This window comes from Aneurinibacillus sp. XH2 (genome assembly GCF_001439585.2).
In the GTDB taxonomy this organism is placed as follows: domain Bacteria; phylum Bacillota; class Bacilli; order Aneurinibacillales; family Aneurinibacillaceae; genus Aneurinibacillus; species Aneurinibacillus thermoaerophilus.
In genome coordinates this window covers 1,449,472-1,507,142 of record NZ_CP014140.1, presented here as the reverse complement: position 1 = coordinate 1,507,142, position 57,671 = coordinate 1,449,472, and the positions used below count along the sequence as shown (strand labels likewise).

At 47.1% G+C, this 57,671-nt stretch carries 63 protein-coding genes (2 of these 63 only partly in view); all 63 read right to left on the bottom strand.

Annotated features, from left to right (window positions below; all coding sequences use genetic code 11):
- Positions 1–244: the 5' portion of a chemotaxis protein CheD gene (locus ACH33_RS07375; protein WP_057898428.1), read on the bottom strand. It extends 239 nt beyond the left edge of the window; only the first 244 of its 483 coding nucleotides appear in the window; the start codon lies at positions 242–244; its stop codon lies off the left edge, out of view.
- On the bottom strand, positions 241–858 hold the full coding sequence (locus ACH33_RS07370; RefSeq protein ID WP_057898427.1) for a chemotaxis protein CheC: 618 nt from the start codon (positions 856–858) through the stop codon (positions 241–243). Before ACH33_RS07370 ends, ACH33_RS07375 begins: the two co-directional genes overlap by 4 nt.
- A 4-nt stretch (positions 859–862) precedes the next feature.
- Positions 863–1,339 (bottom strand): chemotaxis protein CheW, encoded by a 477-nt coding sequence (locus ACH33_RS07365; RefSeq protein ID WP_057898426.1) that lies wholly within the window; start codon positions 1,337–1,339, stop codon positions 863–865.
- Positions 1,340–1,352: 13 nt separating this feature from the next.
- Positions 1,353–3,428, bottom strand: coding sequence for a chemotaxis protein CheA (locus tag ACH33_RS07360; protein WP_057898425.1), 2,076 nt, complete (start codon positions 3,426–3,428; stop codon positions 1,353–1,355).
- A gap of 15 nt (positions 3,429–3,443) precedes the next feature.
- The gene (locus ACH33_RS07355; RefSeq protein ID WP_091259629.1) at positions 3,444–4,583 is read right to left on the bottom strand and encodes a protein-glutamate methylesterase/protein-glutamine glutaminase; all 1,140 of its coding nucleotides are present in this window, start codon (positions 4,581–4,583) and stop codon (positions 3,444–3,446) included.
- Positions 4,584–4,605: 22 nt separating this feature from the next.
- The gene (locus ACH33_RS07350; protein ID WP_057898424.1) at positions 4,606–5,487 is read right to left on the bottom strand and encodes a MinD/ParA family protein; all 882 of its coding nucleotides are present in this window, start codon (positions 5,485–5,487) and stop codon (positions 4,606–4,608) included.
- Positions 5,484–6,719 carry a flagellar biosynthesis GTPase FlhF gene (flhF, locus tag ACH33_RS07345; RefSeq protein ID WP_057898423.1) on the bottom strand — a complete coding sequence of 412 codons (1,236 nt, stop codon included), beginning with the start codon at positions 6,717–6,719 and terminating at the stop codon, positions 5,484–5,486. Before flhF ends, ACH33_RS07350 begins: the two co-directional genes overlap by 4 nt.
- On the bottom strand, positions 6,719–8,752 hold the full coding sequence (gene flhA / locus ACH33_RS07340; protein ID WP_057898422.1) for a flagellar biosynthesis protein FlhA: 2,034 nt from the start codon (positions 8,750–8,752) through the stop codon (positions 6,719–6,721). Before flhA ends, flhF begins: the two co-directional genes overlap by 1 nt.
- 22 nt (positions 8,753–8,774) lie before the next feature.
- Positions 8,775–9,863, bottom strand: a complete 1,089-nt coding sequence (flhB, locus tag ACH33_RS07335) for a flagellar biosynthesis protein FlhB (protein ID WP_057898421.1) — start codon at positions 9,861–9,863, stop codon at positions 8,775–8,777.
- The gene (gene fliR, locus ACH33_RS07330) at positions 9,860–10,639 is read right to left on the bottom strand and encodes a flagellar biosynthetic protein FliR (protein ID WP_057898420.1); all 780 of its coding nucleotides are present in this window, start codon (positions 10,637–10,639) and stop codon (positions 9,860–9,862) included. The genes flhB and fliR overlap by 4 nt, the downstream gene beginning before the upstream one ends.
- 7 nt (positions 10,640–10,646) lie before the next feature.
- Positions 10,647–10,916 (bottom strand): flagellar biosynthesis protein FliQ, encoded by a 270-nt coding sequence (gene fliQ / locus ACH33_RS07325; RefSeq protein ID WP_057898419.1) that lies wholly within the window; start codon positions 10,914–10,916, stop codon positions 10,647–10,649.
- Positions 10,917–10,932: 16 nt separating this feature from the next.
- Positions 10,933–11,679 (bottom strand): flagellar type III secretion system pore protein FliP, encoded by a 747-nt coding sequence (fliP, locus tag ACH33_RS07320; RefSeq protein WP_082706168.1) that lies wholly within the window; start codon positions 11,677–11,679, stop codon positions 10,933–10,935.
- Positions 11,680–11,684: 5 nt separating this feature from the next.
- On the bottom strand, positions 11,685–12,197 hold the full coding sequence (locus ACH33_RS07315) for a flagellar biosynthetic protein FliO (protein ID WP_057898418.1): 513 nt from the start codon (positions 12,195–12,197) through the stop codon (positions 11,685–11,687).
- Positions 12,198–12,239: 42 nt separating this feature from the next.
- Positions 12,240–12,605, bottom strand: a complete 366-nt coding sequence (locus ACH33_RS07310) for a response regulator (RefSeq protein WP_057898417.1) — start codon at positions 12,603–12,605, stop codon at positions 12,240–12,242.
- Between the two features lie 30 nt (positions 12,606–12,635).
- A complete protein-coding gene (gene fliY / locus ACH33_RS07305) occupies positions 12,636–13,895 on the bottom strand; it encodes a flagellar motor switch phosphatase FliY (RefSeq protein ID WP_057898416.1) in 1,260 nt (419 codons plus the stop codon).
- Positions 13,888–14,883 carry a flagellar motor switch protein FliM gene (fliM, locus tag ACH33_RS07300; RefSeq protein ID WP_057898415.1) on the bottom strand — a complete coding sequence of 332 codons (996 nt, stop codon included), beginning with the start codon at positions 14,881–14,883 and terminating at the stop codon, positions 13,888–13,890. Before fliM ends, fliY begins: the two co-directional genes overlap by 8 nt.
- Positions 14,884–14,951: 68 nt before the next feature.
- Positions 14,952–15,404, bottom strand: coding sequence for a flagellar basal body-associated FliL family protein (locus tag ACH33_RS07295; RefSeq protein ID WP_057898414.1), 453 nt, complete (start codon positions 15,402–15,404; stop codon positions 14,952–14,954).
- Positions 15,397–15,636, bottom strand: coding sequence for a flagellar FlbD family protein (locus ACH33_RS07290; RefSeq protein ID WP_057898413.1), 240 nt, complete (start codon positions 15,634–15,636; stop codon positions 15,397–15,399). Before ACH33_RS07290 ends, ACH33_RS07295 begins: the two co-directional genes overlap by 8 nt.
- Before the next feature lie 60 nt (positions 15,637–15,696).
- Positions 15,697–16,566 (bottom strand): flagellar hook-basal body complex protein, encoded by an 870-nt coding sequence (locus ACH33_RS07285; RefSeq protein WP_057898412.1) that lies wholly within the window; start codon positions 16,564–16,566, stop codon positions 15,697–15,699.
- 85 nt (positions 16,567–16,651) lie between these two features.
- Entirely contained in the window at positions 16,652–17,035 is a 384-nt protein-coding gene (locus ACH33_RS07280; RefSeq protein WP_057898411.1) for a TIGR02530 family flagellar biosynthesis protein, read from the bottom strand.
- Positions 17,032–17,616 carry a flagellar hook assembly protein FlgD gene (gene flgD / locus ACH33_RS07275; RefSeq protein ID WP_057898410.1) on the bottom strand — a complete coding sequence of 195 codons (585 nt, stop codon included), beginning with the start codon at positions 17,614–17,616 and terminating at the stop codon, positions 17,032–17,034. Before flgD ends, ACH33_RS07280 begins: the two co-directional genes overlap by 4 nt.
- A 28-nt stretch (positions 17,617–17,644) precedes the next feature.
- Positions 17,645–18,988, bottom strand: a complete 1,344-nt coding sequence (locus ACH33_RS07270) for a flagellar hook-length control protein FliK (protein ID WP_057898409.1) — start codon at positions 18,986–18,988, stop codon at positions 17,645–17,647.
- Between the two features lie 62 nt (positions 18,989–19,050).
- Positions 19,051–19,938: a MotE family protein gene (locus ACH33_RS07265; protein ID WP_057898408.1), complete on the bottom strand. Its 888-nt coding sequence runs from the start codon at positions 19,936–19,938 to the stop codon at positions 19,051–19,053.
- 10 nt (positions 19,939–19,948) lie between these two features.
- Positions 19,949–20,398, bottom strand: coding sequence for a flagellar export protein FliJ (gene fliJ / locus ACH33_RS07260; protein WP_057898407.1), 450 nt, complete (start codon positions 20,396–20,398; stop codon positions 19,949–19,951).
- Between the two features lie 13 nt (positions 20,399–20,411).
- Positions 20,412–21,725: a flagellar protein export ATPase FliI gene (gene fliI, locus ACH33_RS07255; RefSeq protein ID WP_057898406.1), complete on the bottom strand. Its 1,314-nt coding sequence runs from the start codon at positions 21,723–21,725 to the stop codon at positions 20,412–20,414.
- Between the two features lie 2 nt (positions 21,726–21,727).
- Positions 21,728–22,525 carry a FliH/SctL family protein gene (locus ACH33_RS07250; protein ID WP_057898405.1) on the bottom strand — a complete coding sequence of 266 codons (798 nt, stop codon included), beginning with the start codon at positions 22,523–22,525 and terminating at the stop codon, positions 21,728–21,730.
- Positions 22,518–23,531, bottom strand: coding sequence for a flagellar motor switch protein FliG (gene fliG / locus ACH33_RS07245; protein ID WP_057898404.1), 1,014 nt, complete (start codon positions 23,529–23,531; stop codon positions 22,518–22,520). Before fliG ends, ACH33_RS07250 begins: the two co-directional genes overlap by 8 nt.
- A gap of 15 nt (positions 23,532–23,546) precedes the next feature.
- Complete coding sequence (fliF, locus tag ACH33_RS07240; RefSeq protein WP_057898403.1) at positions 23,547–25,130, bottom strand: flagellar basal-body MS-ring/collar protein FliF; 1,584 nt, start codon at positions 25,128–25,130, stop codon at positions 23,547–23,549.
- 41 nt (positions 25,131–25,171) lie between these two features.
- Entirely contained in the window at positions 25,172–25,477 is a 306-nt protein-coding gene (fliE, locus tag ACH33_RS07235) for a flagellar hook-basal body complex protein FliE (protein WP_057898402.1), read from the bottom strand.
- Between the two features lie 11 nt (positions 25,478–25,488).
- Positions 25,489–25,950, bottom strand: coding sequence for a flagellar basal body rod protein FlgC (gene flgC, locus ACH33_RS07230; protein ID WP_057898401.1), 462 nt, complete (start codon positions 25,948–25,950; stop codon positions 25,489–25,491).
- Complete coding sequence (flgB, locus tag ACH33_RS07225) at positions 25,950–26,360, bottom strand: flagellar basal body rod protein FlgB (RefSeq protein ID WP_057898400.1); 411 nt, start codon at positions 26,358–26,360, stop codon at positions 25,950–25,952. Before flgB ends, flgC begins: the two co-directional genes overlap by 1 nt.
- Positions 26,361–26,556: 196 nt before the next feature.
- Positions 26,557–27,336, bottom strand: a complete 780-nt coding sequence (gene codY, locus ACH33_RS07220) for a GTP-sensing pleiotropic transcriptional regulator CodY (protein WP_057898399.1) — start codon at positions 27,334–27,336, stop codon at positions 26,557–26,559.
- Positions 27,337–27,359: 23 nt separating this feature from the next.
- On the bottom strand, positions 27,360–28,784 hold the full coding sequence (gene hslU / locus ACH33_RS07215; RefSeq protein WP_057898398.1) for an ATP-dependent protease ATPase subunit HslU: 1,425 nt from the start codon (positions 28,782–28,784) through the stop codon (positions 27,360–27,362).
- Positions 28,777–29,325, bottom strand: a complete 549-nt coding sequence (gene hslV / locus ACH33_RS07210; protein WP_057898397.1) for an ATP-dependent protease subunit HslV — start codon at positions 29,323–29,325, stop codon at positions 28,777–28,779. The genes hslU and hslV overlap by 8 nt, the downstream gene beginning before the upstream one ends.
- A 26-nt stretch (positions 29,326–29,351) precedes the next feature.
- Positions 29,352–30,254 (bottom strand): tyrosine recombinase XerC, encoded by a 903-nt coding sequence (gene xerC, locus ACH33_RS07205; protein WP_057898396.1) that lies wholly within the window; start codon positions 30,252–30,254, stop codon positions 29,352–29,354.
- 136 nt (positions 30,255–30,390) lie between these two features.
- Positions 30,391–31,710, bottom strand: a complete 1,320-nt coding sequence (gene trmFO / locus ACH33_RS07200) for an FADH(2)-oxidizing methylenetetrahydrofolate--tRNA-(uracil(54)-C(5))-methyltransferase TrmFO (RefSeq protein ID WP_057898395.1) — start codon at positions 31,708–31,710, stop codon at positions 30,391–30,393.
- Positions 31,711–31,732: 22 nt separating this feature from the next.
- Entirely contained in the window at positions 31,733–33,814 is a 2,082-nt protein-coding gene (gene topA, locus ACH33_RS07195) for a type I DNA topoisomerase (protein WP_057898394.1), read from the bottom strand.
- Between the two features lie 174 nt (positions 33,815–33,988).
- On the bottom strand, positions 33,989–35,092 hold the full coding sequence (gene dprA / locus ACH33_RS07190; RefSeq protein WP_057898393.1) for a DNA-processing protein DprA: 1,104 nt from the start codon (positions 35,090–35,092) through the stop codon (positions 33,989–33,991).
- 155 nt (positions 35,093–35,247) lie between these two features.
- Positions 35,248–36,153 carry a succinate--CoA ligase subunit alpha gene (gene sucD, locus ACH33_RS07185; protein WP_057898392.1) on the bottom strand — a complete coding sequence of 302 codons (906 nt, stop codon included), beginning with the start codon at positions 36,151–36,153 and terminating at the stop codon, positions 35,248–35,250.
- A gap of 22 nt (positions 36,154–36,175) precedes the next feature.
- On the bottom strand, positions 36,176–37,336 hold the full coding sequence (gene sucC / locus ACH33_RS07180) for an ADP-forming succinate--CoA ligase subunit beta (RefSeq protein ID WP_057898391.1): 1,161 nt from the start codon (positions 37,334–37,336) through the stop codon (positions 36,176–36,178).
- A 245-nt stretch (positions 37,337–37,581) separates the two neighbouring features.
- Positions 37,582–37,713, bottom strand: coding sequence for a sporulation histidine kinase inhibitor Sda (gene sda / locus ACH33_RS07175; protein WP_062731150.1), 132 nt, complete (start codon positions 37,711–37,713; stop codon positions 37,582–37,584).
- A 188-nt stretch (positions 37,714–37,901) separates the two neighbouring features.
- Positions 37,902–39,449, bottom strand: a complete 1,548-nt coding sequence (locus tag ACH33_RS07170; RefSeq protein ID WP_057898390.1) for a YifB family Mg chelatase-like AAA ATPase — start codon at positions 39,447–39,449, stop codon at positions 37,902–37,904.
- 204 nt (positions 39,450–39,653) lie between these two features.
- The gene (locus tag ACH33_RS07165) at positions 39,654–40,025 is read right to left on the bottom strand and encodes a YraN family protein (RefSeq protein WP_057898389.1); all 372 of its coding nucleotides are present in this window, start codon (positions 40,023–40,025) and stop codon (positions 39,654–39,656) included.
- Positions 40,022–40,300, bottom strand: coding sequence for an EscU/YscU/HrcU family type III secretion system export apparatus switch protein (locus tag ACH33_RS07160; RefSeq protein WP_057898388.1), 279 nt, complete (start codon positions 40,298–40,300; stop codon positions 40,022–40,024). Before ACH33_RS07160 ends, ACH33_RS07165 begins: the two co-directional genes overlap by 4 nt.
- A complete protein-coding gene (locus ACH33_RS07155) occupies positions 40,297–41,769 on the bottom strand; it encodes a hypothetical protein (RefSeq protein ID WP_057898387.1) in 1,473 nt (490 codons plus the stop codon). Before ACH33_RS07155 ends, ACH33_RS07160 begins: the two co-directional genes overlap by 4 nt.
- Before the next feature lie 38 nt (positions 41,770–41,807).
- Positions 41,808–42,581 (bottom strand): ribonuclease HII, encoded by a 774-nt coding sequence (locus tag ACH33_RS07150; protein ID WP_057898386.1) that lies wholly within the window; start codon positions 42,579–42,581, stop codon positions 41,808–41,810.
- A 111-nt stretch (positions 42,582–42,692) separates the two neighbouring features.
- The gene (gene ylqF, locus ACH33_RS07145; RefSeq protein ID WP_057898385.1) at positions 42,693–43,592 is read right to left on the bottom strand and encodes a ribosome biogenesis GTPase YlqF; all 900 of its coding nucleotides are present in this window, start codon (positions 43,590–43,592) and stop codon (positions 42,693–42,695) included.
- Between the two features lie 22 nt (positions 43,593–43,614).
- The gene (gene lepB, locus ACH33_RS07140) at positions 43,615–44,184 is read right to left on the bottom strand and encodes a signal peptidase I (RefSeq protein WP_057898384.1); all 570 of its coding nucleotides are present in this window, start codon (positions 44,182–44,184) and stop codon (positions 43,615–43,617) included.
- Positions 44,185–44,359: 175 nt separating this feature from the next.
- Positions 44,360–44,707: a 50S ribosomal protein L19 gene (gene rplS / locus ACH33_RS07135; RefSeq protein WP_057898383.1), complete on the bottom strand. Its 348-nt coding sequence runs from the start codon at positions 44,705–44,707 to the stop codon at positions 44,360–44,362.
- Positions 44,708–44,853: 146 nt separating this feature from the next.
- Positions 44,854–45,612, bottom strand: a complete 759-nt coding sequence (trmD, locus tag ACH33_RS07130) for a tRNA (guanosine(37)-N1)-methyltransferase TrmD (RefSeq protein ID WP_057898382.1) — start codon at positions 45,610–45,612, stop codon at positions 44,854–44,856.
- A 9-nt stretch (positions 45,613–45,621) separates the two neighbouring features.
- Positions 45,622–46,137 carry a ribosome maturation factor RimM gene (rimM, locus tag ACH33_RS07125; RefSeq protein ID WP_057900283.1) on the bottom strand — a complete coding sequence of 172 codons (516 nt, stop codon included), beginning with the start codon at positions 46,135–46,137 and terminating at the stop codon, positions 45,622–45,624.
- Positions 46,138–46,140: 3 nt separating this feature from the next.
- Complete coding sequence (locus tag ACH33_RS07120; RefSeq protein ID WP_057898381.1) at positions 46,141–46,557, bottom strand: YlqD family protein; 417 nt, start codon at positions 46,555–46,557, stop codon at positions 46,141–46,143.
- A gap of 107 nt (positions 46,558–46,664) precedes the next feature.
- Positions 46,665–46,892: a KH domain-containing protein gene (locus ACH33_RS07115; RefSeq protein ID WP_057898380.1), complete on the bottom strand. Its 228-nt coding sequence runs from the start codon at positions 46,890–46,892 to the stop codon at positions 46,665–46,667.
- Between the two features lie 32 nt (positions 46,893–46,924).
- Complete coding sequence (rpsP, locus tag ACH33_RS07110) at positions 46,925–47,200, bottom strand: 30S ribosomal protein S16 (RefSeq protein ID WP_057898379.1); 276 nt, start codon at positions 47,198–47,200, stop codon at positions 46,925–46,927.
- Positions 47,201–47,296: 96 nt separating this feature from the next.
- Entirely contained in the window at positions 47,297–48,649 is a 1,353-nt protein-coding gene (gene ffh, locus ACH33_RS07105) for a signal recognition particle protein (protein WP_057898378.1), read from the bottom strand.
- Between the two features lie 10 nt (positions 48,650–48,659).
- Positions 48,660–49,004: a YlxM family DNA-binding protein gene (gene ylxM, locus ACH33_RS07100; protein WP_082705940.1), complete on the bottom strand. Its 345-nt coding sequence runs from the start codon at positions 49,002–49,004 to the stop codon at positions 48,660–48,662.
- Between the two features lie 115 nt (positions 49,005–49,119).
- Positions 49,120–50,121 (bottom strand): signal recognition particle-docking protein FtsY, encoded by a 1,002-nt coding sequence (gene ftsY, locus ACH33_RS07095; RefSeq protein ID WP_057898377.1) that lies wholly within the window; start codon positions 50,119–50,121, stop codon positions 49,120–49,122.
- Between the two features lie 25 nt (positions 50,122–50,146).
- Positions 50,147–53,707, bottom strand: coding sequence for a chromosome segregation protein SMC (smc, locus tag ACH33_RS07090; RefSeq protein WP_057898376.1), 3,561 nt, complete (start codon positions 53,705–53,707; stop codon positions 50,147–50,149).
- A 203-nt stretch (positions 53,708–53,910) separates the two neighbouring features.
- Positions 53,911–54,990 (bottom strand): elongator complex protein 3, encoded by a 1,080-nt coding sequence (locus ACH33_RS07085; RefSeq protein WP_057898375.1) that lies wholly within the window; start codon positions 54,988–54,990, stop codon positions 53,911–53,913.
- A 13-nt stretch (positions 54,991–55,003) separates the two neighbouring features.
- A complete protein-coding gene (gene rnc, locus ACH33_RS07080) occupies positions 55,004–55,693 on the bottom strand; it encodes a ribonuclease III (RefSeq protein WP_057898374.1) in 690 nt (229 codons plus the stop codon).
- 24 nt (positions 55,694–55,717) lie between these two features.
- On the bottom strand, positions 55,718–56,959 hold the full coding sequence (gene fabF / locus ACH33_RS07075; protein ID WP_057898373.1) for a beta-ketoacyl-ACP synthase II: 1,242 nt from the start codon (positions 56,957–56,959) through the stop codon (positions 55,718–55,720).
- 137 nt (positions 56,960–57,096) lie between these two features.
- Positions 57,097–57,330 (bottom strand): acyl carrier protein, encoded by a 234-nt coding sequence (locus tag ACH33_RS07070; protein WP_057898372.1) that lies wholly within the window; start codon positions 57,328–57,330, stop codon positions 57,097–57,099.
- Positions 57,331–57,380: 50 nt separating this feature from the next.
- Positions 57,381–57,671, bottom strand: the end of a protein-coding gene (gene fabG / locus ACH33_RS07065; protein ID WP_057898371.1) for a 3-oxoacyl-ACP reductase FabG. Its footprint extends 450 nt past the window's final position; only the last 291 of its 741 coding nucleotides appear in the window; the start codon falls outside the window, past its right edge; its stop codon occupies positions 57,381–57,383.

Below are 57,671 nucleotides of genomic sequence, written 5' to 3'. Positions count from 1 at the left end.
GATTTGCTCCCGCTCTTTCCATATCTTCTATTAATTTTGGAATGGCCGTGTCCGCGTATTTCGCCACATTTAGCGGCCCTTTGCTCAAAGAGGAATCAGGAAGCATAATATGAGCCATACCTCCTATTTTGTTCTGTCCATCAAACAATACAACCCCTACACAGGAGCCTAGACCTGTCGTGCGAATCCGATCTGGAGATTTTGCCACGTTTAAATCCGCCATACCTACTTTAATAATATTCATTCAAAAGGAACCCCTAGCGCCTGGAAAAGTCGAGAGAAAGCGTCTGGATCAGGAATGAGAAAGAAGTGACCGGATATCTCTTCATTCCCCTGAAAAAAGGCCGTGTCAATAGTAAGGGCAAAATCTCCACTGTAACCAACTTCAAGCAAACCATAAGACAAAATTGCACCGGCCATATCAATGGCAACCGCCGGTACTGACGGTTGCATGTTCAGGTTCGTAAAATCGGCCAATGAGGATAAGTAGGAACCAGCAAGAATATTGCCGATTTCGTTAAGCATGGACAGTTCCATATCATCGAAAGAGCCTTCTTCCTTTGTTTCCATTCCCAGCAGTTCTTTCATTAAATTTTTGGCCGATTCTATAGAGATAATAAAAAACATGCTGGCCGGGACATCTCCTAACACCCGCAAAAATACGCACACGACAAGTGCCTCCGCTCCGCCGACAACATCTGCAATTTCGTCAAAAGAAATAATATTCACCTGCGGAATCTGCATATCAATTTCTTTTGAAATCAGCTTTGAAAGAGCGGTGGCCGCATTCCCGGCCCCGATATTCCCTATTTCCCGCAGGACATCAAGCTGAAAATCACCAAAACTTTCGAATTTCATCGCCCTATGCCTCAATATTCTCCAGTTGCTTGATTTCTTCAGTGCTTAATACTTTATCAAGATTAAGAAGAATCAGCAGACGGCGATCCAGCTTCGCCACACCGCGCAAGTATACCGCCTCAACGCCTCCGACCACTGCCGGTGGCGGCTCGATCGCATTGACAGGAATATCAATAACATCATTTGCTGAATCAACAATCAAACCAACTTCCACTTCCCCAACAGCCACAATAATGATCCGCGTCGCCTCGTTATAAGCGGTTTCTTCAATACCAAAGCGGCGGCGCAAGTCGACGATCGGAGTGACAACGCCGCGCAAATTAATGACCCCTTTAACAAAATGCGGCGTACGCGGAACCCGGGTAATATGTTCAAGGCGTTCAATAGACTTAACCTGACCCACCTCGACCCCGTATTCTTCATCTTTTAGACGAAACACGATCACTTTAATTTCTTCTTCAATATCTTTATGATCCAGCATGGTTATTCCTCCTCTATTTAATTAAGGCGTTACAATCGATAATAAGGGCTACCTGACCATCCCCAAGAATCGTCGCTCCGGAAATGGCAAAGACATTCGTAAGATATTTGCCAAGCGATTTCAATACGATTTCCTGCTGACCGATAAAAGAATCTACAACAAGTCCGGCCATTTTGTCCCCTTTGCGTACAATAACAACCGAAATGTCACTTTCTTTCGGCTTTCCGTTATCCGGAATGTTGAAAATCGACTTGAGCGAAACGAGCGGCACAATCCGCCCGCGAAAATCGATGACGTTCTGCTGATGTGCATGCATAATTTCATCTGGCGAAAAGATGGCCGTTTCGATAATGGAACTTAAAGGTACAGCAAATTTTTCATCTTCCACCTGCACAAGCATCGCCGAAATAATAGACAACGTAAGCGGAAGCTGAATCAAAAATGTAGTTCCTGCTCCAGGGGTTGAATCGACGCTGCATGAACCGCCAAGCGACTCGATTTTTGTTTTTACAACGTCAAGCCCGACACCGCGACCGGAAACATCGGAAATTTTGTCCGCTGTGCTTAAACCAGAAGCAAACAACAATTCATCGATTTGCTTATTCGAAAAAGAGCTTACCGCTTGCTCTGTCACAATCCCGCGCTCAATCGCTTTTTTCAGCACTTTTTCGCGATTAATGCCTCTGCCGTCATCCTTTACCTCAATAAATACATGATTGCCGCTGTGATACGCTTTAAGCTGTACTAACCCTTCCTCTGGCTTACCGGCCGCGCGCCGTTCTTCCACCGATTCAATGCCATGGTCAATAGAATTGCGTAACAAGTGAACAAGGGGGTCACCAATTTCATCAATAACGGTACGGTCAAGCTCTGTTTCGGCACCGACAATTTCGAGATTGATTTTCTTGTTTAATTCTTTCGCTAAATCGCGAACCATGCGCGGAAAACGATTAAACACCTGCTCCACCGGCACCATGCGCATCGTAAGGATGATATTTTGCAAGTCGCCGCTAATACGGCTCATGTGCTCCACCGTTTCCATCAGGGCACTTTGTCCAGATTCGCGAGCCAACTGCTCCAGCCTGCCGCGATCGATCACCAGCTCGCTAAACAGGTTCATTAATACATCAAGCCTCTCAATATCGACACGAATGGTCTTACTTGCTGCTGCTTTTTTCAGTACGGGCGTCTGCGACGTCTTCTCTTCTTTGATACTTTCCGCCCCTTTTCGTGCCGTCCGTGCAGCCGTGACTGCTGATACCTGCTTTTCTTCCTGCTTTCTTTTCTCTACCTTATGGGCTGCAAGGTCAATAACTTCCACTTCTACCGCTTCGATTTCTGATACGTTCATTACCGTTTGCTCTATTTTTTCGCGTGGTTCTTTGCTGATCAGAACGATTTCGAACGACTTATCAAACTTTTCTTCTTCAATTTCTTCGACGGGAGGCGTCGTTTTGATGACTTCCCCGAGCGATTCCAAACCGTCATATACCATATACGCACGCGCCGCTTTCAACACGCAATCATCCCGAATTAACGTTTTAATCCAATAGGCGCAAAATCCCGACTGAATCGATTGCTCAATGACTGTAATTTCGTAGGCATCCAAGCTATAGTGACTGGGCGCTGCAACTACCTCCGTTGTGGCGGCTGTTTCCCCGGTCGTCACGATATGTTCGCCTGTATTTTTCTGCGCAGTTCCTGGCGCCTCTCCCCGCAGAATCGCTTTAAGCGCGGAAACAACACGAGATACGTCTTCCTTTCCGTCACCGCCTCCCGCGATGGAATACAACATCGTTTCCAATAAGTCTACGCACTGAAAAATCACATCCATAATGTCCGTGTTAAGTACAAGCTTATGGTTCCGAGCCTGATCAAGCACATTTTCCATTTCATGAGTAAGGGCCGCCATATCTTCAAAGCCCATGGTAGCCGCCATTCCCTTCAACGTATGAGCAGAGCGAAAAATTTCGTTGATCAAATTTACATTTTCCGGCTCATTCTCCAATACGAGCAAATTGTCATTGATCGCCTGAATGTGTTCTTTTGATTCTTCAATAAACATATCTAAATATTGATTCATTTCCATAAACCATCCCCCTCCCTAACTGCTTAAACACCGCATAAGCTGGACAGAAATTTCATGAAGCGGCGCTACAATGTCAACCGTTCCAGCTCGAATGGCAGCCCTTGGCATACCAAATACGACGCATGTTGATTCATCCTGAGCAATCACAGTACAGTTTCCAGTTTCTTTTAACTTTTTTAACCCTGCTGTACCATCGCTTCCCATTCCCGTCATAATAATGGCGTATTTAGCGGGATGATGGATGCGTGCAATGGATTCAAACAACATATCAACAGAAGGTCTGTGTCCTCCACGCGGCTGTGATTGGTTCAGCGATATGTACAGCTCTCCATCAGTACGTTGCCTGATTTCCATATGATAGTTTCCAGGCGCGATGTACGCGTGACCTTCCTTAAGAACCTGATTATCTTCCGCTTCTGTTACCTCAATTTCACACAACGAGTTCAGACGCTGGGCCAACGACTTTGTAAAACCAGGGGGCATATGCTGGACGATTACCACCGCTCCTCTAAAATCGCGGGGAAAATCACGCAATAGCACCTGAAGCGCTTTTGGCCCTCCTGTAGAAGTACCGATCGCTACCAAATTATGCACATTTCTTCTTCCATCTTCTGCATGCCATATTTTTTTCTCGTTGTCGTCTCGAACCGTTTCTTTTTCAGCTAAGACAGAACCCGGATGGTGCTGACCGCCTGACCGAAGCAAGGGGGACACACGAAGCGGCGCTATTTCACTCTTAATAAGCCGGGAAACTTTTACACCCGCTGCCTCTTTCACCTTCTGTACAATCTCTGCGCCTATCTTGTGCAGATCAAGGGAAATGGCTCCAGACGGCTTAGAAATAAAGTCAACCGCTCCCATTTCAAGGGCGCGAATGGTTTCACTTGTCCCGTGCTGTGTAAGGCTGCTCAACATGACAACCGGAAGAGGAGAAACTTTCATAATTTGCTCAAGCGCCTCAATCCCACTCATCACCGGCATTTCCACATCTAACGTGATCACGTCAGGCGACAACTTTTTTACCAACTCGATGGCCTCCAAGCCATTGCGCCCTTTTCCCACTACTTGAATATCGGGATCTCCCGCAAGCAAATCGCTGATTATTTTTCTCATAAAAGCTGAGTCATCGACAACGACAGCTCGAATTGGATACACTGCATGCTCCCTCCCTTCTGCTTTATTTCCATAACACCCGTAGCCGTGAAATAAACCCTTTCATCCCTTCTGTGTTTGCCTCTTTGCCACCCGTAAGATATGCTTCTGTCAAGTTTCGAATGCAGTTCGCCGCTTTGCTTCGAGGGTAAGCAAGACAAAAAGGCTGCTGCTTTTTTACCGCTTTTGAAACATGAACATCGTCGTATATAAAGCCAAGCATGTTCATTTCTAAATTTAGAAATTCCCGGGCTACAAGCACTAATTTTTCTCCAGTCACTTTCCCTTCTTTCCCGCCTACCGCACGATTAACCACAATGTTGAAGCGAATATCATACTTTTGGCTATGCGCCATTTTAACCAAAGCATAAGCATCTGTTATGGCAGTCGGTTCAGGAGTCGTGACCAGGATCACTTCATCCGCAGCGAGCAAAAAGCGAAGCGTGTCTTTGGACATACCTGCACTCGTGTCTAAAATAATTGTATCAGCATATCCGTGCAAATGGGTTAATTGTTCGAAAAAATAATGTAATTTTATCTCGTCAAGCTCAAAAATTTGCGAGAGTCCCGATCCGCCAGCAACAAATTCTAGGTCATTAGGCCCTCTTTCAATAATATCCCAAATAGAGAGCCTCTTGTCTATTAAATCGACAATATTTCTTCGGGTCGAAATACCCATTAACACATCAATATTAGCGAACCCTACGTCCATATCAAAAAGCACAACTTTTTGCCCTTTTTGCTGTAAACACAAAGCAAAGTTAAGGGAAACATTCGATTTTCCCACTCCGCCCTTTCCGCTTGTTACCGCAATCACCCTTGTTTTTGCCGTTTTGGAAGAATAGCTTGAGGACGCGGCTGAGCGTACGCTAAGTTTCTCCCTTAAGCGCTGTGCCTGATCACTCATTCGCATAACTCTCCCAAAAGCATGGTCGCCACTTTTTCCGGGGTTGCGATTTCAATGTCATCAGGTACATTTTGTCCTGTCGTAAAATAAGAAAGAGCGAGTTTGTACTTTACCACCAAATTCAGGATCGAGCCATACGTTCCTGTCTCATCGATTTTCGTAAAAATCACCTTGTCAATCCGCGTTTCTTTAAAACTTTCAACAACAGTTTCCAGATCGCCATGTTTAGCAGTCAGGCTCAACACAAGAAACGTTTCGCTCGGCAAAGGGGACTGTAAAAGCTTGTTAATTTCATCTACATACTCTTTATTACGGTAATTGCGTCCTGCGGTATCCATAAATAGTAAATCACACCCGGCAAGACGCTCCACACTAGTAGCTAGCTCTTCCGGTGAATAAACGACTTTAAGCGGCACATTTAAAATATTGGCGTATGTTTTCAATTGCTCCACAGCCGCCATCCGATACGTATCAGATGTGAGCATTCCAATCCTTTTTTTGTCCCGAAGTACACTTTCCGCGGCCAGCTTCGCCAGTGTCGTCGTTTTTCCCACTCCGGTCGGTCCGACAACATTCACAAATGCAGTCGTATCTCGGAGCGGTCCATGGGCGGAATTGGCTTCCCTTACTATATCAATAATCGTTTCTTTTACTTTTTGGCGCACCTGCCGTTCATCTTGCAACTTTTCCAGTTCCAATTCTTTTATTACTTTTTCGAAAATCAAGCCTACGATATCTTGCGCAACATCTTGACCTATCAGGCGTTGACGAATAGGAAGAAAGGGCTTAGGAAGCGAAGCTCCGGCTGTATCCGCCATCACAAGTTTCCACAGCATGCTTCGCATCTCGTCCAACTCCCGCGAAACGCGGTTTTCCTGCTCCTCTTTTTTCCGATCATGGTTTGATGCGCTTTGCGTCCGAAAAGCCGCCGTTTGAAGAATAGCGGAAAATGGCGCTTTTTCTCCTGTTTCTTCTTTTGTTGCTGGAACGGGCGTAGAAAGCCTGGAATGTTTCGAGGGCGACAACATTGTTTTTTGGGAACGCTCGGCCCCCTTTTCTTCCTCTGGCTCGATAGCGGCGATCACTTCAAGCTGTCGCTTGCGAAACATACCTAAAAACCCACCTGTTTTGATGGGTTTTGTAGTAAGAATGACCGCGTCTTTGCCCAAATCGCTTCGGATTTGCTGTAGCGCTTCTGCCATCGAATTAACAACATATTTTTTTACGCGCATTAGATGCTCACCACCCCTACGCTTTGAATTTCAATTTGCGGCTCCAATTCGTTATAAGATAAAACAGGGACTTCCGGCATCATTCGCTCCACCAATTGGCGCAAATACATGCGAATGGCCGGCGAAGTTAAAATAATCGGCTGCTGACCCATTTGGAGCATACGGTTTACCTGTTCGGATAAAGCGTTAAAAATCCGTTGCGACGTATCTGGATCAATCGCCATATAGTTCCCCTGCTCCGTCTGCTGGATAGAATCAGAAATCGCTTTTTCCAAACTTGGACCCGCGGTAATGACTTGCAGGGGTTCACCCGGGTTAGCAAATTGTAGCGTAATTTGCCGCGAAAGTGCCTGACGTACATATTCCGTTAACAGATCTGTATCTTTCGTATATGTACCGTAATCTGCCAGTGTTTCGAGAATGGTCGGCAAATTGCGAATCGAGATCTTCTCTTTCAGCAGCTTTTGCAGTACTTTTTGTACATCTCCAACCCCCATAATGTTCGGGATTAGCTCTTCTACCAAAGCAGGGGCGGTCTCACGCACATTGTCAATTAACGCCTTCGTTTCCTGACGGTTCAGCAGTTCGTGCGCATACCGCTTAATGATCTCGGTAAGATGCGTAGCTACTACAGAAGGTGGATCAACCACCGTATAACCGGCCATTTCCGCGCGCTCTTTTACTTCTTCCGTTACCCAAAGAGCCGGCAATCCAAAGGCTGGCTCAACCGTTTCAATTCCGACAACGGATTCGTCATCAATCCCAGGGCTCATTGCCAAATAGTGGTCAAGCATAATCTCGCCGCGTGCTACCTGATTCCCCTTTATCTTAATCACATACTCGTTCGGGCGTAGCTGGATATTGTCGCGAATGCGAATAACAGGCACGACAAGACCGAGTTCAAGCGCACATTGCCGGCGAATCATAATGACCCGGTCAAGCAAATCCCCTCCCTGATTCGCATCAGCAAGCGGAATCAGCCCGTAACCAAATTCAAACTCAATCGGGTCGATATAGAGCAGGCTCACCACGCTTTCCGGACTGCGCACATCTTCCATATCCGCCTCTTCCGGCACAGACTCGAGTTCGATTTCTTTTGCTCTTATGCTTTTTTGCAGGCGAAATCCGCCAAATGCAAGCACCCCTGCCACCGGAAACGTGCGCAACACGCCAATCGGTGTAAAGATTCCCATCAAAGCGACAGTGGCCGCTACCACATACAATAATCGCGGATAAGAAAGCATTTGCTTCATTAGATCATCGCCGATATTATCCTCCGATGCCGCACGGGTTACGATAATCCCTGTCGCGGTGGATAACAGCAAAGCGGGGATTTGACTCACCAAGCCGTCACCAACCGAAAGCAAGGTAAAGGTTTTGGCTGCTTCGGCAAAATCCATCCCATGAATAACCATCCCTATGACAAGTCCGCCGATAATATTGATAATAAAAATAACAATGCCGGCAATCGCATCACCTTTGACAAATTTGGTCGCACCGTCCATCGCGCCGAAAAATTCGGACTCCTGACTGATTTTCTTCCGTCTCGCCTGCGCTTCCGCGTCCGATATCGCACCAGCGTTCAAGTCAGCGTCAATGGCCATCTGTTTTCCGGGCATCGCGTCAAGCGTAAAACGGGCCGCCACTTCAGCGACACGCTCCGAGCCCTTCGTGATAACCATGAAATTAATCAATGTTAAAATTAAGAAAACGACAAAGCCGACAATTGCATTCCCGCTGATCACAAACGAGCCGAAAGCCTCAATGACATTTCCCGCTTCCCCTAGCGATAAGATGTTACGCGTTGACGAAACGTTTAACGCCAAACGAAAAATCGTCGTAATCAGCAACAAGGACGGGAAGATCGAAAATTGAACGGGCTCATTAGTGTTCATTGCCACCAAAAGAATCGTTAGAGACAATGAAAGATTAATGATTAAAAGAAAGTCGAGGAGAGGATTCGGCATGGGAATAACAAGCATAATAACGACGCAGATAACAAATCCCATAACAAGTAAATCCTTGCGATTCATCTTTTTCTCCCCCTTTCATTCCTTAAATTTTTCCTTTTACTCTGTAGACGTAAGCCAAAATCTCAGCTACCGCCTGAAACAATTCTTCAGGAATTTGCTGGTTGATTTCTACTTGCGCGTACAATGCGCGCGCAAGCGGCTTGTTTTCTATTGTCACAACTTCGTGCCGTTCAGCAATCTCTTTTATTCGCAACGCAACAAAATCCTGTCCTTTCGCCACCACAGTCGGCGCCTGCATTGTGGTTCCATCATACTTAAGCGCCACTGCAAAGTGCGTCGGGTTCGTGATTACGACGTCAGCGTTTGGCACCTCCTGCATCATGCGCCGCATAGCCATTTCACGTTGCTTCTGTTTAATCTTTCCTTTAATTTGCGGGTCGCCTTCTATCATTTTGTGCTCATCTTTAATATCCTGCTTGGACATGCGAAGCTGCTTTTCGTATTGGAATTTTTGATACATATAATCAAGGATGGATAAAACAACGAGCAACCCGGCGACCATAAATCCCATCTGCAGTGTAAGCTTTCCTACAACGGTCAGCATGTCCCCTACGGATTTAGTCGCCAGCGTCAATAATTCCTCTTTGCCAGCCCACAGTACCAGCCATACTGCTATTCCAACAAACACGACCTTTAGAATGGATTTGATTAAATTAACCAGAGCCTGCAACGAAAAAATTCTTTTTGCTCCTTTAATCGGGTCAAGCTTATCCAGCTTCAGTTGCAAAGGCTTTGTGGTAAACAATAAACCAAACTGAAGATAATTCGCAAAAAAAGCAATGGCCATGGAAATCAAAAAAATCGGCCAGACCATCAGCGCAGCTTGGTATACCATCTCCGTCATTAATTTTTCCGTTGTTTCTTCAGTAAGTTCAAATAACAAATACCTATTAAAAAAAGCTTGAAAAAATTGATAGATTCTATCTCCCATGCTCTTGCCCATAAAGAGTAAAAACAAAAACAAACTGAACAGAACAAGGGCGGCAGGCACTTCCTGACTTTTGGCAACCTGTCCTTCTTCTCTCGCTTTCTTCCGTCTATGCGGCGTTGCTTTCTCGGTTTTTTCCCCTGAAAAAAACTGCAAGTCTACCTGAAAGCGAATCGTGTTCATGGAACTGCCCCCATTATTTCGATCATGCGTGCCATTGCGGAAAACAATACTTCCAGAAGGCGGGTCATAACAAAAAAGTAACCCGGAAAAACAACAACCAGAATCAGAAAGCCTGCGAGAATTTTGACCGGCATCCCCACTACAAAAATATTCATTTGCGGCACCGTTTTCGCCATGATGCCAAGCGCAAGATCAATGACAAACAAAGAGCTTACCAACGGTGCGGCCAGCAACATTCCCGACATGAACATATATGAAAACTTCTCGATCAAAAACGTGGACAATGTCCCATCACTCATCCCGCTAAACCAACGATCCAGCGGCACAACTTGATAGCTTGACAGTACACCTTGAATTAATAAATGGTGACCATTTGCCGATAAAATAAATAACATCGTAAGAATGTACTTAAAGTTTCCCATCAATGGTGCTTGTGTTCCCGTTAGCGGATCAACGACCGACGCCATTGCCAATCCCAGCATCATATCAATAATGGAACCCGCTACCTGGACGGCAGCCAGAAACAAGGCTGCAAGAAATCCAAGCAATAGGCCGGTTAGCACTTCTTTTATAACAAGATATACATAAGTCCAGTCAACCGGAATCACATGATTCGCTTTCACAAGCGGAAAAGCGATAAAAGCAATAAAAAAAGAAAGACCAATTTTGAATACGGCCGGAATGCTTCTTGTCGAAAAAATAGGTGCTGTTACAAAGAAAGCAGTAAGCCGAACGAATACAAGCAAAAACGCAGGCAACAACTCTAGCAATTGCATACTTTCGTTATCCTATAAATTTGTAGAGGTTCGATAGTATATTTGAGGTGAATTCCAGAATATGACTCAGTATCCACGGTCCAAAAATAACGAGTGCAATGAGTGTAGCGACAATTTTCGGGGCGAATGCCAGCGTCGCTTCCTGAATGGATGTTGTAGCCTGGAATATGCTAATAATGAGCCCGGCAATCAGCGCCACACCTACAAGAGGCGCACTTGTTAGCAGAACCGTAAATACAGCTTTTTGCGCAAGTGAAATAATAAACTCCTGTGACATATCCTATCCCTTCACCTCATTGAAAACTTAGTAACAGCGATTTTACGACAAGGTACCAACCGTCGACCAAAATAAACAATAGAATTTTAAAAGGAAGTGAAATCATAACTGGTGGAAGCATCATCATTCCCATGGCCATCAATACGCTCGCTACAACCATGTCGATCACGAGAAATGGGATGAATATCATAAATCCCATTTGCATCGCGGTTTTCAATTCGCTAATCGCATAGGCCGGCACCAGAGCAGTTAAAGGAATGTCTTTTACCGTTTTTGGCTTTGGGGACTTCACATAATCAAGAAAAAGCTTTAAATCTTTTTCTCTTGTATGTTTCACCATAAAATTTTTAAAGGGAAGTACCGCCCGTTCAATCGCCTGCTCCTGAGTAATTTGCTTTTTGAAATATGGTTGCAACGCCTGGCTATTCACCTGGGAAAACGTCGGCGCCATAATAAAAAACGTTAAAAACAGAGCAAGCCCAATTAATACTTGTGTCGGTGGCGCCTGCTGCGTGGACAGCGCCGTTCTAGTAAAGGAAAGCACGATCACGATTCTCGTAAAGCAAGTCATCATGACAAGAATAGAAGGAGCGATCGACAGAACAGTAAATAATAAGAGAATTTGCAATGTCAGCGATACATCTTCCGGTTTGTCAGATGCTCCTATCTTAATATCCAGCCCGGGAATCGATACCTGAGCGGCGGCGCTATGTTCGGGAAGAAAAAATATAAAGAGCGTAGCCAGACTCACAAATATACCCATTCTTTTCATTTCTCTTCTCCCTTTTCCTTCTCCCCATTATTGAACAATTCTTTTTCCATAGATTCCCGCCGCTGTCTTGCCTCTTTTACCTTCATTTGAAACATACTTTCAAAGGCTTCTCCTGTGCCAGCCTTCTTTCTGAACCATCGATTCACCAGCTCTCCCATAAATACAGGGTTCGATGCCGATGCTCCCCGCACTTCCAGAAGATCAAGAAGTTCATTCACTTCATCAGGGTCATCGATATAGCGCAGCAAATGAACGTTTTCTCCCACGCCTACGATATAAAGCGTCGTCCCTATTTGCACAATTTGCAGCGACTTCTGCGACCCAAGCGAACAGCCGCCCAGCATGCGAATTCCCGTTCTTCCAAACAAAGCGTTTGAACGCTTGCTAACAAAGCGAAGCAAAAAATAAATAACCGCAATGATTAACGCCAGTGCAATGATCGTTTGCAGCAACAAAGCAAACATCGAAGTCGACTCCTGCGCCGTCGTCCCCATTTCATCCAGTTTCATTGGTCGTATCCTTTCCCTTTAGAAACACTTCTTCAACATCATCTATGATCCCAACGTTTTCTTAATTGCCTCAATGACGCGATCCGCCTGAAACGGCTTTACGATAAAGTCTTTGGCCCCAGATTGAATCGCGTCAATAACCATAGCCTGCTGCCCCATTGCTGAACACATAATCACTTTAGCATCCGGATTGATTTTCTTAATTTCTTTAAGCGCTGTAATTCCATCCATCTCCGGCATGGTAATATCCATCGTTACGAGATCAGGAGATAATTCTTTGTACTTTTCAACGGCCTGTGCACCATCGCTTGCTTCCCCCACCACGTCGTACCCGTTCTTCGTCAAAATCTCCTTGATCATCATGCGCATAAAAGCTGCGTCATCCACAATGAGTATACGATTGCTCATAATGTAATTTCCTCCTTAAAATATAGATTTTTATTGCAAGTTTTGAATACGATCCCACTGGCTGATAATATCGGTCACGCGCACACCAAAATTCTCATCAATTACAACAACTTCGCCCTTAGCGATCAGCTTGTTATTTACAAGAATGTCCACCGGTTCTCCGGCAAGCTTATCTAATTCAATAATCGAACCAGGCGACAAATCTAAAATCTCCCTAATCTGTTTTTTCGTTCTTCCTAACTCCACTGTAACTTTAAGCGGAACATCCATAAGTATTCCTAGATTTTGTGGATTTCCCTGCTGGGAGAATCCTGTGTCAAACGAAGCAAACTGTACCGGTTGCACATTCGCCGGCGGCGTCTGCTTTCCTCCATAAGCCGGCTGTTGTGGCGGCTGTTGATACCCAGGTTGCTGCGGATAAGGCATTCCTCCCGGACGGCTTTGCGCTGAAGCAGGGGGCTGTGGTGGATAAGGGGTATTCATTCCATAACCTCCTGAAGCTTGAGCGGTCGTTTCGGCGTATGCCGACGCCGGCGAAGAAGTCGGCTGCTGGCTTTCTGGCGCCGATTCCGATGCCGCTGTCGTTGTTTCGTTCCCCATATTGCCCAGCAACGTCGAGACAAGAGAACGGGCAAACGGAACAGGAATCAACTGCATAATATTCGAATCAATTAATTGCCCGACTTTTAGCCGAAAAGAAACTTTTATGAGAATATCATCATCAGGAACATTTTCCACTCCCTTGCCGCGCGGCAAATCCATCATATCAATGCCCGGCGGGGAGATGTTTACAAGCTTATTAAAAACCGTCGACATGGACGTAGCAGCTGAACCCATCATCTGGTTCATCGCTTCTTGTACAGCGCTCAAATGAATGTCCGACAATTCCTCTGGCGGGGAACTTCCATCTCCGCCCATCATCAAATCAGCGATCACTTTCGCGTCTTCCGTACGGATCACAAGCAAGTTAATCCCTTGAAACCCTTCTGTATATTCAACATGTACAGCCACATAAGGTCGCGGAAACTCCGTCTGAATTTCATCGCGCCGGATAATGTCGACTCTTGGGGTCGTAATGTCTGTCACCTGCCCGAGCAAATTGGACAGGGCGGTGGCGGCGCTACCAAACGTGATATTTCCTATCTCACCGAGAGCGTCCTGTTCTAACGGTGTCAAAACTTCATTAATATCCAACGCATCGCTCTCGTTGTCATCATCCATTTCATCTTCTAAATGATTCTGCCGCAGCAAGGCGTCAATCTCCTCCTGAGATAACATTTCCCTACTCATCGTCTTCCACCTCTTCCTCCAACACGTTTTCAATCATTACCGCCACGCGGCCTCTCGATGTTCCCGGTCGCGCGAGATATTTTACCTTCTGCCCGATCCGAACTCTAATTTTATCTTCCGTACGTTGTTCCAACTGAATGACATCCCCAATTGCTAAATTCAAAAATTCACCCACGGAAATGACGGAAGTTCCAAGTTCTGCGATAAGAGGAAGTTTCGCTTTCCGCACTCTTTCTTCAAGAACTTGTTTTTCGACTTCATTGCGCGCTTTTTTCTGCGTGGACAGCCAGTAATGGGCCGAAAGCTTGACCATCAACGGTTCAAGCACGACATGCGGCAAACAAAGGTTAATCATCCCCGTCGTTTCCCCAATCTTCGTGCTAAAAGAAATGACGGCCACCGTTTCGTTTGGAGAAACAATTTGCATGAACTGCGGATTCATTTCAAGAAACTCCAATTCCGGTTCAAGTTCAATCACATCTTTCCATGCTTCCGCAAAATTACATAGCGCCCGACTAAACATCCGCTCCATAATAATGGTCTCGATTTCGGTCAGCGCGCCGAGCTTATTAGGAGCCGCTCCCTGACCGCCCAGCAGGCGTTCCAGCATAGCATAGGCGATATTCGGATTTACTTCCATGACCATTCGTCCCTCTAACGGTTCAGCTTCAAAGATATTCAGAATCGTCATTTTCGGAATGGAACGAATGAATTCTTCATAAGGAAGCTGGTCAACAGACGCAACACTTATTTGGACAAATGTTCGCAGCTGTGCCGAAAAATAAGTGGTAAGCAGTCTGGCATAGTTTTCATGAATGCGTGTCAACGTGCGGATCTGATCTTTTGAAAAGCGAAGCGCACGTTTAAAATCATACGATTTTATTTTTCGCTCCGCTTCTTCTTTTTTTAGATCTTCCGCGTTCATTTCTCCGGAAGAAATCGCTGCGAGCAAAGCATCTATCTCTGCCTGGGACAATACCTCTGTCATAAGTGTCACCCCCTTCTCCTCATCTGGTAGGCACGAAACGAATAGTATAAATCATCGTTATATACATTTTATACATCAACAATTCGATGAGTGGTTATTACATTGACTACTTTTCCTTCCTCCAAAAGCTGATTCAGTTCTTTCTTAATAGCCTCTTCCACTTTCTTCATTCCGGCCGGCCCCTGAATTTCTTCCGGCTTCATGGAGGAAAGGGTTTTTAAAATGATATGTATTACCTGCGGCTTACGAAGCTCCAGTTCATGCTTCGTTTTTTCATTTTGCGCCTGGATGGCAAATTTCGCGAGAATTAAGTCACCTGTGAGCAGGTTCGTACGGATTTCTTCCGTTTCCAGCGTGGCTTTCTCGAATTCCTCAGCGCTAACTTTTGCTTCAACCTGCTGAATCTGCATAGCCGATTCAGGTTTTTTGTAAGTCTGCCACAGGATAAAGCTGACGACAACGATAAGTGTGATCGACATCAAAATAATTAGCGTTATACTCAGCAGTCTGCTGTTAGCCATTCTCCATCCCCCCTTTTTCGATTTCTGTATGCTGTATGATGCTTGCTTTTATGGCATTGATGTCTCTGTAAAATTCTTTAAGAGTGTGAATGACCTCAGGAATCGACTCTCTAATCACGAACTTTTTGCCATTGATAAGCGTGATCATTGTGTCCGGCGTCGCTTCCAAACTTTCAATAAGCAAAGCATTGAGCACATACTCTTTTCCGTTTAACCGGGTCAAACGAATCATATCGCTCCCTCCACATAAAACAGGGGAGGAGCGGCCCTCCCCTGCTGCATCATCGTCGTTTTATCGTTTTAAATTTACGAGTTCTTCCAAGATCGAATCTGACGTAGTAATGATTCGGGAGTTCGACTGGAAGCCACGCTGTGCCACGATCATCTCGGTGAATTCCTCGGCCAAGTCAACGTTGGACATTTCAAGTTGGCCAGCAATTAAAACTCCACGCCCTGATGTTCCCGGCAAACCTACCAAATCAGTAAAATTCTTTTTGGTATCTGCTGCCGGCGCCCACTTATACATTGAATTCCCGATTTTTTCAAGGCCGCTAGGGTTTGTGATATAAGCAATTCCTATTTTTTTATCATCAGAACTCGAATTCGTTATAGTGGTTCCGTCTGATTTTTGAATAGAAACCGTTATCGTACCATCCTGACCAATCGAATAAGATTTGATATTGTCGGTACCTGCCGTTCCTCCACCTATATCATAAAGATTAATCTTGCTTCCACTCTTACTTAAAACGTACTGTCCGTTTGTTGTAACTAAATCACCTTTTGCATCAACGATAAAGTTTCCGGCACGCGTAAAATTGAAATCATTCGTTCCTGTTCCTACCACAAAAAAGCCGTTTCCTTGAATAGCAATATCCGAAGGCAATCCTGTGGTCATAGGTGCACCTTGCGTATGAAGTACATCGATTGAAGATATGGTAGCGCCCAGCCCGATTTGTTTTGGATTTACCCCTCCTACAGGCGGTGTTCCAGAAGGATTAGGTGCTGTTCCACCTGCTAACGTTTGGCTCAAAATATCCTGAAACATTACACGGCTCTTTTTAAAACCTACAGTGTTTACATTGGAAACATTATTTCCGATAACATCCAGCTTATTTTGGAAATTGCGCATCCCGCTAATACCCGAATACATGGAACGTAACATGTCTTTTACCTCCTTTATTTCGTGCGCCGCGTCAATCGTTCGGCGGCGCAGGGCTTCCCACTAAAGGTCCGGCCCTTTATCATTTTTATAAAATAATTGCGCTGTCAATGTTGGTAAACACGCTTTCCTGCATCGAGTCCCCGTCAACCGCCGTGATTACTTTTTTGTGTGGAACACTTACAATGTATGCCACATTGTTCATCAGTACGAGCGACTCTTTTGCCCCTTTGTTCTGCGCCTTTTCTACCGCGCCTGCCAGTCTGGCGATTTCTTCGCCGCTCAGCGTAATTCCGCGCTCCTCCAGTCGCTTGCGCGCATGATTCGAAAAATCGATCTCGGCTGTTGCTTCCGTCAGCTTCTGCTGCATAACCGCATCAAACGAAGTCCCGGTGTTCGACTGTTTCGGTTTTGCAACAGCATGCGTAAACGGCTGCGGATAAAAGATGTGCCCGGCTTTAATCCTGTTCATCGTCCTGCACCTTCATTCGTTTGCCGCTGTTCTCCGCTGCCATTTCCTTCTGTCTCTTTGGTCCGGCTTTCATTTTGGCCACCTGAACCCTCAGACAAACGTTGCGACTCCTGTTCTGCGGCCGGGGCGGCTTGCATCTCCACCGTTTCTACCACACCAACATCAATTTTTGAGCCGTCCGCCAATACGAGCTGCACTTTGCCATCCTTGAAACTAATCGCCTTGACAGTGCCTTCTTTCGGCGTTTCTTTTATTACTTCATTGCCATTTTCGTCCGATTCCTTTACGTGTTCTGTCCACGTGACTTTCTTGCCAATCATACTGGACAAACCATTCAAACTTTGCACTTCCATGAACCTTGTAAACATATCGTTCAGATTGACCATCTGTTCCAGCATACTGAATTGGGCCATCTGTGCGATAAACTCTCTGTCCTGCAACGGTTGGGTCGGGTCCTGATGCGTCAACTGGGTAACCAGCAAACGCAGGAAATCTTCTTTTCCCAGCGATGATTGTTCCTCGAATGTTTTTGGTTTCGCTCCATATGAAGTACGGTAATGAGTGGCATCGATAACCGTCATCTTTTTCCCTCCCTTCTTGTGCGTTTCACTACGCTTCAGTCAACATCTCCGCTCGTTCTTCTAGCAGTTCTTCTAAGTTAAAAACAGCTTCGTCCGACGTTTCTTCCTTTGGCTGCTCATGTTCCTGGCGCCCGGAACCCCCTTCTTTTTCCTGATCTAACGTACGGTTATCTGATTCGCTTGATGTGACCGAAACATGATTGACCTCTATTTTTTCCACCTGAAGCCCCTGCTGAATGAGCGCCTGTCGCAACTGGTGCAGCTGCTGTTCAATCGCTTCTTTGCCGGCGGAAGTAGCAGCCGTAAATTGTGCGGTAATTGCGCCATTTAATGCCGTAATCTTCACGTCAACTCGGCCCAAATTTTCAGGGAAGAGACGAAGCGTCGTTTCCATCGCGCCCGTACCCTGGTTCAACCGCATATGCTTCACGATATACACTTCCATCTCATTCGCGAAAAATCTTGCAGGAACAAGTGGCACATGCGCATTTCGGTTGCTAAAAACAACGCTTGCTTCTGCTTTTCCTGCTGCAGCTGTTCCCTGCATTTGGTGGTGCATAGCTTTCGTAAGCGTGCCTTCTTCCAGCGCAAATCCAGACTCCCGTTTACCGGAACCAGCCTCCGATTGTATTCCCGTACCTGGCACGTTTTGCTCACTATTGCTTCCAGCATTCAACATGCCCGCCACTTTCTGCTCACTACTGCTTCCAGCATTCAACATGCTCGCCACTTTTTGCCCGCTATCGCTTCCAGCATTCAACGCCCCTATTCCATTCATGTTTCCAGAACGTACCGTCGCAACTTCACCGCTTTGTTCTTTCAGAAACAAAAGCGCTGCTTTTAGTCTGGTTATCAGTTCTGGCGGTAAAACATTCCCTTTTGTCTCTCCTATTCCATCAAGTACATTCTGTGTTTTTTGTACCATCAAAGAAAGCTCCTGAACCTTCTCTCTGCTTCCGAATGGAATGAGATTAGGAAATTGTTTCCAGGCTGCTTCAGCTTGCGCGACACCAAGCAGATCGCTTCGGCGCTGCGTTTGTCCGGTTATCTGCTGCAATTGCTGCAATAATACATAAAGCTGCTGCAACGCCGCGAATATTTCCTGTGTTGCTTCACTGCTGTCCGTTTCTTTTGTCTTTTGAACCTGCTCTTCAATAACGGTTACCAGCTTTTCAATTTGCGCAACTACTTCCGACACCGCATTTTGCTTTTCTTCTGCACCATCTGATAAAGGTTGCAAAAAGAGCGCGCTTAACGCTGTTTGCATTTCGCTCGCAAATAAACCGGAAACACTGCCCATATTGTTTGTTTTAGCAGCGCTCGGCACGTTTTTAGTAAAAAAGCTAATTCTATTTATTAGAATATCATCCATTTATTTCATTCACCCCCTTTCTAGCAAAAATACATGTATTCAGATGTATTTCTTCTTTACTATCAATATGTCAACAGCTTTTGACTAATTTTTGCGGCCACGGCTGCACCGTTCGGATTCTCTGCCAGCTTTGATAAAATTTGGCCGCGCTGCTCGGCATTCATCTGGCTCAAAACGAGCACCGCTCTTTTTTCATCCGCTTTAAACAGCTTTTCTACTAAATCAGCTGCGCTTGCCGGTTGCATGCTTGAAATAGAAGAAGCCAATTCACGCACAGAAGCGTTATATTTAAGTTCCAAAAGCTGCTGTTGTATGGCACTCGGTTCAGCCAAGTCCTCAGGTGATGCTTCTTTTAGCAACAATGATAAGTCGGCTGCTTTTTTCGGATCCATCTTCGCCATAATGGCTGAACGTTCTTCCGCCTTCATGGTCAAAAGAAGTTGGGCCGCCTCCTCCGGCGCCATTTTTTCTAGTATCGGCGCTGCTTTTCCCGCAGACATTGACGTATAAATCTTGGCGAGATTCTTTATTTTCTTTTGCTCTTCTTCAGTCGCTTTTTTTTCTGCCGCTTTCGTCGCCTCTTGGTGCTTCTGCGCTTGCTGCAGCACCTGGTCCATTTTTTGCTTCTCTAATTCAGCTTTTCTTTTTAAGTCTGCAATTTCTCTTTCTTTCGCCTCAAGTTTAATTTCCAGTTCGCTAATTTTGCTATCTTTTTCATCCGCTTTATTCCCGTCTTCTGCTGGGGCAGATGAATCAACGGCAGCATCAGGGATCACTTTTTCCAGAACGGGAACTTTGTTCAACTCTTTCGCCAGTATGCCCATAACGTTATAACCAAACATCTGGGCAATCACAGCCGAAAGCACAAGAGTAAATAATAGCGGAATAAAAATAATGTAAAAAAACCATTCCAGTTTGCTATATTTCCGTTCTTCTGCCATTTCTTCCATAAAAACACCCCTAGCGCGGATTCACTTTTTGCCTATAATAACGAGCGACCGCCATTTCATCTAACTCTTTTTGCTCCGCCTGCCGCGTCTCCGCTTTATATCTTTCGAAAACATGATCTTTCAGTTTTTCCCATACTTTATGCTCTATCGCCCGCTCAGACAGAATAAACTGTTTTGCTTCCACTTCTTTTTCCGCCTGTGCCTTTGACTCATTTGCCTGTATAATGAGACGCTGCAAGTGCCCAATATACTCATAATTTATTTTCAATTCCGCAAGAGATATGTTTTTGCCCTGCTGCATTATACGTCGTTCCATCTCCTGTTTGTTTTTTTCAAGAGAAACAAGGCGCTGCTGCTCTTTTTGTAACAGTTGCACAGATTTACTGTAATCCATCTGCGCTTGTTCCTTCTCCTTTTCTTTCATATTCAGGATTTTTTGAAATGTATAAGTAAACGCCATGATAACCACCCGCTTACTTTGGAATAAAGTCAGTCATCAGCTGACGAATCGCTTCCTCCAAATTCGAATGTTCTTCTATACCTTGTCCGGTATACCGCATAATTGCGTCTTTATAACGGATGGCCTGATCAATGTCCCTGTTCGCACCGCTTTTGTATGCGCCAATATTAATTAAATCTTCGGCGTCTCGATATACTGCCAATAAGCGTTTCAATTCATTGGCTGCAGCGTAGTGTTCAGGCGTGACAATTTCTTTCATCACCCGGCTTACGCTCGCCAACACATCAATCGCAGGATAATGACCAGTATGAGCAATACGGCGGCTTAAAACGATATGACCATCGAGAATCCCCCGCGTAGAATCGGCAATCGGATCATTCATGTCGTCGCCCTCTACAAGTACGGTATAAAAGGCCGTAATCGAACCTTTATCTGATGTGCCTGCCCGCTCTAACAAGCGCGGCAACAAAGCAAAAACCGACGGCGTATATCCCTTTGTTGTCGGAGGTTCTCCAATCGCCAGTCCTACTTCGCGTTGCGCCATCGCGAACCGCGTCACCGAATCCATCATCATCATGACATTTAATCCCTGATCCCGAAAATATTCGGCAATTGCTGTCGTCAGCAAAGCCCCTTTAATGCGGATAAGCGCTGGTTGGTCGGATGTGGCGACCACGACGACTGAACGTTTTAATCCCTCTTTTCCCAAATCGCGTTCAATAAAATCCGCCACCTCACGTCCCCGCTCACCGATCAATCCAATTACGCTTACATCCGCTTCCGTATTTCTCGCAATCATGCTAAGAAGCGTACTTTTTCCAACGCCGCTCCCCGCGAAAATACCAATACGTTGCCCTTTACCAACTGTCAGTAAGCCATCAATAGCTCGTACCCCTACCGAAAGGGGTTCGCAAATCCGTGGGCGCGAAAGCGGATTGGGCGGCTGATTGTCAACCGGGTATTCGACCATCGCATTGGACAGTTGTCCTCCATTCATTAACTTGCCTGTCCCATCCAGCACTTGCCCGAGCAATTCCATACCTACTCGAACCGTTAACGGCTTTCCGGTAGCCACAACATCGCATCCAGGGCCAATCGCCCCTAATTCTCCCAATGGCATGAGCAATACTTTATTATCTTTAAATCCGACAACCTCAGCAGGAACAGGGGCCGGAGAAGATTCAGGATAAATATTGCATATTTCCCCTATTTTTACATTTGGCCCCATAGACTCTACCGTCAAACCGATCACTTGTGAAACTTTTCCGTTAACACGAATCGGATTTACTCTCTGTAACACATCCAAATACTTGTTAAGCTGCAGCATGATTACGACTCGCTTTCATTTCCGATCGTTTCTAGGAGCGCTTTTTTTATTTCTTCTAATTGCGTGTCCACCCGCGCATCCACACTTCCCATTGTAGTCCGAATCACTGCTCCACCGTCGGAGATTGACCCATCAGGCACGATGGTTACTTCTACTTGGCTGTCCAAAACCTCAAGCAGCTTTGCACGATTTTCCTGAACGTACGGGTAAACATCCGGGCTTACCGCCACAACCATTGATTTGTACTCTTTGGTATGGGATAGTGCCTTGTGAATAAGAGCGAGTACATTATCCTTATCCATCTCAAGATGCTCCCCGATCACTTTCCGGGCAATGGCCAGCGTCAAATTAAGCACAAAAGGTTCAGCTTCCGCTATCATTTTTCGCTTAACAGCAGGCGCCTCTTCAAGAATTGCGGCTGCTCGCCGAAGCATTTCCGCATATTCCTCGTAAATAAGGCGACGGCCTTCTTCTTTGCCTAGCTCAATTCCCTGTGCAAAACCTTCTTGCTGAATATGTGTGCGAATTTCTTCATCTTCCTGCCGTTTGGCGGCCCACCATGCATCAATGTCTCGCCGGGCTTCCTCTATGAGCTCCTTTGCCTGTTGCTTCGCTTCTTTAATGATGCAAGTTGCCTTTGCTTCCGCTTCTCTTACGATTTCGTCCCCCTGCGGGGTTGAATATTCTTGAATTGTAACGGCTGAATCATGGTGCGGTTTGTTTTCTTTCCGGTACGGCAACTCAATTACTTTCTTATTTTCGGCAGTAAGGTAGAAAGAAGATTTTATTACTCTAGACAATAATCTCATCTCCTCCGCCGCGGGCGATGATAATTTCGCCGGCTTCTTCTAAGCGACGAATGATTGCCACAATACGCGTCTGCGCTTCCTCCACATCACGCAAGCGAACAGGCCCCATATATTCCATCTCTTCTTTGAACGTATCCGCCATTCGCTTGGACATATTGCGAAATACGACGTTCCGCACTTCCTCATTTGCAACTTTAAGCGCAAGCATAAGATCGGAATTATCCACATCATGAATGACGCGCTGAATGGAACGGTCATCAAGCGAAACAATATCTTCGAATACGAACATTCTCTTTTTGATTTCTTCTGCAAGCTCCGGGTCTTGAATTTCCAATGCATCCAAAATGATGCGTTCCGTACTGCGATCCACATTGTTCAGCATATTGACCACAGATTCAATACCTCCTGCCTGCGTATAGTCCTGCACAACCGTAGAGGACAACTTCTGCTCCAGCACGCTTTCTACCTGACTAATCACTTCGGGAGATGTACTTTCCATAAGCGCAATCCGCCGCGCCACTTCCGCTTGCATCTCCTGCGACAACGCGGAAAGAATAGCAGCAGACTGTTCAGGTTCAAGATAGGAAAGAATAAGCGCAATGGTTTGCGGATGTTCATTTTGAATAAAATTCAAAATTTGCGCAGGGTCGGCTTTACGCGCAAAATCAAAGGGACGAATTTGCAAATGCGCTGTCAACCGTTGAATAATATCGTGCGCTTTTTGCTGACCTAACGCTTTTTCCAGAATTTCTTTCGCGTAACTAATACCACCCTGAGAGATGTATTCTTGAGCTACACAAATCTGATGAAATTCTGTTAACACCGATTCTTTCTCCGAGCTGTCCACTTTTCGCACGTTTGCAATTTCAAGAGTTAATTGTTCAATCTCCTCTTCACGCAAATGTTTAAAAACCTGAGCGGAAACTTCAGGCCCAAGCGATATCAAAAGGATAGCCGCTTTCTGTCTCCCGCTCCATTCTCTCGGCGCACGTGCCATTTACATCCCTCACTCCTATTCCTCTACTAACCAAGTGCGCAACAAATTAACAAACTCTTCCGGCTTCTCTTTGGCAAGCTTTTCAAGCTGCTTGCGCACAATCACGTCCTCCCCATCTTCGGCCTGCTGCAGATCCGGAATTTCAAACGATCGTTGCTCTAATTCCTCTGCTTCCACTGCAGCCGCGTTTCTTCGTCTGCGCATGACTATGAATACCACGACAGCTCCTATTACCAAAAGCCCAATGCCGCTTGCAAGCAAAATGGTGAGCCAATTATTTTTCTCTGACGCCACTTCCGGCTTACCGTTAAACGCCTGGGCAAACACTTTCACCCGTTGATCAATCTGCTCCTGCGTAAGCTGAGTGCCCTGAGACGATAGAGAAGCACGTACGACATTCCCAATAATTTGTTGAATTTCCTCCTGCACCTGCGGCGTTAAACTCGCCGGGTCGTTTGGATTTGGGGGCTCTACTCCGACACTAATGGAAATGTCTTCAATTTTATACGGCTGACCAACAATATTTTGCTTAATCCGGTTGACTTCCCGGTTTACACGTTCTTCCATCTTTTCATATTCGCTGCCTTCTCCACCTGTGGCTCCTGCATAACCCGGAATCTGTGTCTCTCCGGTTCCGGCGGTACCTCCGGCCGGGACACCTTTACCCGAGTACGTTTCCTGGATTTTTTCTGCACTAATAATAATTCCTTCATTGTTTTCCTTGTCCACAGGCTCCACCAATTGTTCTTCGCGCTGTATCTTATCAAAATTCAACTTTACATATGTATATACAAATACTTTATCGCGCCCAAGAATGGTGCCTAACATATTTTGTAAGTTTTTCTGGATATCATTTTCAATATCCTTTTTGATTTTGCGCTGTTGCTCATACTGGGTAAGAGCAAACGCATCGCCTTCATCTTCCATCATCTCTAGCATTTCGCTATACTGGTTCATAATGACGATATTTTCTTTTGGTAGATTCGGCACGCTTTTAGAAACAAGATTATACAACGCGTTAATCTGCGGCTGCGTAAGCGATTTGCCCGGTTCTACCTGAACCACGATAGAAGCGGTCGCTTTAGCCCCGTCTTCGCGGACAAACACCGTTTCTTCCGGCATCGTCAAAATGACTTTGGCATCGCTCACACCGTCGACCGTTTTCAACAAATCCGCAAGCTGGTTTTGCATCGCGTCGCGCTCTACAACATCGAATTGGCGATCGGTCATTCCCATGCCAATATTCTGGCTAAAAATATCAAGCCGGACTCCTTCGCCTTTCGGAACCCCTTTGGCCGTCAAATCAGCCGCCAGATTGTATTTGTCTTTTTCAGGGACAAGCACACGATTGCCTTCAATTTTATATTTACCGCTGTATCCCATCGCATCCAGTTCCGTCTTGATCTGCGCCACGTCCACTTCCGTCAAGTTTCCGCCGAACAGCGGCACATAATTCGGTCTGGAGGCTATATAAATTGCTAACGTTGCCGATATAATAAGAAAAGCGGTAATTGCGCCTAGCATTATTTTTTGTTTCTTTGAAAGGCGGCCTGAAAACTCTATGATTTTCTCCCGCCATTGCTGCAATTTCTCGTTCATCCTCCACCCCGCCAATTACCTTCATAAATTACTAACTAGTGCTAGATTTGCATTCTCATTATTTCCTGGTAGGCTTCTACCACTTTGTTACGAAGCTGCATCGTCAGTTCAAGTGCGATGCCTGACTTTTGCGAGGCGATCATGACCTGGTGTAAATCTTGGATCTGCCCTGCGGCCAGCCCTTGGTTCATTTTCTCGCTTGCTTTCTGAAGTGCATTCACTTCATGGAGCGCATTTTTCAAATAAGAAGCAAACGATGTTGTGACTTCATAAGGCGTAGGGGCACCTGTTGGCACTTTATCTTGAACGGAAATTGACGGCAGCTCTGCTCCAATTCTCTCTACCATATTCCCTCTCCTTACTTACTAATCTCCAGTGCTTTCATCGCCATCGCTTTCGCGGCGTTAATCGCGGTTACATTTGATTCATACGCCCTTGTCGTAGACATCAAATCGATCATCTCTTTTAACATATCCACATTTGGAAGCGCCACATATCCTCTTTCATCCGCATCCGGATGGGTCGGATCATACATCATTTTCGGAGGCGTTCGATCCTCTACGATGCGTGTAACCCGCACACCGTTTATCGGCATCGGCCCGGTCCGTCCCACAGCCGCTTGCAAAAAATTTTCGAAACTAGAAGCGCCTGTTTTTGGTTCGATAATAGCCATTTTTCTTTTGTAGGGCTCCCACCGTCCATTTACGTATTCTCCGCGCGTCGTATTCGCGTTCGCAATGTTGCTGGATATGATATCCATTCTCAGACGGTTTGCCGTTAATGCGGAAGCGCTCGTATCAAAACTGCCAAATAGTGTCACTATGCCTTCCCTCCTATTACCGCTCTCAGTTTTGTAAACTGTCCAGCAGTCTGTTGGACTAAGGCGTTATACCAAAGCTGGTTTTTCGCCAAATTCGTCATTTCAAAGTCCAAATCGACATTATTCGCTGTATTTTGCATAGGTCCAATAGAAGAGTCGATTTGAAGTCGGGGGCGAACGTCCATCAAAGAAGATGTGCCAAAAGCAATATGTTTTTTATCCGTCCTGTATGCAGAAAAAGTAGTCTCCGTTCTTGAAAGCGCCCTTTGCAGCTCACTTTCAAAGGTCACTGACTGTGATTTATAATAAGGAGTATCCACGTTCGCAATATTGTTACTAATGGCCTTTTGACGCATAGTCGCAGCGTCCAGTGCTTTTTCCAAAATTGTCAATGTCTGTGTCATAAGCATCTTTCTTCCCCTCCCTCTTGCCATAAATTGGGTCAAATATCCCCCGTAATATTCTATAGAAAAGGATAAAAATATTGCCAATTCGACAAAATATAACATATACAGGTAACAACTTTAATATTAGCAGATTGTCTAAAATGAACAAGGCCCTATACGAAAGATAGGGCCTTTTTACCAGACGAAAGTCTTATCTGTTTTACGAAGTTTTTAATTTTTCAAGTTCAGGTAAAAGCTTTTCATTTAAGATTTTAATATAGGTACCTTTCATACCGAGGGAACGTGATTCGATAACGCCGGCGCTTTCCAATTTGCGCAACGCGTTTACGATAACGGAGCGTGTAATGCCTACACGATCGGCAATTTTACTTGCAACCAGCAATCCTTCTTTTGCATCCAATTCCTCAAAGATATGCTCCACCGCTTCTAGCTCACTGTAAGATAGAGAGCCGATAGCCATTTGCACAACCGCCTTGCTTCGAGCTTCCTGCTCGATTTCTTCAGCACGCTCCCGCAAAATTTCCATGCCTACTACAGTCGCACCCACTTCGGCCAGCACAAGATCGTCATCCGTAAATTTCTCGTTCAAGCGTGCCAGAACAAGCGTTCCGAGGCGATCCCCCCCGCCGATAACCGGAACGATGGTTGTTAACCCTTTCTTAAATAAATCTTTCATTTCTACCGGAAATGCAGTATACGGACTATCGATGTCAAGGTTAGCCGACGTTTCGTCAAGGCGCAGCAGCTGTGTGCTGTAATCACCTGGGAAACGACGTTCTTCAAGCATTTTGCGGATACGGTCATTGTCTACTTCCTGCGCGATAGCATAACCAAGAATTTTTCCTTTACGGCTAAGAACGAAAATGTTTGCTCCGATAATCTCGCTCATGACCTCTGCCATTTCCATAAAGTTTACCGGATGTCCTGCCGTTTTTTGTAACAAACGATTAATGCGACGAATTTTTGATAACAAATCCATTATTATACTTCCTCCTTCAAATTTTACAGAATATAGCGACTTAAGTCTCGATCTTCTACGATGTCTTTCAATTTTTCTCTCACATATTCCGGGGTAATCACAACTTTCTCTAGCGTAATATCAGAAGCTTCAAATGATAAATCCTCTAATAACTTTTCCATGATCGTATGCAGTCGTCTAGCCCCGATATTATCTGTGTTTTGATTCACCTCGGCTGCGAGTTTAGCAATCTCTTTAATAGCTTCGTCAGAAAATTCAACTTTTATTCCTTCTGTTTCCAATAAAGAGACATATTGTTTTATCAAAGCGTTTTTCGGTTCGGTTAAAATCTGGACAAAATCTTCTACCCGCAGGCTATCTAATTCCACACGAATCGGGAACCGTCCCTGAAGCTCCGGAATCAAGTCAGACGGCTTCGCCATATGAAACGCACCGGCGGCAATAAATAAAATGTAGTCGGTTTTCACCGGACCATATTTCGTCATTACCGTCGAACCTTCCACAATCGGCAGGATATCGCGCTGTACGCCTTCACGCGAAACCTGGGCAGAGTTGGTCTCTTTACCGGCAATTTTGTCTATCTCATCAATAAAGATGATCCCGCTCTGTTCCGCGCGTTCGATTGATTCTTGGATGACTTCATCCATATCAATCAATTTTTGTGCCTCCTGCATGATCAGCACTTTACGTGCTTCCCTTATGGGGAGTTTTCGCTTTTTCATTCTTTTGGGCAAGAGGCTTCCTAGCATCTCCTGCATATTGATACCCATTTGATCCATTCCTGAGCCTGAAAACATATCAAACATCGTCGGCGCCGTATCTTCTACTTCAATTTCTATGACGGTGTCCTCCAGCTGTCCCATCGCCAGTTGATGGGCTACTTGGCGCCGCTGTTGCGATACTGAAAGATCATCCGCATCGCCAGTTGCAGATTGGTACGTATTCTGGTTTCCCCCGAATAACATCTCCAACGGGTTTTTAAAAGATTTATTGGCGTGCTTGCCTGGAACGAGAATATGCACAATCCGTTCGTTCGCCATCGCTTCTGCTTTATCTTTCACCTGTTCGGTTTTCTCCGCTTTGACCATGCGTATAGCTGTCTCTACCAAATCTCGCACCATTGACTCGACATCGCGCCCCACATAGCCTACTTCCGTAAACTTTGTGGCTTCCACTTTAATAAACGGCGCTCCGGTTAACTTGGCAAGACGTCTTGCAATCTCCGTTTTACCCACCCCGGTCGGACCGATCATCAGAATGTTTTTCGGCACGATTTCGTCGCGGATTTCTTCCGGAAGCAAACTGCGGCGGTACCGGTTCCTTAAAGCGATCGCCACCGAGCGTTTCGCTTGCTTTTGTCCCACAATGAAATGATCAAGCTGTTCAACAATTTGTTTCGGGGTTAAACGTTCAGGGTTTTTCAAGGGCACAGCCTCCTCGTCATTCATGAATTTCTTCCACAACAAGGTTATGATTTGTATAGACGCAAATATCAGCTGCCGCCGTCAATGCCGCTGTTGCAATCTCTCGTGCGGTTAAATTCGGAGCGTGCTTTTTCAGCGCGCGGCCTGCCGCAAGCGCGTAATTGCCTCCCGAGCCGATAGCCAGAATCCCGTCATCTGGTTCAATGATTTCTCCAGTTCCCGAGATTAAAAGCATATGTTCCTTATCCATCACAATCATGAGCGCTTCCAGCTTGCGCAACACTTTGTCAAGCCGCCAGTCCTTCGCAAGCTCCACCGCCGCCCGCGGCAAATTGCCGTGGTGTTCATCGAGTTTGGCCTCAAACTTCTCAAAAAGCGTAATCGCGTCAGCAACAGAACCGGCAAATCCAGCCACAACTTGACCATGATAAAGGCGCCGCACTTTTTTGGCCGTTTGTTTCATAACCACAGCGTTGCCCATCGTTACTTGCCCGTCGCCAGCCATCGCTGCTCCTCCGTTATGACGCACGGCAAAAATGGTGGTGGCGTGAAAAGTCATATCCATTGACTTCCCTCCATAATCTATTGGTTTTACGCCCGCGGATGAGCCTGATTGTAAACAAATCGCATCCTCTCCCGCGTTACGTGCGTGTAAATTTGCGTTGAAGAAATGCTTGCATGTCCAAGCATTTCTTGCACGCTTCGCAAATCCGCACCATTCTCCAGCAAGTGGGTAGCAAACGTATGGCGAAACGTATGCGGACTTACTTTTAAAAGCTCGCTTGTTTGTTTCACATATTTGTTAATTATGCGGCGCACGCTGCGGTCTGTGAGCGGCTCCCCCCGAACGTTAACAAACAAAGCATCGTTTTTCATCTGTTTGCATAAGAACGGGCGACCGCGCTGTATGTATTGTTTATAGGCAACAAGCGCGTGTTGCCCGAGCGGAACATATCTTTCTTTTGCGCCCTTTCCGAATACGAGAGCCGTACCTGCAAGTGTATCAACGGAACGGATGGTCAAGCCAACAAGCTCCGACACGCGCATTCCACTGGCGTATAGCATCTCGAGTATGGCTCGATCCCTTAGCCCGAGCGGTGTCTTTGTATCCGGCAACTGCAAAATCGCTTCAACTTCTTTCGGAAATAAAAAATTCGGAAGCTTCTTTTCCAGCTTTGGCGTTGCGGTCATCGCGAACGGATTGTGCCCCACCAGTTCTTCACGTAGTAAAAAACGGTAAAAACTTCGCAGGCTTGATAATTTTCGCGCAATTGAGCGACGAGCGTAGTTTTGCCTGTGCAATTCCGTCAAATAACTGCGAACATGAACATAAGAAACAGCAGCATATGCTGTTACGTCATGCTGCTTCATAAACGCCGCAAAAGCCCGGATGTCTTTCTCATAGTTCGCAATCGTCAGAGGCGAAGCGTTTTTTTCAATCTGCAAGTACTGTTTAAACAGCAAAAGCAGGCGATCAGACTCCAAGGCTTCCATTTGTGTACCTCCTACCCGAGCAACAATGCATACGGGACGCAGCAACGCCGCATCCCGTACACATCATTTCCAAAAATACTTTCCCCACAGGGAGAATCCAGCTTTTAACCGTCGTTAGTATAACATAACCCCATCGCTAGCTGCAACTTAAATTGTGAACGCTTCGAGAAAAATTCTGAATTTTATCTAACGCCCGCTTCGCATACTGTTCATACCGTTCTTTTTTGTTGCGGATGTTGCTTTCAAGCGGCGGAAATAAGCCAAAATTTGCGTTCATAGGCTGGAAATTGTCCGGGTTTGCCGTTGTGATATAATGCGCCATACTGCCCATCGCCGTCTCCGGCGGAAATACCATGGGCTCAAGCCCGCGCGCAAGACGCGCGGCGTTAATACCTGCAATCAATCCGGAAGCGGCGGACTCTACATATCCTTCCACACCAGTCATCTGTCCAGCGAAAAACAAGGTATCTCTGTCTTTATATTGGTATGTCGGCTTTAACAAACGTGGAGAATTGATAAACGTATTACGGTGAATCACGCCATAACGCACGATTTCCGCATTTTCAAGCCCGGGTATCATCCGAAATACCCGCTTTTGTTCCGGCCACTTAAGGTGCGTCTGGAAACCGACAATATTGTATAATGTGCCGGCACTATTGTCCTGGCGTAACTGCACGACCGCGTACGGCTGTTTTCCGGTGCGCGGATCAATGAGCCCGACCGGCTTCAGCGGCCCGAATAACATCGTCTGTTTACCGCGCTTGGCCATTACTTCAATCGGCATGCACCCTTCGAAGAAAATCTGCTCTTCAAATTCTTTAAGCGGCACTTCTTCTGCTGTAATCAGTGCCTCATAAAATGCGTCAAATTCTTCTTCCGTCATCGGACAATTAAGATAAGCTGCTTCTCCCTTACCATAACGGGAAGCCAAAAACACTTTGTTCATATCGATCGTTTCTTTGTCAATGATCGGCGCCGCCGCATCATAGAAATACAAATACTCTTCGCCCGTCAACTCTTGCAGTTTCTTGGACAAATCAGGTGATGTTAGCGGACCGGTAGCAATAACGACAATCCCATCTGGAATCTCCGTGATCTCTTTATTGCACACCTCGATGCGTGGATGATTGCGCACGCTTCTTGTTACGGCATCGGCAAATTCGTGTCTGTCCACTGCAAGCGCTCCTCCAGCCGGCACAGAACAATTGTCGGCCGAACGAATAATAACGGACGAAAGGCGGCGCATCTCTTCTTTTAAAATGCCCACAGCATTGGTCAACGAATTGGCGCGCAGTGAGTTACTGCACACCAGCTCCGCGAATTTATCGGTGTGATGGGCCGGAGTTTGGCGCACAGGGCGCATTTCATACAGAATGACATCAACACCCTGTTCGGCGATTTGCCAGGCCGCTTCGCTGCCTGCCAACCCAGCTCCGATGACTTTTACTTTTTCCATCGCTCCGTAAAACTCCTTATTTTTATGATGTTTCTTCTTGGTAGTCGCAGGCCAAGCATTGAACAGTCGGCCCTTTATTTTTGCCTTTGCCCTTTTTCTCGACAAGCATGTTGCCGCACTTTGGACATGCACGTGGTAATGGCTTATCCCATGAAACAAAGTCACAATTCGGATAATTTGTGCAACCGTAGAAAATTCGGTTCTTCTTACTTTTACGCTCCACAATTTGTCCGGTTTCACATTTCGGGCAATTTACGCCGATTTCTTTGACGATCGGCATTGTATTGCGACACTCCGGAAACGCAGAGCATGCGAGAAACTTGCCGTAGCGCCCAACCTTATACACCATTGGGCTGCCGCATTTATCGCACATGATGTCCGCCACTTCGTCTTTAATCTCTACTTCCCGCATATATTTTTCCGCAACTTCCAGGCGTTTGGAGAATCCTTCATAGAACTCTTCCAACACCTTATCCCACTGCACTTTTCCTTCTTCAATATGATCAAGTTCATCCTCCATTTTGGCGGTAAACTTCGTATCGAGAATTTCCGGAAAGAATTCTTCCATTAATTCAAGCACAATTTCTCCAAGCTCGGTCGGAACAAAGCGGCGATCCTGTAATGCTACGTACCCACGTTTCTGAATCGTTTCAAGCGTCGGTGCGTACGTGCTCGGACGTCCGATCCCCAACTCTTCGAGCGTTTTAACAAGCCTCGCCTCGGAGTAACGCGGCGGTGGCTGAGTGAAATGCTGTTTTGGCTCTATCTCTTCCAGCGCAAGCTCCTTTTTTGCTTCAAGCGGCGGCAGCATCTTGTCTTCTTCTTTCTGAACGTCATCCGTTCCTTCTACATACACTTTCATAAAACCCGGAAACTTCACCTGCGAACCGCTGGCACGGAACACAGCGTCTCCAGCAACGATGTCCGCCGTTACCGTATCGAGCACCGCCGGGGCCATCTGGCTGGCGATGAAGCGTTCCCATATCAAACGATACAGCTTTAGCTGGTCGCGCGATAAATACGCTTTGAGCGAGGCCGGGTCTTTATGGATGAGCGTCGGACGAATCGCTTCATGTGCATCCTGTGCCCCTTCTTTTTTCCCGAACTGACGCGGTTTAGCAAGGGCGTACTCTACGCCGTATTCCTCGGTAATATATTTTTTCGCTTCCTCCTGCGCCACAGGCGAAACCCGCGTCGAATCGGTACGCATGTACGTAATCAGGCCCACCGTGCCTTCTTCGCCGATGTCAATCCCTTCATATAGCTGCTGTGCGATCATCATCGTTTTTGCAGCGCGGAAATTCAGCTTGCGCGCCGCTTCCTGCTGCAAGGAGCTTGTCGTAAACGGCGCGGCAGGGTTCCGCTTGCGCTCCCGCTTCTTGATCTCAGCAACGACATACGGCTTCCCTTCAATCCTCTGCAGTAATTCTTTGACTTCCGCTTCGGATTTCAGCTCGACTTTTTCTGTGCCGTATCCGTAAAATTTGGCTTCAAACGTTTCTTTTCCGGCTTTTAGGTGTGCGGTAACCGACCAGTATTCTTCCGGTACAAACGAGTTGATTTCCTTTTCCCTGTCAATAATAAGCTTTACGGCTACGGATTGCACCCGCCCAGCACTAAGCCCCTTTTTGACTTTCTTCCACAACAGCGGAGAAATGTTATACCCTACCAGCCTGTCAAGAATCCGGCGCGTCTGCTGGGCGTTTACCAAGTCCATGTCGATTTTGCGTGGATGTTTGAACGCCTCCTTGACCGCTTGCTTGGTAATCTCGTTAAAGACAACACGACAAGGCTGATCCTGATCTATGTTCAAACTGTGGGCCAAATGCCAGGCGATCGCTTCGCCTTCGCGATCGGGGTCCGCCGCAAGATACACATGCTTCACCTTTCTGGATGCATCACGCAACTCCTTTAGCACGTCCCCTTTGCCGCGAATCGTAATGTACTTCGGCTCAAACCCTTTTTTAATATCGACTCCCATTTGACTTTTCGGTAAGTCTCTCACATGGCCCATCGATGCTTTGACAATATATTTCTTCCCAAGATATTTTCCAATTGTCTTCGCCTTTGCGGGAGACTCCACTATCACCAGTGAATCTGCCAAGCATGTTTCCCCCTTTTGCTACAGAAAACTTGGCGTGCGCAGCCGATTTGGCATAAGCGCTGCCTTCTTCGCTTTACATGTATACGAATGTAAGAACACATGCGTTCTTATTCGTGAACAAGTGAAAAGAATTCCTCCTATTATTAATTACAAAACTTGCATTTGTCAAACGTATTATTCTTTCATCCGGATAAAAGCCGGTCCGGGCAATTGCTCAATTTTCTGTTTTACTTGCAAAGATAGCAGAAGATAATGCAAATGGCTAGAGGAAAACGCCGTTCGACATAAAATCTCTTCATACGATACGGATTCCCCCCCTATAAGCTCGAGTACGATTTTCTCTTCTTCGCTCAGCTTTATTGAGGATGATAACGTGTGATCGGTTGTATTTTCATTTGTATCCGAAACCATCCAAGGGTATTCACTTACAATATCATAAACATTGTGCACCAATTTTGCCCCCTGTTGGATCAGCCAGTGGCAACCAACACTTTTCGGAGAATAAACTGAACCTGGCAAAGCGTACACATCCCGTCCCTGCTCCGCGGCCAAATCGGCCGTAATAAGCGAACCGCTGCGCGCCGCCGCCTCAATGACAAGCACTCCCCTCGCAAGCCCGCTAATAAGGCGATTTCGCTCCGGAAAAAACCTCCGTCGCGGTTCTACACCGGGCGGATATTCTGAAATAATAAGACCCTGCCGCCGAAGTTCAGCGGCCAGCTTCCGATTTTCGTTTGGGTAAACAATATCAATGCCACATCCCAGTATAGCGATGGTAGCTCCTCCAGCTTCCAATGCGCCGCGGTGAGCTTCGCTGTCAACACCGCGTGCAAGCCCTGAAACAATGCAAAATCCTTTCGCCGCTAAGTCTCTAGCAAACTGGCGCGCCGCGTTCTTACCATATACTGTTGGCGTGCGCGTCCCGACGATAGCAAGTGCGGGATAGGACAGAAGTTCCTTGTTTCCGGTTATGTATAAGACCTCGGGAGGATCAGGAATTTCTCTCAACAACGCAGGATATAGCGGATTCAACCAGGTCAACACCGTAATTCCATGGTCACACCAACGTCTAACATAATCCATCGTTTTCTCCATGTCAAATTCCGCTTTAATTAGCTCCGCTTTTTTGGTAGAAATTCCAAGCAATTCCCTGATATCCGTGACGGAGTGCGCCGCAAAATCCAGCGCCTCTGTGAGCTTGCGAGCACGACGCACCACATTCCGCCCCACTCCACGAATATTTGATAAAGCAAGCAGTATGTATTCTCTTTCTTCCATCTTTTCCTCACCTCGCATTTTCTTTCCTTTTTATTTCGAGGAAATAAATGGAAATCCTTCTAATTCGACTTTTGATCCTACATTTTTGTATGTTCTTACCTGATAAAAAAGGAGCGCCGAATCAGCACTCCTTTTTTCTGTACGCCTCACGCGTATTATTTAACTGTCATGCATGCTTCCAACAAGCCACGTTCTTTTAAGACATCAATCATCGTTTGACCGATTTCAGCCGGCGTTCTTGCTACACGGATGCCGCACGCTTCCATTGTCTTGATTTTCTCAGCAGCGGTTCCTTTGCCGCCGGAGATAATGGCTCCCGCATGACCCATACGCTTTCCTGGAGGCGCAGTTTGGCCTCCAATAAAGCCTACTACCGGCTTCTTCATGTTCGCCTTCACCCACTCAGCAGCCTCTTCTTCGGCTGTACCGCCGATTTCACCGATCATGATCACCGCTTCTGTATCCGGATCTTCATTGAACAGTTTCAAGCAATCGATGAAGTTCGTGCCGTTTACCGGGTCGCCACCAATACCTACCGCCGTAGACTGGCCAACACCGTTCGTTGTCAATTGATGTACCGCTTCGTATGTAAGCGTTCCGGAGCGGGATACGATGCCAACTTTACCAGGCGCATGGATATATCCCGGCATGATACCGATTTTGCACTCACCAGGAGTAATAACACCAGGGCAGTTCGGTCCAATCAAACGGGTTTTGCTACCTTCCATGTAGCGTTTTACTTTTACCATATCAAGTACTGGGATACCTTCTGTAATACAAATAACAAGGTCTAGCTCAGCGTCTACCGCTTCCATAATGGCGTCTGCCGCAAAAGGCGCCGCAACATAAATAACAGATGCATTCGCTCCTGTTTCTCTTACTGCTTCAGCAACTGTATCAAAAACGGGGAAACCGTCAACTTCTGTACCGCCTTTTCCAGGTGAAGTACCTCCAACCATTTGCGTACCGTATTCACGGCAACCCTTCGCATGGAATAAACCAGTAGCACCAGTGATACCCTGGGTGATTACTTTTGTATCTTTATTGATAAGAATACTCATGACTCGTAAGCCCCCACCTTTCTTATTTTACCAAGGAAACGATTTTTTCCGCGCCGTCTGCCATCGATTCTGCTGCTACAATGTTAAGGCCGGATTCATTCAGGATTTTCTTACCAAGCTCTACGTTTGTACCTTCGAGACGCACAACAAGCGGACGATCTAGACCCACTTCTTTCGCTGCCTCTACAACACCTTCAGCGATAACATCGCACTTCATAATACCACCAAAAATATTAACGAAAATGCCTTTTACATTCTCATCAGAAAGAATTAACTTGAATGCTGCTGTAACTTTCTCGGTTGTCGCGCCGCCGCCAACATCAAGGAAGTTCGCAGGCTCGCCGCCATAAAACTTGATAATGTCCATAGTTGCCATCGCAAGACCCGCACCATTAACCATGCAACCGATGTTACCATCAAGCGCAATGTAGTTCAAATCATACTTGGAAGCTTCGATTTCTTTCGGATCTTCCTCATCCAGGTCACGCAGCTCCAAAACGTCTTTATGACGATAAAGCGCGTTGGAATCGAAATTCAGCTTCGCGTCAAGCGCCATTACATTGCCGTCGCCTGTTACGACAAGCGGATTGATTTCTGCAATGGAGCAATCTTTATCAACAAAAGCTTGATACAAGCCCATCATGAATTTCACGGCTTTGTTTACCAATTCTTTCGGAATGTTGATGGAAAACGCAAGCTTGCGCGCCTGGAACGGAAGCAGACCTACAGCCGGATCGATGACTGCTTTAAAGATTTTTTCCGGCGTTTTTGCCGCTACTTCCTCGATTTCCGTACCGCCTTCTTCAGACGCCATCATAACGACGCGACTCGTTTTGCGGTCAACTACAAGACCTACGTAGTATTCTTTTTTGATATCGCAGCCTTCTTCAATGAGCAAACGCTTTACTTCTTTCCCTTCAGGGCCTGTCTGATGCGTAACAAGCACTTTACCGAGAAGCTCCTGCGCATATGTACGAACTTCATCCAAGCTTTTCGCGATTTTGACACCACCTGCTTTGCCGCGGCCGCCAGCGTGAATTTGCGCCTTAACTACATATACGTTCGAGTTAAGAGCCTTCGCTGCCTCTACCGCTTCGTCTACCGTGAACGCTACTTTTCCGTTCGGCACGGCAACGCCGTACTGCTTAAGTATCTCTTTTCCTTGATACTCATGGATATTCATTCTCCATCCTCCTAACCTCATTTTACATAAAATAAACGCATCAAGCTTCTCCTTGTGTAAGCCTGTCTGCGCATACAGTATAGCTTATTCGTCATCATTCGGCAAATCCCTGCTTTCTTTTCGCGCTTTTCTGACGTTTTTCAACTACCGTTTTACTTTTTGTGGGAAATGAGAAAAACTTGCGAGTGTTTCCTTGTTTACTCATGAAGAAAAAATGAAAGAAGCAGACGCCTAGCATCTGCTTCTTAATGGGAAGGTAACGGCAATTCTCTTTTATTGATTTCCTCGATTAAAAGCTGAATAAATTCCTGTTCCAGACCCAAATGGACTGCTTTTAGATAAGCGTCAAGCAATGCTTCGTCTGAAAGTAGGTGCATGAATAACTCCCCCCTCATCTTCTATTTTCCATATTGTAACATCGACCCTTTTTTTAGAACAAGCATTCCATTATCCACAAGGTTCTGTGAATAAGTTGTGTACAAGAATTCAAAATGGTTGTAAAACTTTATTTCTTTCTGTAGATATAGTTATCCACAGAAATTTATGTCGAAAAATTTTTTCCAGCTTACCCTTTCCACTGCTTTTGATCCAGCGTACGATACTGAAATGCTTCAGCCACATGTGCTTCTAACACCTGTTCGCTGTCTTCCAGATCCGCGATCGTACGCGCAACTTTAAGGATTTTGTCGTATGAGCGGTTGCTAATGCCGCTCGTTTGATAAAGAACAGAAAACCAGCGTTGCGCGGAAACAGAAAGCGATACGTACTTTTCAACCCATCTGCCGAACAGCTGAGAATTAAATTGAAATCCGGTATCACGGTAACGGTGTCGCTGCCGTTCCCGCGCCACCATGACCCTCCCACGCATTTCAGCAGATGTTAATGATTTATCCCGCCCCATTTCATCAATACGAACACGCGGAACTTCCACTTGAATATCCATTCTGTCCAGCATCGGTCCGGAGAGCTTTTTCCAATATCTCTTAATTTCCCGCGCCGTACATGTACAGTATTGATAATCACTTTCAAATCTGTAAAAACCGCAAAAGCAGGGATTAAAGGAAGAAATAAGTAAAAAACGACAAGGAAAGACGAGCTTCGCTCCATGGCGGATAATAGTAATCTGTCCATCCTCAAGCGGCTGACGCATCGCTTCGAGCACCGCACGTGAAAATTCGGTCCACTCATCTAAAAACAAAACGCCGCAATGCGAAAGACTCATCTCGCCCGGTTGCGGATACATGCCGCCCCCTAGCATCCCGACAGGGGTAATGGAAGCATGTGGGGCGCGGAAAGGCGGATAAGGCGCCTGCTTCAAGCGCTCTGTAAGCAAACCGCAGGCGCTGTAAATCGTATCCACAACAAGAGACTCTTCTTCATCCAAAGGGGGCAAAATCGAAGGAAATCGCCTAGCCAACATCGTTTTTCCGGTGCCCGGTGGCCCTATCATCGCCAAATGATGAAACCCGGCTGCCGCTACCTCCATGGCTCGCTTAACGTGCCGCTGTCCCTTTACATCGCTGAAACAGTTTATCTCCGCGCGAATCGATACCGGATCGCTGGATAACATGCTTTTTCCTGCTTCCTTTCTCAGTGTTTCATCCGACCATCCAAAGCAAGCCATGCATTCCGCAAGCGTGTGCACACGAAGAACAGGAACCTTGACCCGTTTCACATCTTCTTCACACGCCGCCGGAATAACCACGCCGGAAAATCCCGCTTGCTTGGCGGCAAGAAGCATCGGAAACAGGCCATGAATCGGGCGTAACGTTCCTTCCAACGAAAGTTCACCGAGAAATAGCCAGCGCTCCAGTTTGTTACGAACCTCGACCTGGCCGCTTCCTAACAAAATTCCCACGGCGATCGCCAAATCAAGCATGGAGCCAGCCTTTCTTACATCAGCTGGCGCAAGATTTACCGTAATGCGCTGCACAGGAAAGGTAAAACCGCTATTTTTAATAGCAGACTTGACACGGTTGCGGGCCTCGCGAACAGAAGAAGCGGCCAGCCCGCCGATTTCAAAATAAGGCAACCCGTTCGAAATATCGACCTCCACTTCAACTCCGATTCCCTGAATCCCTAATACAGTAGCGCTATGTACACGGGTAAACAAAGTAACCAACCTCCTCTTTTGTAAAAAATTACCATATAATGACAAAGAAAAAAAGAGAAAACGCAAAAAAACCTGAACGACATCCAGCCGCTCAGGTACAAAAAAGGAGGTGTTACACGTCGAGTACACTATTACTATATGCGCAAAACTGCACAAGCATGTGGACAGGTGCCGCGGAAGAAATTTCTTTTCTTTGCCTATTTTTCAAAAGGCATGAGGAATATGAGTAACTTTATACGTTTTGTCCCTATAGCAAACAATTGAAATGACGTCAAAACGAACAGAAGGCGCGCTGGCTACATAACCGTACCGCTGTAAATACGCCGTTGCTACCTTGCGAATTGTTCGCTGTTTTGCCGGTGTCACCGCTTCACTGCCATGTCCAAAACGAACTGTCGTGCGCAGTTTTACCTCGACAAATACAAGAGTATCTCCTTCGCGCATAATCAAATCAATTTCCCCGTCACGTGTGCGGAAATTGCGCCGTTCAAACACAAACCCTTTCCCTTCAAGATATCGGCGAGCCCATTCTTCTCCCTCAGCACCGCGCTGCCGGTTCATTTTTTTCGGGGTCATCGGCATTCGCTCCGTCTGTCTGTCTCATAGACAAACGCTAAGATTTCAGCCACTACCTGATAAAGTTCAACAGGAATCTGTTCGTTTAACTCAAGAGTAGCTAACACTTCCACCAAAGAAGGGTCCTCCTGAATCGGCACCCCATGTTCTTTCGCCTGCTCTAGAATTTTTTCGGCGATCCTTCCTTTTCCTTTGGCAATCACGCGGGGCGCATCAGCTTCGGCAGGATTATAGCCTAAGGCAACCGCGCTTTTTCGTGTATATTTTGCTTTCATACGCGTACATCCACCCCCTGATAATGGGTAAGATTTGAAGAAAGAAAACCATGCGCTGCTGATTGGCTCCGATCGTTTTGCCGCTCAGGCAACGTCATAACTCGCAACAATGACAGTCTGTACCCTTGAGCGGCAAGATTTTTCTCCAGCGAATCACGCAACACATTCACTAGCGCGGGAAGCTCTTTCCGGTTATTGTATAGATAAATCGATACAATTTTGTTTACGACGGAAACGTCAAGCGTCGTCTCCCCAATATTTTGCATGGTCAAATAAAAAAATAGACGGCAATTTTCTGGATCGAGCTGTCCCGGGCCTTTTTTGCGTGATTCAATCTGGATCAGCGCATTTTCCTCATGCTTGCCTCCGGGCAGTGGCAACTGAAGGGCTACCTGAACAAACGAGACGTCTTCCTGTACTCCGGCCATCATTAGCTGTTGACCGGTAAGTTGCTGGACGAGCTGCTGCATTTGCTCCCGCAACGGAGCGGGTAATGCTTTCGCTTCCGGGTGCTGTAAAAGTTGAAGCAGCGAGCCTTTCACGCTTCCTGCCTGCTTCCCCCAATCCTGCGCTTCCCTATCTATCGCTTGCGCCAGGGCGCGTTCATGGAAAAAGCCAAGACGCTCAAACAACTCTATCATTAACCGCTTGATCCCTCCTTGGGTAGAAGCGGCTAAAGGGGCCTTAGAAACACTTTCGTCCCCAGATTCCTGCAACAACAAAGCCGGTTGCTCTATAGAAGAAATTGTTCGTTGTACCTGCCCCTCGAATTTTGTCGGCGATGAAACAAGCTTTTCCTGTACCTGGGCAAGAATCACCCGCGCAGCCGCAAGCTGTCCGGCCGCCTGTTGAAGCGGCTCCTTTATGCCTGCTGCAATCGATTCCGGGCGTGTAAGCAAGTCATGCATATTCTGAAGAAGATTTTTCATTCCTGCTTCCAAATTGCTGTTTCCTGCAAATGACCGTAACGCCAATATGGTTTCCTTGGTAATTGGAAGCGCTTTTTGCATGGCAAACAAAGCCGCGTCTTCCGCAGTCGTACCACCACCCACCTCCCGTATCGCTTGCATCACAGCACGCAGCGAGCCACCGGATAGAGGAATGCGAGCGTCAAGCGCTTTTTGCAAAAAGGCGAGCCATTCTTTTGTTAGCGGAACTCCGAGTCCTTTCGCCAAGCCTTCCATGCTTGCTTCCGTAGCCTGATTCTGCTTTTCCGGCTGGCTAATCACTTTCAGTGAAATTGGCCCCCCGCCTGGCTGTACTTGCAGCCATGTACGCTGTCCCAATTCTAACGGCGTTTCCAGACGCGCCGTAACCGTCATGCCCCCCAGTTGCACCATCGCCATATTATTTGGAAATAGCTTTAGTACTTTCCCCTGAAACACTTGCCCTGGAACAAGTTCTACCGCGGATAATTGCGTCCGTTGCATTTGCTGAAATACATGGTTCAGCACAAAGCTCTGTATCATTCTCTCCCTCCTTGCCCTGAAATGCATACAAAAAGACGCTATGACTGAAGTACGCCACCGAAGCTACGTCTATGAATCGGACATGGTCCCTTCTCTCGCAATGCGGCGAGATGCTCCGCCGTACCGTACCCCATGTTGGAAGCAAACCCGTATCCCGGATATTGCCTGTCATATTCTTTCATAAGCCGGTCGCGTTCCACTTTTGCAACAATAGAGGCAGCGGCAATGGAAATACTTTTTCCATCCCCGCCGATAAGCGGTCTCTGCTCCAAGGAAAGCTGTGGAATTGTGACTGCATCATTTAGCGTAATATCCGGCACAACTTGCAAACCGCGTACCGCTTCGTGCATGGCGCGAAGCGTCGCCTGAAAAATGTTCATTTCGTCGATAAGGGGCGCGTCGCTCATCGCGATTGACACCGCAACAGCCCCTTCCATAATCCGTTCGTACATAACTTCCCGTTGAGCAGGAGACACTTTTTTTGAATCGTTTAGTCCCGGCAAATAAAAATCTTGCGGCAAAATAACGGCAGCAGTAACGACAGGCCCTGCAAGCGGGCCGCGGCCCACTTCGTCCACACCTGCGATATGCCTGTACCCCCTTTTCCATAATTCGCGTTCGTATCGGCTCATCTCAAGCCAACGTTCCTGCTGTTTTCGTGCCTTCTCCTGGTTTCGCTGCCACCTTCTATATACCGCTTGCACACCGCTTCGCGCATCAGCCATAAACAGAGCCTGCACTTCTGCCGGCAACTCCTTGCAAGTCTCTAGCCATTCCTTTATTTCTTTTATCGTCATGTCGGCGATATTCAATGAGATTCCGCTCCTTTTTTATCAATATTTCTTGTGTTAACGCCATAAGAAAAACGTGTAGCCGAAGCCACACGTTTATTTTCTTCTACAAAATATAAAACAGGCAATTCATCAATAGGGCGTAAGCTCATCCATGCTCACACGTGCCATTTCAAGCGTAAACTCGTCATCCGGGCGCTCCAGCGAAATCCGACCAATCTTGCCGCCGCGCAATTCACGCAGAATCAGTTCGGCTACTTTATCATAATCAATATGGCCGCCACTCACCAGACAGCCACGTTTACGACCGATTTCCGTCAAAATCTCCAGTTTACTTTCGGGCAGTTCGGCAAGCTGGTAGCGCTCTTTGAGCGCGTTGCTGTAGTACATTCGCAAGTACGCAACAACAAACAGCGCCACTTCCTGAAAATCTATAATTTCATCTTTAATGGCGCCGCTGGCAGCAAGCCTAAGCCCCACGAGCGGATCTTCAAATTTGTGCCATAAAATTCCCGGTGTGTCCAATAGCTCTAGCACCTTGCCGACTTTCACCCATTGCTGGGCCTTCGTAACCGCCGGACGATCCCCTGTTTGCGCCACTTTGCGGCCAGCCAGCCGATTCATTAGCGATGACTTGCCGACGTTCGGGATTCCAAGAATCATGGCACGAATCGCCCGATCCTGCATCCCTTTAGCACGTCGCTTCTGCATCGTTTCCTCAACGAGCACCTCGCATTCCTGTGGCAATTTACTCACGCCGCGGCCGGAAAGAGCGTCAATCGGAATTGCCTTAATGCCGTTTTCAGCAAAATGCCGTACCCACGCCTTCGTTATCTCTTCAGCCGCCAGATCGGATTTGTTCAATAAAATTAAACGCGGTTTTCCAGAAACAATCTCATCGATCATCGGATTGCGGCTCGATAAAGGAAGACGTGCATCCAGAAGTTCGATCACGACATCAATCAGCTTCAACTTCTCCGTCACTTGTCGGCGCGCTTTAGCCATATGACCCGGAAACCATTGAATCGTCATATGCCTTCACCTGCATTTCTTGTTAGTTCAAACGAATCTTATCAAGCGGCCAGATTATCAGCTCTGAACGACCCACTACGCTTTTCACAGGCACGGGCCCAATAACACGGCTATCCGTACTGTTGCGGCGATTGTCACCCATGACGAAAATATGGCCCGGCGGCACTTTCTCCGGTCCGAAATCTTCCGTCAACACATAGCCTGCCGCTCTCGCCTCTTCTTTATACTGTTTTAAATACGATTCATCGACCGGCTTTCCATCTATGTAAAGCTGATCGTTCCTTACTTCCACGGTCTGCCCTTCCGTGGCAATGACCCGTTTAATATAATCTTTCTCCCGGGTTGCATGGAAGACAACAATATCGCCCGGTTTCGGGTCTTGAATATAATAAATTAATTTATTTACGATCAAACGCTCCCCATTTTCTAATGTCGGCATCATCGAAGAACCATCAACAAGAAACGGAGCAAACAAAAACGTACGGATGAAAAGCGCAAGCACGACGGCAACACCAAGCGCTTTCAGCCACTCCCATGCTTCGCTTTTTCCCTTTCTTTTTTTGGTTGACTCAGAGGAGGTCTCTTCAACCATCACGAATCCTCCTTACGTGCCGTAAATTCGGCCTTTTTTCCTATCCACGGCTATTCATTCACCGAAACGTAACACGAGCGCAGGAAGAAGGGGCGGATTTCTGAACCCCTAACTCTGGTTACTCATTTCCGAATCGCTAAAAAAGGAGCTTGTTACCAAGCTCCTTTTTCCCGTATTAACGGTGAATTTCTTTAATACGTGCCGCTTTACCCACACGATCGCGCAGATAATAGAGCTTCGCACGACGAACTTTACCTTGACGTACTACTTCGATTTTTTCGATTTTCGGAGAATGGAGCGGCAGTGTACGCTCAACACCGACACCATAAGAAACTTTACGAACCGTGAAAGTCTCGCTGATGCCACCTCCGCGGCGCTTAATTACAACGCCTTCGAACACCTGAATACGTTCGCGTTGCCCCTCAATTACTTTCAAATGCACACGTACAGTGTCACCGGGGCGGAAGCTAGGAATATCTTGTTTCATGTTCGCTTGCGTAATTTCACGAATAATATGATGCATGAGTTTTCCTCCTTCCAACAGATGTTCATTCCATATGAGAAGTAAGCGGCTATGTTCGAGTCTGCGAACCTCCCGATAGGAAGAGGACCATCTTAATCCGAACCAAAATGGCTCACAAGATTTATCATACCATAACCGAAAACTGGTTACAACTCCCGTTTTATCTCTTCAAGCAATTTTTTTATTTTCGGTGTCATCTCGATCGTTTCCAACAGATCCGGCCGGCGCATAAGTGTGCGACGAAGCGATTCTTTGAGCCGCCATCTTTCGATGTTTTCGTGATGGCCAGATAATAGTACATCCGGTACTCGCCAGCCGCGAAATTCGGCCGGGCGCGTATAATGCGGATGCTCCAGCAGGCCCATACTGTATGAATCAGCAACCGCTGATTGCGCATTTCCGAGCGCTCCTTCCTGCAAACGTACCACACTATCAATAATAACCATGGCAGGAAGTTCGCCCCCTGTTAACACATAATCGCCGATAGAAATCTCGTCGGTCACCAGGTGCTCGCGGATGCGTTCGTCGTAGCCTTCATAATGACCGCAAATAAAAATCAAATGTTTCTCTTCCGCTAGCTCCTCCGCCATTGCTTGATTATATCGCTTCCCCTGTGGGCACAGTAAAATAACGCGCGGCTTGCCACCCACAGAATGCTCCGCGCCTTCTTCCAGCGATCCAGTCAGCGATTCTACCGCCCGGAAAATCGGCTCCGGCTTGAGTACCATACCGCCTCCGCCACCATACGGCATGTCGTCCACTTGTCCGTGCTTATTATCTGAAAATTCACGAAAATTGATGACACGAAACGATACAATCCCTTTTTGTGCGGCTTTACCGACAATGCTCGCTCCGAGCACACCTTCGAACATCTCCGGAAACAGCGTTAAAATGTCAATTTGCATCCTATCCTCCTAGACAAGCCCTTCAAGGAGATGAACGGTAATCTTCTTATTGTTTACATCTACTTGTTTCACCACGTCATCAATATACGGAAGCAAAATATCTTTTCCTTTATCTTGCTTTACTACCCAAACGTCATTGGCTCCAGGCTGCAAAATCTCCTTGACCACGCCGAGGCGTCTTCCTTCCTCCGTAAACACTTCGCTGCCGAGGATATCCTGGAAATAAAATTCACCTTCTGAAAGCGGCTTCCTGTCTTCTGCCTTCACCTTAAGCAGCCCGCCCTTATATTTTTCCACATGCTGAATGGAAGGATGATCTTTAAATGTCAACAAATAAAAGTTTTTATGCTGGCGCGCGGACATAACCGTCAGCGGCACCGGGTCTTTCATTGCCGGATGAAACAAATACAGCACACTGCCTTTTTTATACCGATCTTCCGGAAAATCGGTTTCTGAGACAACGCGAACTTCACCGCGGATGCCGTGCGTATTTACCAGCTTACCTACGGTAAAAAATTCCTCGATCACTTAATCCAGGCTCCTTTCGCGAATTTCTTTTACAATCCCGTCCTTAAGCACGATTTCCGTTCCTGTCATTACCTTACCCCAATCGTCGCCGACTTTTACTTCCACATCACTTTCCACCGTCGTATAATGAATCTCACTGCCGAGCGGAAGGTTTTCCAACTGCTCAAGCTGAAACGAAATTTGCGAAAGCTTTTCCTCACGCACCTGCCGTTCCTTCGCAAGCCTGCGCTGAACGATATCAAGCGCTTCTCTTCCTTTACGTTGCGCCTCCTGAAGCAGCTTCTTCGCCTGGAAATTTAGTTGCTCCAGCTCTAGTTCATACCGTTTTCGCATCGATACAAACTCATCCCGCATTTTGCAGCGTGACGCTTCAGTAATAACCATCATGACCTTCACTTTACGCTTGACAATGAGCATGCCGCATTTCCTCCTTATTTGCGGACTATGTATACAATTTATCGCATAAAGACCGGATAAATGGAAGAAAAAGCTGGGAGAGGGCCCCAGCTTTCTTCTTTGTTTAATTATACAATTTCAATGGTCACGCGCTGGTTTTCTTTTGCTGCCATCGCATTGACTACGGTGCGAAGAGACTTAGCAATACGACCCTGCTTTCCGATCACCTTTCCCATATCGTCCGGATGAACGGACAAGCGGTATATGGTGCTTTGCTCTTGTGTCACCTCTTCGACCGAAACGGAATCTGGATGATCGACAAGAGCTCTGGCAATCACTTCAATTAATGATTTCACCCGCTAGTCCTCCCGCTGCAATATTCATTGCCTTACTTCTTGCTATTGCGCATTTCGTGGAACTTCTGTAATAGACCTTGTTTGCGGAACAGGCTGCGAACCGTGTCTGTCGGCTGTGCGCCTGTAGTTAGCCATTTCAGCGCTTTTTCTTCATCAATGTTAACTTGCGCCGGTTGCGCTACCGGGTTATACGTTCCGATTTCTTCGATAAAGCGGCCGTCACGCGGAGCGCGGGAATCCGCCACTACCACACGGTAAAACGGAGCTTTCTTTTGACCCATACGCTTTAAACGAATTTTTACTGCCATTTGTTCATTCCCTCCATGTTGTGATTTACACACTAATTTATTATTATAACAAAGTCATTCATATAAGAAAAGACTTAGTTTTAAAAATATAACCTGTTAGCTAAAGAACGGAAACTTGAAGCCCCCGCCTTTCTTCTTTGCTTTATCCGCCATTTTCGTAAATTGCTTCATCATTTTGCGCATATCTTCAAATTGTTTAATCAAGCGGTTCACTTCTTGAACGGTCGTGCCGCTGCCCTTGGCAATTCGCTTACGGCGACTTGAATTAATAATCTCTGGATGCCGCTTCTCTTCCGTTGTCATCGACCGGACGATCGCCTCTACCCGGTTCAACGCCCGCTCATCGATTTTCAAATCTTTCATGCCTTTCATTTTGTTCATTCCCGGCATTAAGCCCAACAATTCTTCAAGCGGTCCCATTTTGCGAACATGAGCCATCTGCTCCAGAAAATCCTCAAACGTAAATTCGGCATGGCGCATTTTGCGTTCAAGTTCTTTCGCTTTTGCTTCGTCCACTTCCATCTGCGCCTTCTCAATGAGTGTCAACACATCTCCCATACCGAGAATACGGCTGGCCATGCGATCCGGATGAAAGGGCTCAAGGGCATCCATTTTTTCTCCCATACCGACGAACTTAATCGGAGTGCCAGTAACGGCTTTAACGGAAAGAGCCGCGCCGCCTTTCGTATCGCCATCTAGCTTCGTTAACACCACACCGGTAATCGACAATTGATCGTTGAAGCTTTCCGCCACATTGACGGCATCCTGGCCGGTCATCGCGTCCACGACAAGCAAAATTTCATGCGGCTTCGTTATTTCTTTCATTTCCCGCAGTTCACCCATGAGCGCTTCGTCAATGTGCAGACGGCCCGCCGTATCGATCAGCACATAATCAAGATGCTGCTCTTTCGCATGCGCAATTGCGGCCTGTGCAATCTCCACCGGGCTTACCTGCTCACCCATGGAAAACACCGGGATGTTCAGTTGTTTGCCAAGCACCTCAAGCTGCTTAATCGCGGCCGGACGGTATATGTCGCAGGCGACAAGCAATGGGTTGCGATTCAGCTTGCCGCGCAGATAATTAGCTAATTTTCCGGTGGTCGTCGTTTTTCCCGCTCCCTGTAAACCGACCATCATCACAACGGTCGGTGGCCGATTCGCCACCGCGATTTTGCTCTGACCGCCGCCCATCAACTCGGTCAATTCATCGTTCACAACCTTAATGACCTGCTGGCCAGGCGTCAGACTCTTGAGCACTTCCTGACCTACGGCGCGCTCTTTGACACGGGCTACAAAATCTTTCACAACTTTGAAGTTAACGTCCGCTTCGAGCAGAGCCAAACGAACCTCGCGCATCGCTTTGGTTACGTCTTCTTCCGTCACTTTCCCTTTGCCACGAAGCTTGTCAAATGTGGCTTGCAGTCGGCTGGCTAAGCTTTCAAACGCCATGGTCCGCCTCCTAATCTATCTCCATTTCTAACGCGAGCAGCTGACGCGTAAGCTGAAGCGCCCGCGAATGTTGCCACGCTTTCTCCGACAATTCCCTCTCCAGCTCTTCAAGCAAGGCGCGCCGCCTCTCGTAACGAGCCAGAAGACCGAGCTTGCTCTCGTAATCTTCCATCGTCCTGGCGATCCGCTTCACCTGTTCGAACACCGCCTGGCGACTAATGTTCTCAAGCTCGGCAATCTCGCCAAGCGACAGATCTTCGCGGTAATACATATCAAAATATTTGCGCTGCCTTTCTTTCAAAAGCTTGCCGTAAAAGTCGTACAATAAATGCAGACGCGTAGTTTCCTCCAGCATGGGACCCGTCCCCCGTGTACGGAAATTCATGCGAATAAACACAAACTGTAAAGCCTGTATCCTTTACAGGAAATAATCATACAAAAGCTCGCTCTCTCTGTCAAGTATTTTCTCTTTACTCTTCTTCTTTTTCGTCAGCGATTTCTTTTTCGATGGATGTCGCGAACAGCGCGTGCACAAATTGCTCCGCGTCAAATGGCTGCAAGTCATCCATTTTCTCGCCCAGACCGACAAATTTCACGGGTACATTCAGCTCGTTACGAATCGCAACGACGATGCCGCCTTTTGCCGTACCATCCAATTTGGTAAGAACGATACCTGACAACTCAGCAGCCTGGCTAAATGCTTTCGCCTGACTCAAGGCATTTTGCCCGGTCGTAGCGTCGAGTACGAGCAGCGTTTCATGCGGAGCCCCCGGCACTTCGCGCTGAATCACGCGTTTAATTTTCGCAAGCTCTTCCATTAGATTCACCTTGTTCTGCAAGCGGCCTGCCGTGTCGCACAGCAGAACATCAGCTTCGCGGGCCCGTGCCGTGTGGATGCTGTCATAAATGACCGCGGCCGGATCGGAACCTTGCTGCTGCTTTACGACTTCTACACCAACGCGTTCCCCCCATACTTCAAGCTGGTCAATCGCTCCCGCCCGGAACGTGTCGCCCGCCGCTAGGAGCACTTTTTTGCCTCGGCTTTTAAACATATGCGCCATTTTACCGATAGTTGTCGTTTTCCCAACGCCGTTGACGCCAACAAATAAAATAATGTTCAATCGTCCATCTTCAACGTTTAAAGACGTATCCTCATCTTTGTCCTGCAACAAATTCACCAGTTTTTCCGACAGGATCGGCTGCAAATCGTGCGCATTTTCAATTTTCCGCTTGCGCGCCTCGCTTCGCAACTCATCCACAAGTTCCATAACCGTGCTGACGCCGACGTCAGCGGAAATTAAGATTTCTTCTAGTTCTTCATAGAATTCTTCATCAATCCGCTTGTAGCGACGTACGAGGTCTTCCAATTTTTCAAACGCGCTGCGCGTTTTCGTCAAACCTTCCTTAAACTTGTTTGTAATCGTCTCGGCCTGGCCGGAGATTTTTTCCTTCAGCTTTTTAAAAAAACTCATGGCGTGCTTCCTTTCTTCCTGTAATTTACGATACCATCGTCTCGTCTTCAAGACGAACGGATACGAGCTTAGATACGCCGGACTCCTGCATGGTAACACCGTATAGAACGTCAGCGCCTTCCATTGTGCCGCGCCGGTGAGTTACGACGATGAACTGCGTTTTTTCGCAAAACTCTCGCAAATACTGTGCAAAACGGGTTACGTTCGCTTCATCAAGCGCTGCTTCCACCTCATCCAGCACGCAAAATGGGACCGGCTTAACCCGCAAAATGGAAAACAGAAGCGCGATAGCTGTTAATGCTTTTTCTCCGCCGGACAAAAGCGCCAGATACTGCAACTTTTTACCCGGAGGTTGCGCCACAATCTCGATACCTGTCTCCAGCAGGTTGTCCGGATCTGACAGCTGTAGGTCTGCACGCCCGCCGCCGAACAGCTGCGTAAACACCAGTTGGAACTGTTCGCGGATCGCTTCGAACGTTTCTTTAAAACGGCGGGACATTTCCGCTTCAATATCGGCGATGACCTGATAAAGCGTCGCTTTCGCTTCGCTCAAATCGCGGTGCTGTAAAAGCAGGAACTCCTGCCGCTCGCGCAGCCGCTCATATTCTTGAATGGAGCCGAGATTGACCGTGCCAAGCGCAGCGATTTGCTGCTTAATGCTGTTCACAAGCTTGGCCGCTTCACCGACATCGTCTGGTAGCGGATATTTTGCCTTTGCCATTTCATAACTTAACTCATATTCTTCACGCAATTTTTGTAGCAGGTTATCAAGCTCCACGTCCATGCGTTCCACTTTTACTTCATGCTTATGCAAATTTTCTTCAATTTCTTTCAACTGGCGACGTTTTTCTTTGATTTCAGCTTCCTGCTCCGCAAGCTGTGCCTGCACTTCCTGACGTTTTTTTCGTTGCTCCTGAATGTGCATGCTGTATTGTTCTTTTTCCGTCCTTAAGGCGCGAATTTCCCGCTCCAGCCTTTCTTCTTCTTCGTCGCTAGTCGCGCTATCGGAATCAAGCAGCAATAGTGTCTTGGACGTCGCCTCTAATTCCGTGCTAACCTCTTTATACTCCTTTTCCAGCCGATTATATTCGGAAAGACGTGCCTCATACTGCTCCTTGCGGGTTGCAACCTGCACTTTCAATTCGGTAATGCGTGCGCTAAGCGTCTCCTTATTTGTCTCTTTTTCTTTTTTGTTACGTTCAGCCGCCTCAATTTCCTGCTGCTTTTCCTGCTCAGCGATCGCCATTTCCTCCAGCTCTTCTTCCAATACAGCGATACGATGTTTTGCCTGCTTATACTCTTTTTCCAGCAATGCCTGATCCTGCTGGAAAAACTCCCAACGTTCGGCAATGTTTTTCTCGGACGCTTCCAGTTCGCGCAGAAGGCCCTTTATTTCCTGTTCCCTTAAGCGCAGACGTTCGCCTTCAGCCCGTATCTGCTCTTGCTTTTGCATCCATGCTTCTTCGTCGGCTTTTGCCGCTTCGAGCCGGGCGTATAGCTCCTCGTTTATCCGCTTCTGACGGACGATTTCTTCCTCAAGTTGTTCAAGTTGGCGCTGGCGCCCCAGAAGATGATTTGACTTCTGCTGGATGGCGCCGCCGCTCATAGAACCACCCGGATTCACCACATCGCCTTCCAGCGTCACGACCCGGTAGCGGTACCCTAGCGTTCGGGCTACGGCATTCGCCTGTTCAAGCGTTTTTGTTACTACAACATTGCCGAGCAAATTATAAACAATATGTTCATAGCGTTCCGCGCAACTAACAAGCTCGGCCGCCACGCCGATCACGCCGTCCATTTCCATAACGCGGGTGCGCTCAGCAGCCGGAAGCTGGCGCGGCCGAATAACGTCAAGCGGAAGGAACGTGGCACGCCCGGCTCGTCTATTTTTTAAAAGCGCAATGGCTTGCCGTCCCACCGCCTCGTCCGTAACAACGACATGTTGCAGAGCGCCGCCGAGCGCGACTTCAATTGCGGTTTCGTACTGCTTATCCGTCGAGATCAGCTCCGCCACCGCGCCTTCAATCCCTTTGAACCCTTGCTGGCGCGCCTTTAGAATTTCTCTTACTCCCTGCATAAAACCGGAGAAATCGGCCTGCATCTCTTTCATCGTATCGCGCCGTGACAACAATGCATTCAATTTATGTTCACCTTCACGCAACGCTTCCAGCCAATGGGATTTTCTGTCGGTCCGTTCTTTTTGCGCGGCCGCCTCTTTTTTGAACGCTTCAATGCTTGCGGCAAGACGCGCGGAAATATCGGCCAGCTCCTGTTCAAGTTCCTCCCTGCGTGCATTCAAGCTTTCTTTCTGGTCAATTAGCTGCCGGTTGCTTGCCTCAAGCCGCTCCCATTTCTGCTTGTTCGCTTCAATCGACTGTTGCCAGTGGCGAATTTCGTTACGCATCGACGCCATTTGGTTCAAAATTTCAAAGTAATCGGCTTTCAGGCGTTCTACGTCCCCGTCGGAAAACGCGGCAAAATTCATATAGCGCCTCTGTTCAAGCGCAAGCTCTTTTTCAAGCGCCGTTACTTCTTTACCCGCCGCTTCCAGCTGCTGTTTCGCCACGGCGATTTGGTCGCGCAACGCATCCTGCTTTTCCGTTAAAGCAAAAGCCTTATTGCGCGCATCCTGCTTATTTTTGCTATAGTTGCGCAAACGTTCGCGCAGCACTTCCCTGACGCCCTCTTTTTTTTCAACTTCTTCTGTAACCATAAGCAGACGCTGCTGCAATTCTTCGAGCACTTGATCCTGCTCGCCCACAAATGCTCGTAAATCAGCGGTTTGGGCATCCATCCGATTGATGCTTGCAGCGCACTCAACCTGTTCACCCACAAGCTTATCAATGCGCGCTTTTGCTTCTTCCCACTCTGCATACAGCAAATCAAATTGCTTTACGTATAATCCGATTTCATGCTGGGCCAGCGTCTCCTTCAACGAAAGATAGGCGCGCGCTTTCTCCGCCTGTTTGGCGAGCGGCTGAATTTGCTCCTCGAGTTCTTTCATGATATCCTGCACGCGCACAAGATTTTGTTCAGTCTCATCAAGTTTTTTTACCGCCTCTTTTTTGCGTGCTTTGTATTTAACAATGCCAGCCGCTTCTTCAAAAAGCCCCCGCCTGTCTTCGGAGCGGGTGCTTAGTATTTCTTCGATTCTCCCCTGTCCGATAACAGAATACGCTTCCTTGCCCACACCGGTATCCATGAATAATTCCACGATGTCACGCAGACGGCAACTTTGCCGGTTAATATAGTACTCGCTTTCACCGGAGCGATATACTCTCCGCGTTACGGTAATCTCGGAAAAATCAATTTTAAGCTGCTGATCAGTATTGTCAAGCGTCAGCGATACTTCGCAGAAATTCAGCGGCTTGCGCGAATCGCTACCTGAAAAAATAATATCTTCCATTTTTGCCCCGCGCAGCGACTTAGCACTCTGCTCGCCAAGCACCCAGCGAATCGCGTCGGAAATATTGCTCTTGCCGCTGCCATTAGGCCCGACAACGGCCGTTATACCAGGTACAAACTCCAGCTCCGTACGATCGGCGAACGACTTGAATCCAGTAATTTCGAGGCGCTTTAGATACATAAATTCGCTCCTCATCCTCCCTTGCGCCGCACAAAAGCGCGAATGTATCCATCCTGTGCAGCTTTCTCTTTTCATCATGTATCACTGTCGTCACTCCGTGCAAAAAAGAGGAAAAAAGGTTGGAAGCAGAGCGGCCGCAAGCCAACATCTATCCAACCTCTTCTGCATCCCCATTCGTTTCCCTTTGTCTTCTAGCCGCCATGCTACAGTTCGCAAAAAGAGAGGCGCTGTTCGTGGTTTCCGCCTGTTCTCCAGCTGATTTGCCAGCGCGGACGATTCCTATCCAATACCAGCACAACCTGCTTTTCCTTTTTTTTCAGGCAAGATACAAAAGTGCGCCAGTTTCTCCCTTTGCGCCCGCGTAGCGCCGTCTCGTCCGCCGGGTGAACCGTAACTTCCACAGACGGCCCCATATCTGGCACGATCCTTTCCATCATTCGCTTCAGCAAACGGAAAAATAATTCCTCTTCAACTAGCTGGCGAAACGAAGGATGGAACGGACCGGCCAGCACGGTGCCTTCGCTGCGCAAATCATCCGAAGAATGAAGGCCCATACGGATAACAGGAATGCCAGCTCGAAGCAGCGGAGGCCACATTTCCGCCGTCCATTGCACCGCCTCTTCAAGCGAAAGCGGCTCATATTGGCGGGTAAGATACAGCCATTCCAGTTCCGTACCTGCAATAACCAAAGCTGGATAGATACGCACGAAATCCGGTTTGAGCTTTATAATCTCCTCTACTGTACGCACGCTTTTGGCAAGCGTATCTCCCGGAAGGCCCGGCAAAATTTGTAGGCCGAGCCGTATAGAGGGATATCGCCGAATGATGTCCACAGCTTTCGCTACTTGAGCAGCCGTATGCCCGCGTTTGGAGAGCGCAAGCACTTCGTCATCGAGCGACTGGCAACCTAGCTCGATGGTGGTCACTCCATAGGGAAGCAAATACTCCATAATATGAGGGGCAATATAATCTGGGCGCGTGGAAAGGCGAATACCATGAACGAGTCCCCTATCCACGTATTCTTTTGCTATCGTCAAAAGCATCGTTTGATAGCTTCGAGGCAATCCGGTAAAGCTGCCGCCAAAAAACGCAATTTCTGCGTTCTGTTCCGTGCTGACAGTTGACAGTTGTTGTTCAATCGACTGCCGCACCGCCTCTTCTGTCAGCCTGTTCTCCCGTTTCTGTCCGGTAATCCGCGACTGGTTGCAAAACACACAATCTTTCGGGCAACCTTGATGAGGGACGAACAATGCGATGTTCACATGCTGTTTCATACGTCTCATCTGCCCCTCTTATTCATTGCTTGACAGCAAGACGCTTCAGCGCCATCGCCGCCGCATGCTGCTCCGCTTCTTTTTTCGAACGACCCGTACCCTGGCCCAGTACAGTGCCGTTCAAGAGTACTTCAGACACAAATTCGCGGCTGTGTGCCGGGCCTCTCTCCTGTACGATACGATATTGAATTTCACCGAGACCATCGCGCTGTACAAACTCCTGGAGCTGGCTTTTGTAATCTGTGATACGGGTAAACTCACCTTTATTAACCCGCGGATAGACGTATTTTTCAAGGAAGCGGAACACCGCGTCAAGCCCCTGATCAAGATAAAGCGCACCGATAAACGCCTCAAATACATCCGCCAGGAGCGCTGGCCTGCATCTGCCTCCGGTCATCTCTTCGCCCTTGCCCAGCAAAATCATATCGCCAAATTTTAGCTGATTAGCAAACAACACAAGGGAAGGTTCACAAACGATAGCCGCCCGCAGCTTGGTCAATTCTCCTTCGGTCATTTTCGGAAAATGAGTATACAAAAATTGAGAAACGGTTAGTTCCAGCACCGCGTCACCGAGAAACTCCAAGCGTTCGTTATCCTGGAACAGTTTGCCACGGTGCTCGTTGACATATGAAGAATGGGTAAACGCCTGACGGAGCAGCTTTTCATTTTTAAAGCGCACCCCAATCTCTTTTTGCAAAGCTTCAAAGTCCACTCCTTATTCACCACCAAATGGGTATCAATCTACATACTTTTTAAAGACAATGGTCGCATTATGTCCTCCGAAGCCGAGCGAATTTGATATCACAACATTTACATCCATTTTTCTCGCTTCATTCGGCACGTAATCTAAATCGCACTCCGGGTCCGGTGTTTCATAGTTGATCGTCGGTGGTACAATCTGATCGCGCAACGTTAGTACGCTCGCTACCGCTTCGATGCCACCCGCTGCCCCAAGCAAATGACCTGTCATCGATTTCGTAGAACTGATCGCCACTTTGTATGCATAATCTCCTAGCGTTTTCTTAATCGCCATTGTTTCAAATTTATCATTGTAATCGGTAGAGGTGCCGTGCGCATTAATATAACTTACTTCTTCCGGCTTGAGCCCCGCGTCTTTGAGCGCCGCGATCATCGCCCGCACCGCACCTTCCCCTTCCGGAGCCGGTTGTGTTAAGTGGTACGCATCCGCGCTCATACCGTATCCGACGATTTCTGCAAGAATCGTCGCGCCGCGCTTTTTGGCGTGTTCAAGCGACTCAAGCACAATAACGCCCGCACCTTCGCCCATAACAAATCCGTCACGGTCTTTGTCAAACGGACGGCTTGCTTTCTGCGGTTCGTCGTTGCGAGTGGAAAGAGCTTTCATGTTAGAAAAGCCGGCCACTGCCAGCGGGCGAATCGGCGCTTCCGCGCCGCCGGTAATCATAACATCGGCGAATCCGCGCTCGATAATTTTGAATGCATCACCGATAGAGTGTGTTGCGCTGGCACATGCGGTAATGGCGGCGCTGTTTGGGCCTTTGGCGCCAAGGGTAATCGAGACTTGACCGGACGCCATGTTGGCGATCATCATCGGCACGAAAAACGGGCTGACACGGCGCGGGCCTTTCTCCATTAGAAGAGTACACTGTTCCTCTAAAGTAGCCAGTCCGCCAATGCCTGAGCCGATATATACCCCTATATTTTCAGCGTTTTCTTCTGTAATCTCAAGCCCCGCATCCTTCACAGCCATCTTCGCGGCGGCGATCGCAAACTGCACAAAGCGATCGGTACGCTTAATTTCTTTTTTGTCTATAAATTCTTCCGGATTGAAATCTTTTACTTCCGCCGCGATTTTAACGGGATATTCTGTCGTATCAAATGCGGTAATGTAATCAACGCCAGATTTGCCAGCCAAAAGCCCTTCCCAAAAAGCTTTTGCGTTATTGCCAAGCGGCGTTACCGCCCCTACTCCTGTTACTACTACGCGATTTTTCATCGTTTCACCTCAAGCTATAGAGATATCCTTATGTTTATATGTGCTGGCGATTTACGCTCTCGCTTTATTCTTACTTTATAATGAGGAGAAAGTCCCGCATGCACATACGGGACTTCTACCTGAAGCAGCAAAACCTACTACTTGTGGGACTCTATGTATTTAATTACATCCCCCACAGTTGTGATTTTTTCTGCATCTTCATCGGAGATTTCAAGGTCGAATTCATCTTCAAGCTCCATTACAAGTTCGACGACATCAAGAGAATCAGCGCCAAGGTCGTCTTTGAATGAAGCGTCTTCTTTAACTTCAGATTCATCAACACCGAGTCGGTCTACGATGATCTTTTTCACACGCTCAAACGTATCTGCCACAGCCTTCACCTCCTCTCAAAGCGGTGATCATTTGTTTATTATACGATTTCCTACATGTACATGCCACCATCAACATGGAAAACCTGACCGGTAATATAATCGGCTTTGTCGGACGCAATGAACGCCACAATGTGTGCGATATCTTCTGGCTTGCCAGGACGGCTAAGCGGAATTTGATGTAAGAGCGCTTGTTTCGCTTCATCGCCAAGCACTACGGTCATATCCGTATCAATGAAACCGGGAGCCACCGCGTTCACTGTAATATTACGGCTCGCAAGCTCCCTCGCCGCCGACTTAGTCATGCCAATTACCCCGGCTTTTGCGGCTACATAATTCGCCTG

Coding starts and splice junctions, on each gene's coding strand:
- ACH33_RS07120 (WP_057898381.1), bottom strand. CDS start 46,557: ATGCTCATTGTCAAGCGTAAAGTGAAGGTCATGATGGTTATTACTGAA.
- fliI (WP_057898406.1), bottom strand. CDS start 21,725: ATGCTGCAGCTTAACAAGTATTTGGATGTGTTACAGAGAGTAAATCCG.
- fliG (WP_057898404.1), bottom strand. CDS start 23,531: ATGGCACGTGCGCCGAGAGAATGGAGCGGGAGACAGAAAGCGGCTATC.
- rpsP (WP_057898379.1), bottom strand. CDS start 47,200: ATGGCAGTAAAAATTCGTTTAAAGCGTATGGGTCAAAAGAAAGCTCCG.
- fliM (WP_057898415.1), bottom strand. CDS start 14,883: ATGACAGAGGTATTGTCCCAGGCAGAGATAGATGCTTTGCTCGCAGCG.
- trmD (WP_057898382.1), bottom strand. CDS start 45,612: ATGCAAATTGACATTTTAACGCTGTTTCCGGAGATGTTCGAAGGTGTG.
- flhF (WP_057898423.1), bottom strand. CDS start 6,719: ATGCGCGTAAAAAAATATGTTGTTAATTCGATGGCAGAAGCGCTACAG.
- ACH33_RS07270 (WP_057898409.1), bottom strand. CDS start 18,988: ATGGATGATATTCTAATAAATAGAATTAGCTTTTTTACTAAAAACGTG.
- trmFO (WP_057898395.1), bottom strand. CDS start 31,710: ATGGAAAAAGTAAAAGTCATCGGAGCTGGGTTGGCAGGCAGCGAAGCG.
- hslV (WP_057898397.1), bottom strand. CDS start 29,325: ATGGATATGACTTTTCACGCCACCACCATTTTTGCCGTGCGTCATAAC.
- codY (WP_057898399.1), bottom strand. CDS start 27,336: ATGGATTTGTTATCAAAAATTCGTCGCATTAATCGTTTGTTACAAAAA.
- ylxM (WP_082705940.1), bottom strand. CDS start 49,004: ATGCTGGAGGAAACTACGCGTCTGCATTTATTGTACGACTTTTACGGC.
- ACH33_RS07350 (WP_057898424.1), bottom strand. CDS start 5,487: ATGAGTGATCAGGCACAGCGCTTAAGGGAGAAACTTAGCGTACGCTCA.
- hslU (WP_057898398.1), bottom strand. CDS start 28,784: ATGAATGACGAGGAGGCTGTGCCCTTGAAAAACCCTGAACGTTTAACC.
- dprA (WP_057898393.1), bottom strand. CDS start 35,092: ATGGAAGAAAGAGAATACATACTGCTTGCTTTATCAAATATTCGTGGA.
- fliR (WP_057898420.1), bottom strand. CDS start 10,639: ATGCAATTGCTAGAGTTGTTGCCTGCGTTTTTGCTTGTATTCGTTCGG.
- ffh (WP_057898378.1), bottom strand. CDS start 48,649: ATGGCGTTTGAAAGCTTAGCCAGCCGACTGCAAGCCACATTTGACAAG.
- ACH33_RS07290 (WP_057898413.1), bottom strand. CDS start 15,636: ATGATTCGTTTGACCCGGTTAAACGGAAAAGAGTATGTGCTCAATGCT.
- sucC (WP_057898391.1), bottom strand. CDS start 37,336: ATGAATATCCATGAGTATCAAGGAAAAGAGATACTTAAGCAGTACGGC.
- fliJ (WP_057898407.1), bottom strand. CDS start 20,398: ATGGCGTTTACTTATACATTTCAAAAAATCCTGAATATGAAAGAAAAG.
- ylqF (WP_057898385.1), bottom strand. CDS start 43,592: ATGACGATTCAATGGTTTCCGGGTCATATGGCTAAAGCGCGCCGACAA.
- smc (WP_057898376.1), bottom strand. CDS start 53,707: ATGTATCTAAAGCGCCTCGAAATTACTGGATTCAAGTCGTTCGCCGAT.
- ACH33_RS07295 (WP_057898414.1), bottom strand. CDS start 15,404: ATGGCTAACAGCAGACTGCTGAGTATAACGCTAATTATTTTGATGTCG.
- flgD (WP_057898410.1), bottom strand. CDS start 17,616: ATGACGGTTATCGATGCCACTCATTACCGTACTTCATATGGAGCGAAA.
- ACH33_RS07265 (WP_057898408.1), bottom strand. CDS start 19,938: ATGGAAGAAATGGCAGAAGAACGGAAATATAGCAAACTGGAATGGTTT.
- flhA (WP_057898422.1), bottom strand. CDS start 8,752: ATGAATCGCAAGGATTTACTTGTTATGGGATTTGTTATCTGCGTCGTT.
- fabF (WP_057898373.1), bottom strand. CDS start 56,959: ATGAAAAATCGCGTAGTAGTAACAGGAGTAGGGGCGGTAACGCCGCTT.
- ftsY (WP_057898377.1), bottom strand. CDS start 50,121: ATGAGTTTTTTTAAAAAGCTGAAGGAAAAAATCTCCGGCCAGGCCGAG.
- ACH33_RS07315 (WP_057898418.1), bottom strand. CDS start 12,197: ATGAAACTGGATGAAATGGGGACGACGGCGCAGGAGTCGACTTCGATG.
- fliF (WP_057898403.1), bottom strand. CDS start 25,130: ATGAACGAGAAATTGCAGCAATGGCGGGAGAAAATCATAGAGTTTTCA.
- ACH33_RS07165 (WP_057898389.1), bottom strand. CDS start 40,025: ATGACCCCGAAAAAAATGAACCGGCAGCGCGGTGCTGAGGGAGAAGAA.
- flgB (WP_057898400.1), bottom strand. CDS start 26,360: ATGCTTATGACACAGACATTGACAATTTTGGAAAAAGCACTGGACGCT.
- fliY (WP_057898416.1), bottom strand. CDS start 13,895: ATGAGTAGGGAAATGTTATCTCAGGAGGAGATTGACGCCTTGCTGCGG.
- fliQ (WP_057898419.1), bottom strand. CDS start 10,916: ATGTCACAGGAGTTTATTATTTCACTTGCGCAAAAAGCTGTATTTACG.
- ACH33_RS07160 (WP_057898388.1), bottom strand. CDS start 40,300: ATGAAAGCAAAATATACACGAAAAAGCGCGGTTGCCTTAGGCTATAAT.
- ACH33_RS07310 (WP_057898417.1), bottom strand. CDS start 12,605: ATGAGCAATCGTATACTCATTGTGGATGACGCAGCTTTTATGCGCATG.
- flhB (WP_057898421.1), bottom strand. CDS start 9,863: ATGAACACGATTCGCTTTCAGGTAGACTTGCAGTTTTTTTCAGGGGAA.
- ACH33_RS07155 (WP_057898387.1), bottom strand. CDS start 41,769: ATGATACAGAGCTTTGTGCTGAACCATGTATTTCAGCAAATGCAACGG.
- ACH33_RS07370 (WP_057898427.1), bottom strand. CDS start 858: ATGAAATTCGAAAGTTTTGGTGATTTTCAGCTTGATGTCCTGCGGGAA.
- xerC (WP_057898396.1), bottom strand. CDS start 30,254: ATGGAAGCCTTGGAGTCTGATCGCCTGCTTTTGCTGTTTAAACAGTAC.
- lepB (WP_057898384.1), bottom strand. CDS start 44,184: ATGGTTGAAGAGACCTCCTCTGAGTCAACCAAAAAAAGAAAGGGAAAA.
- fliP (WP_082706168.1), bottom strand. CDS start 11,679: ATGGGTATATTTGTGAGTCTGGCTACGCTCTTTATATTTTTTCTTCCC.
- ACH33_RS07360 (WP_057898425.1), bottom strand. CDS start 3,428: ATGGAAATGAATCAATATTTAGATATGTTTATTGAAGAATCAAAAGAA.
- ACH33_RS07280 (WP_057898411.1), bottom strand. CDS start 17,035: ATGAACAGGATTAAAGCCGGGCACATCTTTTATCCGCAGCCGTTTACG.
- ACH33_RS07365 (WP_057898426.1), bottom strand. CDS start 1,339: ATGCTGGATCATAAAGATATTGAAGAAGAAATTAAAGTGATCGTGTTT.
- ACH33_RS07285 (WP_057898412.1), bottom strand. CDS start 16,566: ATGTTACGTTCCATGTATTCGGGTATTAGCGGGATGCGCAATTTCCAA.
- sda (WP_062731150.1), bottom strand. CDS start 37,713: ATGCACCTACTTTCAGACGAAGCATTGCTTGACGCTTATCTAAAAGCA.
- rplS (WP_057898383.1), bottom strand. CDS start 44,707: ATGCATCATATTATTCGTGAAATTACGCAAGCGAACATGAAACAAGAT.
- sucD (WP_057898392.1), bottom strand. CDS start 36,153: ATGAGTATTCTTATCAATAAAGATACAAAAGTAATCACCCAGGGTATC.
- ACH33_RS07085 (WP_057898375.1), bottom strand. CDS start 54,990: ATGAGACGTATGAAACAGCATGTGAACATCGCATTGTTCGTCCCTCAT.
- fliE (WP_057898402.1), bottom strand. CDS start 25,477: ATGGTAGAGAGAATTGGAGCAGAGCTGCCGTCAATTTCCGTTCAAGAT.